The organism is Flavicella sediminum (assembly GCF_006381105.1).
In the GTDB taxonomy this organism is placed as follows: domain Bacteria; phylum Bacteroidota; class Bacteroidia; order Flavobacteriales; family Flavobacteriaceae; genus Flavicella; species Flavicella sediminum.
On the sequence record NZ_VDET01000008.1, the window covers coordinates 1 to 57,671 of the forward strand.

32 protein-coding genes and 1 pseudogene (1 of these 33 running past the window's edge) are annotated in these 57,671 nt (G+C 33.2%); 32 read left to right on the forward strand and 1 reads right to left on the reverse strand.

The genetic code is table 11. The annotated features are described in order from the left end of the window. Positions 1–270 precede the first annotated feature (270 nt). The 19 genes and pseudogenes from FGM02_RS10185 to FGM02_RS10275 all read left to right on the forward strand — a co-directional run bounded on the left by FGM02_RS10185 (position 271) and on the right by FGM02_RS10275 (position 31,530). The gene (locus FGM02_RS10185; protein ID WP_139958278.1) at positions 271–1,866 is read left to right on the forward strand and encodes a sulfatase family protein; all 1,596 of its coding nucleotides are present in this window, start codon (positions 271–273) and stop codon (positions 1,864–1,866) included. A 311-nt stretch (positions 1,867–2,177) separates the two neighbouring features. After that, positions 2,178–3,644: a sulfatase gene (locus tag FGM02_RS10190; RefSeq protein ID WP_139958279.1), complete on the forward strand. Its 1,467-nt coding sequence runs from the start codon at positions 2,178–2,180 to the stop codon at positions 3,642–3,644. Positions 3,645–3,677: 33 nt separating this feature from the next. Continuing rightward, the gene (locus tag FGM02_RS10195; protein ID WP_208021504.1) at positions 3,678–6,107 is read left to right on the forward strand and encodes a right-handed parallel beta-helix repeat-containing protein; all 2,430 of its coding nucleotides are present in this window, start codon (positions 3,678–3,680) and stop codon (positions 6,105–6,107) included. Positions 6,108–6,177: 70 nt separating this feature from the next. Further along, positions 6,178–9,138: a T9SS type A sorting domain-containing protein gene (locus FGM02_RS10200; protein ID WP_139958280.1), complete on the forward strand. Its 2,961-nt coding sequence runs from the start codon at positions 6,178–6,180 to the stop codon at positions 9,136–9,138. Continuing rightward, on the forward strand, positions 9,138–9,869 hold the full coding sequence (locus FGM02_RS10205; RefSeq protein ID WP_139958281.1) for a fibronectin type III domain-containing protein: 732 nt from the start codon (positions 9,138–9,140) through the stop codon (positions 9,867–9,869). Before FGM02_RS10200 ends, FGM02_RS10205 begins: the two co-directional genes overlap by 1 nt. 64 nt (positions 9,870–9,933) lie before the next feature. Beyond that, positions 9,934–10,296, forward strand: a complete 363-nt coding sequence (locus FGM02_RS10210) for a hypothetical protein (protein WP_139958282.1) — start codon at positions 9,934–9,936, stop codon at positions 10,294–10,296. 516 nt (positions 10,297–10,812) lie between these two features. Beyond that, entirely contained in the window at positions 10,813–12,171 is a 1,359-nt protein-coding gene (locus FGM02_RS10215; RefSeq protein WP_166461162.1) for a 3-keto-disaccharide hydrolase, read from the forward strand. 71 nt (positions 12,172–12,242) lie between these two features. After that, positions 12,243–14,102 carry a DUF7133 domain-containing protein gene (locus FGM02_RS10220; protein ID WP_139958284.1) on the forward strand — a complete coding sequence of 620 codons (1,860 nt, stop codon included), beginning with the start codon at positions 12,243–12,245 and terminating at the stop codon, positions 14,100–14,102. A gap of 113 nt (positions 14,103–14,215) precedes the next feature. Then, positions 14,216–15,154 (forward strand): annotated as a pseudogene (locus tag FGM02_RS18270) (alpha-L-fucosidase); the annotation flags it as partial. Between the two features lie 114 nt (positions 15,155–15,268). Next, positions 15,269–15,652: a galactose-binding domain-containing protein gene (locus tag FGM02_RS18275; protein WP_394344440.1), complete on the forward strand. Its 384-nt coding sequence runs from the start codon at positions 15,269–15,271 to the stop codon at positions 15,650–15,652. Positions 15,653–15,912: 260 nt separating this feature from the next. Then, the gene (locus FGM02_RS10235; protein ID WP_139958287.1) at positions 15,913–16,272 is read left to right on the forward strand and encodes a hypothetical protein; all 360 of its coding nucleotides are present in this window, start codon (positions 15,913–15,915) and stop codon (positions 16,270–16,272) included. A 480-nt stretch (positions 16,273–16,752) separates the two neighbouring features. Further along, positions 16,753–18,600 carry a fibronectin type III domain-containing protein gene (locus FGM02_RS10240; protein WP_139958288.1) on the forward strand — a complete coding sequence of 616 codons (1,848 nt, stop codon included), beginning with the start codon at positions 16,753–16,755 and terminating at the stop codon, positions 18,598–18,600. 42 nt (positions 18,601–18,642) lie between these two features. After that, a complete protein-coding gene (locus tag FGM02_RS10245) occupies positions 18,643–21,795 on the forward strand; it encodes a SusC/RagA family TonB-linked outer membrane protein (protein WP_139958289.1) in 3,153 nt (1,050 codons plus the stop codon). Positions 21,796–21,807: 12 nt separating this feature from the next. Further along, positions 21,808–23,592, forward strand: a complete 1,785-nt coding sequence (locus FGM02_RS10250) for a RagB/SusD family nutrient uptake outer membrane protein (RefSeq protein ID WP_139958290.1) — start codon at positions 21,808–21,810, stop codon at positions 23,590–23,592. 25 nt (positions 23,593–23,617) lie between these two features. Next, on the forward strand, positions 23,618–26,602 hold the full coding sequence (locus FGM02_RS10255) for a SusC/RagA family TonB-linked outer membrane protein (RefSeq protein WP_139958291.1): 2,985 nt from the start codon (positions 23,618–23,620) through the stop codon (positions 26,600–26,602). A gap of 13 nt (positions 26,603–26,615) precedes the next feature. Then, positions 26,616–28,325 carry a RagB/SusD family nutrient uptake outer membrane protein gene (locus FGM02_RS10260; protein WP_139958292.1) on the forward strand — a complete coding sequence of 570 codons (1,710 nt, stop codon included), beginning with the start codon at positions 26,616–26,618 and terminating at the stop codon, positions 28,323–28,325. Positions 28,326–28,355: 30 nt separating this feature from the next. Beyond that, entirely contained in the window at positions 28,356–29,279 is a 924-nt protein-coding gene (locus tag FGM02_RS10265) for a DUF1735 domain-containing protein (RefSeq protein WP_139958293.1), read from the forward strand. A 289-nt stretch (positions 29,280–29,568) separates the two neighbouring features. Then, on the forward strand, positions 29,569–29,769 hold the full coding sequence (locus tag FGM02_RS10270) for a hypothetical protein (protein WP_139958294.1): 201 nt from the start codon (positions 29,569–29,571) through the stop codon (positions 29,767–29,769). A gap of 189 nt (positions 29,770–29,958) precedes the next feature. After that, positions 29,959–31,530 carry a glycoside hydrolase family protein gene (locus tag FGM02_RS10275; protein WP_139958295.1) on the forward strand — a complete coding sequence of 524 codons (1,572 nt, stop codon included), beginning with the start codon at positions 29,959–29,961 and terminating at the stop codon, positions 31,528–31,530. Positions 31,531–31,654: 124 nt separating this feature from the next. On the opposite strand, the gene FGM02_RS10280 is transcribed toward FGM02_RS10275, so the two are convergent. Further along, a complete protein-coding gene (locus tag FGM02_RS10280; RefSeq protein ID WP_139958296.1) occupies positions 31,655–35,731 on the reverse strand; it encodes a hybrid sensor histidine kinase/response regulator transcription factor in 4,077 nt (1,358 codons plus the stop codon). Between the two features lie 590 nt (positions 35,732–36,321). Here FGM02_RS10280 and FGM02_RS10285 point away from each other — a divergent pair. The 13 genes from FGM02_RS10285 to FGM02_RS10350 all read left to right on the forward strand — a co-directional run. Next, on the forward strand, positions 36,322–38,805 hold the full coding sequence (locus FGM02_RS10285; protein ID WP_139958297.1) for a glycoside hydrolase family 3 N-terminal domain-containing protein: 2,484 nt from the start codon (positions 36,322–36,324) through the stop codon (positions 38,803–38,805). Positions 38,806–38,847: 42 nt separating this feature from the next. Further along, positions 38,848–40,311, forward strand: coding sequence for an alpha-L-fucosidase (locus tag FGM02_RS10290; RefSeq protein ID WP_139958298.1), 1,464 nt, complete (start codon positions 38,848–38,850; stop codon positions 40,309–40,311). A gap of 157 nt (positions 40,312–40,468) precedes the next feature. Continuing rightward, complete coding sequence (locus tag FGM02_RS10295) at positions 40,469–42,820, forward strand: right-handed parallel beta-helix repeat-containing protein (protein ID WP_139958299.1); 2,352 nt, start codon at positions 40,469–40,471, stop codon at positions 42,818–42,820. 48 nt (positions 42,821–42,868) lie between these two features. Then, complete coding sequence (locus tag FGM02_RS10300; RefSeq protein WP_139958300.1) at positions 42,869–43,996, forward strand: alpha-L-fucosidase; 1,128 nt, start codon at positions 42,869–42,871, stop codon at positions 43,994–43,996. A 28-nt stretch (positions 43,997–44,024) separates the two neighbouring features. Beyond that, positions 44,025–46,256: a right-handed parallel beta-helix repeat-containing protein gene (locus FGM02_RS10305; RefSeq protein WP_139958301.1), complete on the forward strand. Its 2,232-nt coding sequence runs from the start codon at positions 44,025–44,027 to the stop codon at positions 46,254–46,256. Between the two features lie 75 nt (positions 46,257–46,331). Next, a complete protein-coding gene (locus FGM02_RS10310; RefSeq protein WP_139958302.1) occupies positions 46,332–47,213 on the forward strand; it encodes a phytanoyl-CoA dioxygenase family protein in 882 nt (293 codons plus the stop codon). Between the two features lie 23 nt (positions 47,214–47,236). Further along, positions 47,237–48,049 carry a sugar phosphate isomerase/epimerase family protein gene (locus tag FGM02_RS10315; protein WP_139958303.1) on the forward strand — a complete coding sequence of 271 codons (813 nt, stop codon included), beginning with the start codon at positions 47,237–47,239 and terminating at the stop codon, positions 48,047–48,049. 785 nt (positions 48,050–48,834) lie between these two features. Then, positions 48,835–49,632 (forward strand): T9SS type A sorting domain-containing protein, encoded by a 798-nt coding sequence (locus FGM02_RS10320; protein WP_139958304.1) that lies wholly within the window; start codon positions 48,835–48,837, stop codon positions 49,630–49,632. A 66-nt stretch (positions 49,633–49,698) separates the two neighbouring features. After that, positions 49,699–51,453 (forward strand): DUF4185 domain-containing protein, encoded by a 1,755-nt coding sequence (locus FGM02_RS10325; protein ID WP_139958305.1) that lies wholly within the window; start codon positions 49,699–49,701, stop codon positions 51,451–51,453. Positions 51,454–51,999: 546 nt separating this feature from the next. Beyond that, complete coding sequence (locus FGM02_RS10335) at positions 52,000–52,419, forward strand: alpha/beta hydrolase (protein WP_139958306.1); 420 nt, start codon at positions 52,000–52,002, stop codon at positions 52,417–52,419. A 334-nt stretch (positions 52,420–52,753) separates the two neighbouring features. Then, positions 52,754–56,095: a DUF5107 domain-containing protein gene (locus FGM02_RS10340; protein ID WP_139958307.1), complete on the forward strand. Its 3,342-nt coding sequence runs from the start codon at positions 52,754–52,756 to the stop codon at positions 56,093–56,095. A 116-nt stretch (positions 56,096–56,211) separates the two neighbouring features. After that, the gene (locus FGM02_RS10345; RefSeq protein ID WP_139958308.1) at positions 56,212–57,342 is read left to right on the forward strand and encodes a glycoside hydrolase family 88 protein; all 1,131 of its coding nucleotides are present in this window, start codon (positions 56,212–56,214) and stop codon (positions 57,340–57,342) included. A gap of 10 nt (positions 57,343–57,352) precedes the next feature. Beyond that, on the forward strand, positions 57,353–57,671 hold the beginning of the coding sequence (locus tag FGM02_RS10350; RefSeq protein ID WP_139958309.1) for a peptidoglycan-binding protein. It continues 1,304 nt past the right edge of the window; 319 of the gene's 1,623 nt are visible here — the first part of the coding sequence; its start codon is at positions 57,353–57,355; its stop codon lies beyond the right edge, outside the window.

A 57,671-nucleotide genomic window follows, 5' to 3' on the forward strand; every position in this document is an offset into this window, starting at 1 on the left:
TAAAATATTTTATCTAGGTCAATTTGAATTAAGAAAACAAGAAACAGTTAATTGAAAAATTGATCAAACTTCAACTTCTATTACAGTTTGATTTGATAGGTAGGTTGTACTTTTATTTTACGCTAATCTATTGCCTGTTTTCTCTTTTTAAACGGACAACTAGTTTGCTACGACTTCAGTTTCTAATTGATGTTTTTTCTATCCCTTCGTTTTAAAACAAATGAAATTTCTTTGAAATTTTAAATAGTATTTCTCACACAATAAGCTACAATGAAAACACATTTTTTTACCATACTAATGATTACTTTGTTTTGCATGACTTTCTGCGAAGCTCAAAAAAAACATAAAAAACCAAATGTTATTTATATAATGACTGATGACCATGCAGCACATGCTACAGGTCTTTATGGCGGACGATTGGCAGGTTTAAATCCAACACCTACTATTGATAAATTTGCTCATGAAGGAATGGTTTTTGAAAACTGTTTTGTCACAAATTCTATTTGTACTCCTAGTAGAGCTTCTATTTTAACAGGACAATATAGCCAAACAAATGGTGTCTTAGATTTATGGGGAGACTTAGATGTTGACAAGCAATATTTACCGAAGGAAATGAAAAAAATGGGATATGAAACAGCTATAATCGGGAAGTGGCATTTACATAATGAACCAGTAGCTTTTGATTATTATAAGGTTTTACCTGGACAAGGGAAATATTTTGATCCTGAGTTTAGAGAAAAGGGAAAAGGAGATTGGCCAACAAATTTGGTAAAATATAAAGGACATGTTACAGATGTAGTTACAAACAACGTGATCGATTGGTTTGAGAAAAGAAACGAAACGGAAAAACCGTTTTTCTTAATGTATCATTTTAAGGCACCTCATGATATGTTTCAGTTCAATCCTAAATATGCTGACTATTTAGAAGATACACATATTCCAGAGCCTGAAAGTTTGTACAATCAGCCTAATTGGGGGTCAGTAGCAACACGAGGTGAAAAAGATAGCATGCTTCATAATATTGGATCTTCAATTTCAGCAAGACATCGCAATAGAAACTATGTAGATGTTTATAAAACAGGTGATAGACCCACAGAAAAGGAAGCTACAAGTGCGGCTTATCAAGAGTATTTAAAACGTTATTTACGCTGTGTTAAAGGAGTCGATGATAACTTGGGCAGATTTTTTGACTATTTGAAGAATAAAGGTTTATGGGAAAATACCATTATTATATATACTTCTGACCAAGGTATGATGCTTGGTGAACATGATATGGAAGATAAACGATGGATGTATGAAGAATCTATACATATGCCATTTATAGTTCATTATCCTAAAAAAGTAAAAGCGGGTTCTCGGTCTGATGCATTAATAAATAACACAGATTTTGCACCTACAATTATAGACTTGGTTGGTGGTAAAGTGCCAAGTTATATGCAAGGAAAAAGCATGAAGAAAATTCTGAAAAAAGGAAAGGACAAACATTGGCGTGACTATACCTATTACCGTTATTGGATGCATATGGTGCACCATGATATTCCTGCTCATTTTGGTTTACGAAGCAAAGACTATAAATTAATTTTTTATTATGGAAGGTACCACGACTTGAAAAAAGAAGGTTCACTAACCATGTATTGGAATGATGAAGCCCATTCAAATAAAGTACTACCCACACCTGCTGCTTGGGAATTTTATGACCTCAAAAATGATCCTAATGAAATGGTTAATGTCTATAAAAACCCAAAATATCAAGACATCATTTTAAAAATGAAAGCGCAATTAAAAGTTGAAAGACGGGAATTAAATGAAGAAGATGCTAAATACCCATTTCTTCAAAATATTATTGAAACGCATTGGAATGATTAATATTTTGTGCGTTTATTAGTAATACTATGAATTGTTGTGAATGAATTATTTCGATTTATTTATTCTTTTATGAAGAGTGATGTGACCCGTAAATTTCTATTTTAGATAATCGGACATTTCGTGTATTGATTTTTTTTATGATAAGAAATGAAAAGTAGCTCTTTTACGGAAAATAGCTGCAATTCAATTCATTTTTCTTGTTCTTCCTTGTTTTATAAAGGGTTCGAACAATTTATACCCCTAATATGATTATTGTATTGGTAGTCCTAAAAGAACAAATAAAGTAATTTTAACAAAAAAATATTATTCAGATGGTAAAAAAAATAGTACTCCTAAATAAGGAGATTAAAAGTATTCATGTTTTTTTGTTCATGTTATGCTTCTTTGTGTCAATTGTAAATCGAGCACAAAGTTCAGAAAAACCGAATATCGTATTCATATTTGCAGATGATTTAGGTTTTGCGGATTTAGGTTTTACAGGTAGTGATTCTCATCTAACTCCGAATTTAGATAAGTTAAGGAAAGAGAGTGTTTATTTTGACAATGCATATTCGTCGCACCCTACATGTTTGCCAAGTAGACTTTCGTTAATGACGGGTAAGTACCCTGCGCGGATTGGAGCTGTAAGTCATGGTAAATTAGGAGGAGTCGCTTCTGGTGATAATTCTTTGCCTTGGTCAGAAGTTACTATAGGACAGGCGCTTCAAAATGATGGGTATTATACAGGTCATATAGGGAAGTGGCATATTAGTAAAGGAGATAATAATCCTCATACTCGTGGGTTTGATGAAGATGTTGCTTCGAATGATTTTTGCTGCCCTGGAAATTACTTTTATCCATATGAATCAGATAAAGAGTGGCAAAAAGAGATGTCTAAAATTCCAGATTTAGAAGATCGTAAACCAGGAGATCATTTAACAGATGCGCTTGGGGAAGAGGCTGTTAAGTTTATTTCTAAACAATCAAATAAAAAACCTTTTTTCTTGAATCTTTCGTTTTATGCTGTACACACACCTTTAGCAGCGAATAAAGAAAAAGTTAAAAAATATAAGGCACTAATAAATAAGAATACCCGCCAAAATAATGCCGTATATGCTGGACTAGTAGAACATTTAGATGATGCGGTAGGTAATGTGTTAAAAGCGTTAAAAGAGCATGGCTTCGATAAAAATACCGTTGTTATTTTTACAAGCGATAATGGAGGTGAAATTACGCATGGTATCACAGATAACTACCCATTGCGAGCAGGAAAAGGCTCTTCTTATGAAGGGGGGATTCGAGTGCCTTTATTGGTGAAGTGGCCTGGGGTTACTAAAAAAGGAAGTGTTTGTAAAGAGCGAATAATTGGTTTTGATTACTATCCAACTTTATTAGAAATAGCAGGTGTTAAGGGAGATGCAAATCACAACAAACATGTTGATGGTTTAGATTTTACAAGTTTACTAAAGAACCCTCATAAGAAATTAAAAAAGAGAGATCTGCATTGGTTGAAATATATTTCTTTAATCCATTTAAAATATCCGGTAGCAGATAGAAATAGATGTGTGGAAACAGTGATTAGTGGAGATTGGAAACTGATGCAGTTTTTTCAAATGCCAGATAATTATTCAGGACATTTTGAATTGTATAATTTAAAGAAAGATCCTTCTGAGACTACAAATTTAGCAAGTAAATACCCTAAGAAGGTTAAAAAATTATATAAGTCTATGAGGAATTGGGAAAAAGAAGTTGACGCCCCTGTCTATGATATGGAAAAATTTTACGGAGCTGCGCAGTAAATAAACTCAGTTGGTCAAAAATAAAATCAATAAATGATTATCAATACAAATTTTATGAATTCAAATAGGTTTTTATTAAGAGTATTGCTGTTAACCTTTGTGTTTGTTTGTCGGTTAAATGCACAAAAGCAGGGAGTTGCTCCTAAGCAATTTGCACATTCTTTAAAAGAATACAATGCTAAATATATTACCAATCAATTTGCACCTGTACTAAAACCGGCTAAGAAAATATATGTCTCTATTGACGGTCGTGATACGAATAAAGGAACAAAAAACAGACCGTTTAGAACGATTGAGGCTGCTAGAAATAGTATTAGAATCTTACAATCTGAAAAAGGATTACCTAAAGGTGGTGTACACGTAATTCTGGAGGAAGGGGTTTATCAAATTGATAAAACTATTTTTTTCAGTAAAGAAGATTCTGGAACAGAGATAGCGCCAATAGTGTATAAAGGGGTTGCTTCAAACAAAGTTGTTTTATCAGGAGGTTTAAGTATCGATACTAATGGATTTAATAAAGTAGAAGATAAAGTGCTTTTGGATCGATTAAACCCAAAAGCAAAAGGCCATGTTATTAGTGTAGATCTTTCAACAAACCCTGATATTGAAGGTTATTTTCAAGGTGATGGTCTTTATGGTCAAATCTCTATGGATGGTTTTATGTTGCAATTGGCACAGTGGCCCAATAGAGGATACAATCAAATAGGAGAGATTATTGAAAGTGGACCTACAACACGTCTGTTAAAACCAGGTGAAAAGGCAATGCCTTATTCTAGAGAAAATCCAACAGGAGGAAAATTTATTTTTAAAGAAACCTTATCTCCTTTAATTCAAAAAGAATTTGAGCGAACAGGTGATATGCAGGCTCAAGGCTATTTTCATAATGATTGGTATTTTCAAGATGAACCTGTTGGAAAAATAAATGATGGCACTGTTCAATTATTACATCACACTAGATATGGCATTTTAGATAAAATTAAAGAATTACCTCGTCGTGTTAGACTTTTTAATGTTTTGGCAGAGTTAGATGAACCGGGGGAATGGTATTTCGATAAAAAGGAGCAGCGTTTATATATTTGGCCTATTGATACTTTTATGCCAGGAAAATCATCATTAACAGTTATAGGAAAACAAGCAAAAGAAGGCGATAATACAGGAAGTGAATTGATAAAGTTAGAAAATACATCCTACTTGACCTTTCGTGATTTAATATTTGAAAATACAGACGATTTAGCCGTTAGTATAAATGATGGTCAGTATAATTTATTAGCGAGTTGTGTTTTTCGAAATGGAAACAGAATGGGCGTTCGAATAAATAACGGAAAATATAATGGTGTTTCAGGATGTGATTTTTATGACTTGTACAATGCTTTTAGTATTTCTGGTGGGGATTTTAAAAATTTAGAAAACTGTTACAATTTTGCCACTAATAATGTGATTAGAAATTGTCGTTTACGCGGTTATGGTGTTGTAGGTTTGTCTGGTGTAGGTATTTATTTTGCAAACAATCTATTACATAGTATGAATGGGGCAGTGAGTTATACTACCGTAAATTTGTTAATGGAGTATAATGAATTTTATAATATTGGTTATGAAATGGGTGACTTTAACGTGGCTTATTGTGGAGCGCAATGGTACACTATGAATAATGTGATCCGTTATAATTTTGTACATCATTTATTTGAACCAGGAGGACATCCTGTAATGGCATTTCGTAATGATGATAATGGGCAAGGGATGAAAGTTTATGGAAATGTATTTTATCGTTCAGGTAGAGGGAGTGTACAGTTTGATGGAGCCTTAAACGATTTTCAGAATAATATTACTTTAGATTGCTCGGTAATGTGGTGGACTTTAAAAAAAACAAGTACACCTGATGCAATTAGTGAACAATGGAAAGACTTAGCAAAGTTCGGAAAAGAACTTCCGCATGGTGACAAAGGCGATTACATTTATATTACTGAAAAATTATTAGGAAAGAAAGGTTGGGAAGAAAGCCCCTGGATTGATGAATTTCCAGAAATGAAATTGACTATGGATACTAACCCATTCTCACAAACCTTCTGTAATGTAAACCTTAATTACACCTATAAAGTAAGAGAAGAATTTCATATACATGGAGGCTCAGGTACTGTTGAAGGTATGGAAAGTAAAGCCGTGGGAGAGTTCAGTGATCTTCCCAAAGAAGGGAGTTTTAGGTTGTCAGAGTCTATCACATTAAATGATTTTAAAGATGTTAAGTCTTTAGATTTTAATTTCAACAGTAATTTTAAACCTATGGAAGGTTTTAAATCTATTCCATTTGATGAAATAGGACTTATTGAAAATGATTTCCGTGTAAGTTCTTTTGATAAAGTTGCTGATAGAAAAGCTATCTATAAACGTTTTGAAAATGAAGTTTCTGGACGTTATAATGCCAAGGTTGTTAATGCAAGATATCCTAAACCAAGTTATTTAAAATAGTGTGAATATAAACTAAACCTCCCTTTTGTCTTATTAAATATCAGAGGGAATTAATCTTAAAATAAAAAGTATGAAAAAAAATACATTAGGTATACATCTATTTTTGTTGTGCTTATTCTGTTTAGGAATAAACATAAAAGCACAAGAATTATATGTTTCAACTACAGGAAGTGATAGTAACGATGGGTCTAAAGAAAAGCCTTTGGCAACCCTCATAGGGGCAAGGGATAAAGCGCGAACAACAGGAGCTAAAACGATATATATACGTGGTGGGCGTTATAATTTTGATAGTACTTGTGTGTTGGATGCTCAAGACTCAGGTGTTACTTTTACAGGGTATAATGATGAAAGGGTGATTTTTGATGGGAGTAAATTTATTAATCCTGAGGGATTTGAACTTGTTACTGACGATGTTTTATTAGCAAAATTACATAACAATGCACAAGGTAAAGTGTACTCAAAAATAATTACTGATAATGATTTGAAATCCCTTTTAAATACATCTACTGCTCAAATTTCTGTAAATGATAAAATGGCAACGTTGGCTAGATTTCCTAATATAGGTTTTGCTACCATAAATCGTAGTACTATTACAGGGGAAGTCAAAGCAACCGAAGGAACAAATGAAGCTCCTAAAGGGGCAGAGTTTAAGCTTTATGAAACTATGGATGCACCCAAATGGAATGCCGAAATAGGTAGATTAAAAAAAATGAAAATAAAAGGCTATATCTCTGCAGATTGGTTAAGAGAAGAACACGAAGTAAGCTCTGTAAGTACATCTGGTAGTATTAGACTACGTGATGGTGCTAAATATGGAATGCTAGAAGGAGGTGCCCATGTTAATCGTTTGTTTTTTTATAATCTTTTATGTGAATTAGATGAACCTGGAGAGTGGTTTTATGATCCAACAGACTCTCGTTTATATTTATGGCCAAGATCTGAAATAACTAAAGATTCAAGTGTTGGAGTTTGGGCGGGACCTCAGTGTTTTGAAATAAATGATGGGCAGAATATTCAAATTAAAAAAATGACTATCCAAAATGTTGGAAAAGGAGTTAATGGTCAAGGAGCCATAAATGTTAAGGGGTTTAGTAAAAATGTTTTGATTGCTGGAGTTACATTTAGGTATATAGCACAACCTTTAACAGGATTTAATATTTATTACGACGTGAGAGATAGTAAAGTTTTGAGCTGTGATTTTTATGATATGCCAGGTAATAGATTGTATGGAGGTAAGGTAACTTCTACAGCTATTGAACATGGGAATAATAGTGTAGAGAATTGTCATTTTACACAGGTATATTCAAAAGACTATTACGGAGGTGTTGGTGCTATAAATGGAGCAGGTAATATTTTTAAAAATAATTTATTTCATAATATAAATGGACAACCAGTTAATCACTCTGGGGTAGATCATGTTATAGAACTTAATGAAGCTTTTAATGTAGGTATTGAAGAAGGTGATGGAGGTGTTTTCTATACTGGGGCTGACATGTGGTCTTTCGGAAATGTAATACGTCATAACTTTGTACATCATATTATGAGTGTGCCTAAATTATTAGGAAGAGCCGCTTTTTTTTCTGATGATTTTGATGCAGGAGAAGAGGTTTCTGAAAACGTTGTTTATAAAGGTGGTTGGGAATCTTTAAAAATGAATAAAGGCGGAGGACATGATATTGTTCGGAATGTCATCTTAGAATGTTACAGAGGTATCCGAAATGGAAATAGTAATTCATCACACTATACTAAAGCATTTAATTATTTAGCTACAGATCCTTTGTCTAATGCTAAAGAAAACTATATTGGAAGAATGCTTAAAGCTATTGGAACTTCTGGTTGGGAAACTACGGTTACAGCAGATAACTGGACAGATAAGATTGAAGATTTTTGGTTGCAGAGATACCCTAAGTTTAAAGAAATGATAATGGCATACAAAGCCAATAAGAATTTTAGACCCTATGCATCTCACTACGATGACAACATGTTTTACGGGAATCATACAAATATTTTAGGAGGCTCTGTAGAAACAAAAAATGGAAATCAAAATATCGATTTATCAATATTTGAAAATCCTAGCGTATTAAATTTTAAATTTAGAGAGCCTCGTCCGTCTTATGCCCCAAAAATTCCTTTTGGAAATATAGGGTTGTATATTGATAATTACCGTTGTGCAGTGCCTAGTAAAGATACATATCGCCAAAAAGTAAAAGAACGATTTAGCGGTCAGCCTTCTCATGATAGCAGTGCTTCTTATGACTATAAAACGATTAACGAAAGATTGTATTACAATTCAGGAGAAATGATTTTCAAACTTACACCTTGTATGGGGGTAATTGAAGAAACAGGTGATGATAGTTTTACAATAACAGCAATTAGCGAAACCTGTATAGATAAGTCAAACGGACAGATACAAATTTCTGCTAAAAACCAAGGGAATTATGAAGCTGTTTTGAATGGAGGCAGTGCGATCACTTTTACTAATGAATGGGCCATTGCTAATTTAGCACCAGGAGCTTTTGATTTGTGTATTACAAATACAGCTACTAGCAAGGAACAATGTTTTAGTTTGGTTGTTGATGCTGGCGGTGTGGTAGCGGGAAAAACCTCAAGCAAAAGAGGAGTTGTAGAGGTAGCTATTTCTAAGGGAACTGCCCCATATGAGGTATTGGTAAATGGAGAACAGGTCATGCAAACGCACTCTTCAAATTTTGAAGTTTCTGCCAATCAAGGAGATTTAGTGGAGGTGAAAACAAGTGTGGTTTGTGAAGGAGGACTTTCTCAAATAGTTTCAGATTTTTTCGATGTTTTTCCAAATCCTTCTCAAGGGCAATTTGAAATCGCCATGGGAACATCTTTAACAGAAGTTTATGTTTCTGTTTATAATGTTTACGGAAAACAAGTGTCGTCAAAAATGTATAGTGTAGATGAAGGCCGTATTCAGTTAGATATCCAGTCACAGCCAAATGGCGTTTACTTTGCGACAATTAATTTAAAAGAAGAGTTTAAAACATTAAAAATCATCAAAAAATAATGAAAAAATATATAATATTTTCAATTGTATGTATAGGACTATTACTTTCATGTAGTGGTGAAGGAGATGACCCCATTGTAGATCCAGACCCAGGTAATGGAGGAGGAGGTGGAGTAGAAGCGAACAAAGCTCCTTCTATTCCAGTATTAAGTGATCCGACCAATAATAAATTATGTATTGATAATAATTTAGTATTTGATTGGGCTGCTTCAACAGATCCAGAAGGAGATGCTGTTAAGTATGCGTTAGAGGTTTCAAAAAATATGGAATTCACTCAAATTACGCATTTATTTACCAATTTAACCAGTCTTAGTAAAACAGTTTTGTTAGACCGGTCACAGGCTTATTATTGGCGCGTAAAATCGACAGATAGCAAAAATAAATCAAGTGATTTTTCAACTGTTTATCAGTTTTATACAGAAGGTTATGGGGTTGAGAATCACTTACCGTTTTCACCAAGTTTAGTTTTACCATCCTTGTCAGCGACAGTAGAATCTGATGGCTTAGAGTTGATTTGGGGAGCAACAGATGTAGATGGAGACGCCTTAAGTTTTGATATTTATATGGATGTAACAAACAGTCCAACTACAGCAATCGCAACAAATCACAGTTCCAAAACATTCCTAGTTAATGGTTTGGCTTCAGGCACTACTTATTATTGGAAAGTGGTAGCCAAAGATGGAAAAGGAGGCGTTTCAAAAGGAGAGGTCTGGAGTTTTACTACAGATTAAAACAGAGTTAGAAGTTTTTTATGTTCACTTCAAAGTTTTAAAACTAATTATAAATAGAAAAAAGATGAAATTATTTACAAATGTTTTTCTCGGTGGGATGTTACTCTTCTTACTTGGGACTGTAAATATATCAGCTCAAAAAAATATAGCACAATTAAATGATAAACCTCATTTTAATGAAGCGTATAGCAATATTTATACTGTAAATCTATTGGCTCAATGGCCAAATCGTAGCTATAATCATATTGATAAAATTGTTAAGGAAGGCCCCACAACACGTTGGTTAAAACCAGGAGAAAAATCTATGCCCTATTCGGTAGAAAATCCTATCGGTGGTAAATTTATTTTCAAAGAAGATTTGTCGCCTAAAGTTTTAAGTGGATTTATACGAACAGGAGATATTCGTGCGCAAGGCTATTTTTCATAATGATTGGTGTTTTCAAGATGAATCTGTAGGTAAAATAGTTGACGAGACAGTTCAATTATTTCACTACACCCGTTATGGTATTGTGGCAAAAATTGAAAGTGTTCCGAGTTGTGTTAGACTTTTTTATGTTTTAGCAGAATTAGAAGAGCCGGGAGAATGGTATTTCGATAAAAGATGAACCTTTATATGTTTGTCTAATTGAAGGTGTTAAAACAATTCCTTTTGATAAAATAGGGTTAAAGAAAGATTCTTTTAGAGTAACTGTTCCTAATAAAGAAACATACCGAAGCAATGTTTACAATTATGTTAAAAACGACAAAGGTGGGCGATACAATGCTCAATTAGTAAATGGTAGATATCCAAAACCAAGTTGTTTTTATTTTTTAATAAAAACAAGAATATATTATGATTTTAATCACATTAAAAAATAGAATTTAAATTAAAAATAATTGATAAATGAGATATTTAAAAACATACCGAATTAAGCTTTTTTTCTTCTGTTTAGTTAGCTTTAAGATGTCTGTAGCTCAAGAAGAAAGCTACAGTTATGTTCCTTTGGATAATATGGGTTTTTTTGATGACCCAGGAAGAAACTGGCAGATTACTTCAAACTTTATTTCAGATTTCTCTAAGCCTTGGGATATAAATAAACTAGATAAAGGTAGTGGCGTTCTTGTAAATAATTTAACTAAAAAGCATCGGTCTCATCTAGTCACTAAAAAAGAATTTGGTGATATTTATTTGGAACTAGAATTTATGATGGATAAAGGATCAAATTCAGGTGTTTATTTACAAGGAAGATATGAGATCCAGTTGTTAGATAGTTGGCGAAAAGTAGATCCTACTTTTGCGGATTGTGGAGGAGTTTATCAACGTTGGAATACAAAGGCGGAAGTAAAAGGTTTTGAAGGAGTAGCTCCCATAGAAAATGCGACGCGTGCTCCTGGATTGTGGCAACAGCTTCGTATTCGTTTTCGCGCTCCTCGTTTTAATTCCGATGGGAAAAAAATAGCCAATGCTCGTTTTGAAGAAGTTTACCTTAATGGTATTTTAATTCAGCAGCAAGTCGAAGTTTCAGGGCCAACAAGAGCTGCAATGTTTTATGATGAAATGGCAACGGGTCCCTTAATGATTCAAGGAGATCATGGTAAGCTTGCAATTCGTAATATAAAATACAGCCATAGTAAGTTTAAAGTACCAAAAAATACTATTAATAAGGAGTTGGTTGTAATAAAACCGGATAGCAAACCCTACTTATTGAGAAGTTTTCTTGATTATAAAGGAGAAAAGTTAAACTACGTTGTCTCCATGGGTACAACGGAAGGTGTTCATTATTCTTATGATGTTTCTCAAGGTGCTTTGTTGCAAGTTTGGAGAGGTCGTTTTATGGATGTGACAGATATGTGGCATCGTCGAGGTATAGCACAATTAGCGCAACCTTTGGGAAGTGTGATCCCATTCTTTAAAGGGCCTTCACTTGCTAGTTTATCAAATATGGAATCAAGATGGTCGGAAGAAGTTAATTTTGAGGATATGGAAGATAGGAGTTATTTACTCGATAAAAATGGAACTCCTACTTTTAAATATAAGTTAAAAGATGTTAATGTAAGTGATAAAATAGAGTTAGAATACGGTGGAAGATCCTTAAAAAGAAATTTGAAAATAGAAAATCCTCCTGCTAATTTGTATTGTAGGGTAGTTTCTGCAAAAGAATTAGAGCTTGTGCGTAAAAACTTATACCGTGTAAACGGTATTTATTATGTACAATTGAATAAAAATTCTAATCCGATTATTAGAAAAACAGCAACAGGAAAAGAGATGCTTTTATCTCTTGAAAAGCACGAGAAATCATTCACTTATTCCATTATTTGGTAATATAAAAACTTAATTTAATGATTAAATTCAAGAATATGTCTTATAGGAAAATTAAAATTTTAGGGGTATTTATGTTCATAATTTTAACTGTATTTGTTGGACAAGCTCAAGAAAAAAAAGAACTTCAGGTTGATCCAACAGAGGCTGATTATTATAAAATAAATACCATTCCCATTCCTGAAGGAATGATGTTGGGTATTGGTGGAATGGCTATGTTACCAAATGATAAGTTAGCAATAAGTACGCGTCGAGGTGAAATCTGGACAATTTCTAATCCATACATGAAATTTGGACAAAAACCTAGTTTTAAACTTTTTGCAAAAGGACTGCATGAGCCATTAGGTTTGGCATATCGTAATGGAGCACTTTATACAGCCCAGCGTCCTGAGTTAACCAGGTTGAAAGATTTGGATGGCGATGGAATAGCAGATGAATATAAAACGGTTTATCCATTTCATCTTTCAGGAAATTATCATGAGTATGCTTATGGTCCGGTCTTCGATAAAGATGGTAATATGACAGTTACACTTAATTTAGCATGGCATAAAGGTATGCAGAGTTTGGTGAAATGGCGTGGTTGGATGTTGAAAATAACAGAAGAAGGAAAAAGTGAACCCTATGCTACTGGTTTACGCTCTCCCGCTGCCTTTGGTCTTAATAAAGAGGGAGATATTTTTTATGCTGAAAATCAAGGTAGATGGATTGGTTCTGGTTATATAACAGCCTTGGAAAAAGGAGATTTTGCTAGCCACCCAGCGGGTTTAAAATGGTCAAGTGAGCCTGAATCTACCGTTAAATTAAAAGTAGATGATATTCCTGATACAGGTAAGCCTCAGTTTGAAGTAGCAAAAAACATTGCGGGTATAAAAACGCCATCTGTTTGGATTCCGCATGGGTATATGGGGGTTTCAACTTCAGGTATGTTGTTAGATGATCGTGGAGATTTTGGCCCTTTTAAGGATCAAATTTTTGTAGGTGACCAGGGAAGAAGTTTAATAAATAGAGTATTCCTTGAAAAAGTGAAAGGGGTATATCAAGGGGCTGTATTTTCATTTGTCAAAGGTTTTTCTTCAGGAGTGTTTCGTATGTGTTGGGGATCTGATTCAAGTATGTTTGTAGGTATGACCGCTAGAGGTTGGGGGGCCACTGGAGGTGAAATTTATGGATTACAACGATTAGTTTGGAACGGTAAAGTTCCATTTGAAATAAAAGCAATGCGAGCAATGTCCGATGGTTTTGAACTTGAATTCACAAAACCGGTAGATAAGAACTCTGCTTCGAGCATTGAGTCATATCACTTTAATACATTTACTTATAAATACCATAACACCTACGGTAGTCCTGTTATAAATAGGGGAGATTGTAATGTTAAGGCAATTAAAATTTCTGATGATGGAATTAAAGTACGTGTAGCCCTTGATAATTTGAAGGAGGGATATATACATGAAGTTTCTGTAAAAGGAATTCGTTCAGCGCATGAAAAACATCCAATTCTTCATCCTGTTGGTTACTATACATTAAATAAAATACCGGAGGGGAATAAAATGGAGGCTAAGTTTTTTCAAGAGGAAAATAAAAAAAAGTATCTAGATATACTTGAGAAGAAAGAAAAGAAAAGGAAAGTGAAATTAGCATCTAAAACCAATAAAAAGAAAAGTTCAAACCTTAAGAATATAATAACTCTTGAACAAGTTCGTCCACTGTTAATAAAGCATACATGTATAGCATGTCATGCTACAGATAAAAAGCAAGTTGGGCCATCATTTAAAGAAATTGCCAAGCGTGGATATTCTGCAGATAAAATGGCAAAGTTAATTTATGAACCTCAGCCCGAAAATTGGGCGGACTATGCAACTCCAATGCCCCCAATGAGTCATGTTCCTAAAGCGGATATTTATAAAATTGTAAAATATATAAAATCTTTGCAATAACGTTTAATAGAGAATCTATAATTGTCATAAAAATATAATAAATCAATAATTAATTATAAAAGATGAACTTAAAAACAATTAAAAAAGGTGTGCTAAATACTCTTTTATTAAGTATGTTGGTGGCATGTAATGAGACTGATTTAAATAAGAACTTAGTAAAAAAAAAGAATGAATATATAAGGGGAAATACTTTAGCCGAATTACAGCATGATTTTGTAAACACCAGATACCAAGCGTATTTTCATTATAATATGTGTACGTTTAAAAATTTACACTCAGACGAGTATGAAGGAAGATCAAGAGGAACAGAACCTGCTACTATGTTCTCTCCAACCGGTTTAAATATTGGTAACTGGGTAAAAGCTGTAAAAGTAGCTCGTATGGAAGGAGGTTGGTTAACTACAAAACATCACGGAGGGTTTTGTTTATGGGATAGCTAATTTACAGATTATGATGTAAATTCATCGGGAGACAAAACAGATATAGTTCGTGAGTTTACAACCAAATTTAGAAAGGCTGGCTTAAAAGTAGGTTTGTATTATTCTATTTTAGATTATCATCATAGTGTTGAAAACGGAAAAACTTCAGCCAAAGATGTGCAATTTTTAAAAAATCAAATAACAGAGCTTTTAACCAATTATGGTAAAATTGATTATATCAATTTTGATGGATGGAGTTCATGGCCAACTACTCCAAATTTTGATGACGTTGCGTATGGTGAAATTTTGGGCTTGGTGAAAAAATTACAGCCAGAATGTTTGATTATTTCACATACTTATGAATCTAATTTGTCTCATGCTGAAGTACCTTTTGCAGAAGCTGCAGGTAGAAATTATCCGTATCATCCAGATTATTTACGTCCAACAGCTGCTTCTGATTTTTTACAGCGCGGATGGTGGTGGGATAATACTGATGAAATGAAAGTTAGAAAAAGTGTGGATTATATTCTAGGAAAATTAAATAGTTATAATTCTCATAATTCGGTATATATTCTTAATATTTCTCCTAATATAGCGGGTGATATTGATACTGATGTTTTTGTTCGATTAAAAGAAGTGGCTGATGTTTGGAAAAAACCAGCGGATATTCCTATGGGAAATAATTGGGGTTATCAATACAACACTCAGGAAAATTTAGCATTTATGAAATCTTGTGAGCAATCAAGTATGAATAAGTTTGTTCGAGACAAAAGAGCGTACCCAAGAGCAGAAATTGTTGTTGATGGTGTTACTGAAGGGAATGCGATGATGAAACAAACTTCTTGGACCCTTTTAGAAAATAATCCTTGGTGGCGTGTTGATTTAGGAGAGGTTTATACAGTAAATGAGATAATTATTTACAATCGTACCGATGGTATTGAGGTAAATCAGTTAAAAGATTTTACTGTTTCATTGCATGATGCTGTAGGAAATATAGTTTGGAAATCGGTTCAAAATCAAGTTCCAATTCCTTCAGTTAAAATTCCAGTGAGTAATAAGAAGGGGCGCTTTGTGAAAATTCAATTGAATGGTAAAGGTTCTTTGACTTTAGCTGAAGTTATTGTGAAATAAAAAATCCAGTTAAATTAAAAAAAATGACTAAGTCTTGATGTAATGATCTAGACTTAGTCATTTTTTTTGTTTAAATATCTAATTGCAATAAATTCAATATAGAATCGTTTAAAAGCCTTTTAAAACAGGGGGTTGAACAAAATGAAGCCTAAATAAGAACATTTTGAGAGCCCTTTTGTCTTTATAATATGTCCAAATTTGAAGAATACTTATTTCTAATGAATAAGTGTTATTTAATTAAAAACTTAATATTATTAATTATGAGAAAAAGATTACAAACTTCAGTTTTTGTTGTGGGGGCATTATTAACAGTTCAAATGTCCTTTGGGCAATCAGTTGCTGTGCCATTGTCTAACGCTACAGGTGGTGCAGGTAATTATCCAACGTCAAGAAATGATCCTAATTATGTGATCAATGATGCTTTTGCTTACGACTTAAACAGTCTTGCTGACACTTATCCTGATACCGATGCATCAGGAACAGATAATTATTTTATCTCAGATAATACAGCTGCCTATAATTGGTGGAAATGTGACATCGCTATTCCTTCTGGAAAAACCTTAAAATATTTAGAGTTGTATACAAGGAAAGGTATTGTCATAAATAGTAGAACCTACTAATAGATATTTTGACTTAAAAATAACGTTGCATGATGGTTAAATAAAAGAAGCTAATTGTTTTCGTATATGAAATTTACTAAGGGTATTATAAAAATTAAGTTTGAGTAAATTATTAATGGAACTTGAGAGGTAGTTTTGAATTATTACTTGTTAAAACAATTGAAAACACTAGGGTTGTGTTTTTTTTGAACAAATTTTCATCCAAATAGGAATATATGTTATCCTTGATAACCATAAAAGTTGGCATCTTTGAATAATTGAAAAAAGAAATCAAGTTAAGACTATTATTAAACTAGCCTTAATAAGAAGTTTACTTTCGTCAAAACAATAATTAATATTAACTAAACTAAAACTGATTTGAAACAAAACCAATGTTATTACACGGTGAGTGTATTGAAAAAAAATAAAGTAAACCCTTTTGGGAGATATTTAATACTTCCATAATATTTATTAACCAATTTATTTAAATACTAAAAAAATATGAAATACATCAATAAGTTCTTCTTGTTATTTGTGGTTTTCATGCCCTTAATAGCATGTGATGAAGATGATGCATTTGTTGATAAAAAACCAAATGTTACTTTGCTTTCACCTGTTGATAAAACAAGTGGAGTGGATATTGCGCCTGCATTTGAATGGCAAGGGGTAGACCCAAGTGGAGATGATTTAACCTACGATTTTTATTTAGGTCTAGATAGCACGAAATTATATTTAGAAGCAAAAGATTTAACTGAAACAAACTATAAGCTTTTGGATTATAAACTTCGAAAAGATGGCGAGTTTTATTGGAAAGTTGTCGCTAAAAATGGTTTTGAAAAAGGAGAAAGTGCTATTTGGCGTTTTATGTCAATTCCTGCTCCAGCAGCACCTAGTTTGCTAATGCCAGAAACGAATGATTTTGTTCGTGAGAGTTTGGTGTTGGAATGGGAAGCTGTGCCAGCTGCTGAGGGAGAAACGATTAGTTATAACGTTTTTTTAGATAAAGATGAAAATCCAAAGGAACTTGCAGGTAAAGTAGATGACGGAAGTACTTCTTTAACTATAGATGCTTCAAAGCTTGATGTTGGCTCTGTTTATTATTGGAGAGTAGATGCTACTGATTTGATTAATAGCTCAGCTAGTGAAGTTCGTTCTTTCAAAAAATTAAATACAGGAGCTCCTGACGAGCCTATTCTTGTAACTCCCTTAGATAAAACAGGTGTCCCATCAGGTGTAGTGTTAGATTGGACGGATGTAACAGATCCAGAAGGTGATGCTGTTAGTTATGAGTTGTATATGGATAAGAGTATTTCTCCAACAACTTTAGTCAATACTTCTAACGCTAGTGAGTTTACAACGACTAATTTAGATGTTAATTCGGCGTACTATTGGTATGTCGTAGCAAAAGATCCTGCAGGAAATACGACTAAATCTGAAACCTTTGGATTTTCTGTGACGGGTGCAGGTGTTGGATTTCCTGAAATTCATGATTTTACAGTACAAAACGTTTTGTCCTTAGATGAATCGTTGGTATGGGATGCTGCATCTGGTGCTGCTTCTTATGACGTATATGTGGGTACCTCAAATCCTCCGAAAAATAAAGTGGCTAGTGATATTTCGGATACAGAATTTCAAATTAAAAATGCTGATATACCTAGCGATTTGACAAATGTAAAAACCTATTATGCTCTTGTTGTAGCGAAAGATGGTACTGGGAGAGAAACAAATTCCTTTCCTGTGTCATTTACACCGCAAATGACTGGAACTATGATTGATGTTCGGGGTGCAAAGACAACAACTTATCCATGGGTACGAGTGGGAACTCAAATATGGTTAACTCAAAATTTAAGAGCTAAGAACTTAGTTAATGGGGATGCTATGGATAGGATAGATAATGGAGTAAAACCTGGAAATGATCAATTAGGTTATGATCAACACCCAATATTAGACATAAAAACACATGGTTTGGCTTATAGTTGGTGGTGTATTAATTCTTCATCAGTTATTCCTGAAGGGTGGCATGTAGTAACTGAGGCAGAGCTTAAAGCTTTGAGAAGTTATGTAGGTGAAAGCTCTCCTGTAAGTGTTTTAGGTGATTTTCATGGCGGTACGAATCTTTATGGAATAAACTTTAATACATCTGGGTGGAGATACAATAATGGTACTACAAATAATGATTTTAGTGCAGGTTTTAGAATAGCATTAGAACCTGCAAATTGCATTAATTGGTTAAATACTAATTCTTCTAATGTGCGAGTATTCAATCTTAAAGGAGAAGCAAAAGTATATGATTTTGGAGGTTATGCGACAAATATGATGTTTGGATTAAGACTCATTAAAGATGAATAGTACAATGAAATTTATTTTAAAATTAATAACTAATTATATAATATGAAATATAAAATAGCATTTTTCTTTAGTTGCTTTATTCTTTTGAGCCAGACCATAAGTGCTCAGAGTATTAAAGTAACAGGAAAAGTAACCGACGAAAATGGTATACCATTATTTGGAGCTAATATTATAAGTACCGATTCAAGTAATAGTGTAAATGGTACTAACGCTGATTTTGATGGGAATTATAGCATAATAGTAGCGCCAAATAGTAAATTAGAAATTACATATATAGGATATGTAGCTCAGACAATTATTGTTAAAAACCAAAGAATTGTAAATGTATCTTTACTACCAGATCAAGAAACTTTGGAAGAGATTGTAGTGGTAGGCTATACCAAAACAAAAAAGGCCAATATAATTGGTGCTGTTGCAACGGTAAAAGGTGCTGATTTAATGGAAACCGGGGTTACAAATATCTCCCAAGCCATTCAAGATCGACTACCTGGTGTTTATACTGAAGTTCCATCAGGACAACCTGGAGCAGATGATGCAAAAATTACCATTCGTGGAGTCTCTACTTTTAATGGGGATAATTCACCGTTAATTTTGATAGATGGTGTGGAAGCTGCAGGTGGGTTTTCTCAGTTAGATCCGGGTGAAATTGCAAGTATGTCTGTATTAAAAGATGCTGCATCTACTGCTGTTTATGGTAATCGAGGAGCAAATGGTGTTATTATTATTACAACGAACCGTGGAAAAGAAGGACCTGCTAAAATAACTGTAGGTGGTGGTGTTACTGCTAAGTTTATGTCAGATACACCAAATAAACTGTCCTCATATGATGTATTGATGTTAGGACAAGAAGCTATAAAAAACTCAGGAGCTTATAATGGATTAAGGCCACAAAGTTATATCAATGAGTTTTTAAACCCTAATAGAGATCAAGAACTTTATCCAGATGTTGATTGGTATGATACTTTGATTAAAGACATTGGATGGGAACATAATACTCGAATTAATGTGTCAGGAGGAACAAGTTTTGTGAAATATTTCAGTTCTTTTAGTGTTAATCACGTGGGTGATATATTAAAAAAAGAAAATTTTGGAAATGGTTATTATGATCCTTCATTTTCTTATGATAAAATGAACTTTAGAACTAATTTGGATTTTAATCTTACAAAAACTACCCAGTTAACAGTAGATATTTCTGGACGGTCTGAAACTAGAAAATCCCCAAATACCGATGTAGGGAGAAATGATTTTGGTAATTTGTTTAAATTTTTAGACGAAGCAACTTCTTATTCTTATCCTATATATTATTCGAAGGAGTTTGTGGAAGCACATCCGGACCCATACTCACCATACTCACCTAGTATACGTTACTCGGGAGCTGATGGAGAAGCACCATACCAATCAAATCCATATACTAAGTTAAACTATTCGGGAATGAGAAAAAATAGGAAAGACGTTGTTGATATAAGGGTTGGAGTTACACAAAATTTAGATATAGTTACTGAGGGGTTAAGTTTTTCAGGTAAATTTAATTACAGCACAGCTTTTGATTATCAAAAAATAGAGAAATTAAATGCTCAAATATGGTATTTTGATGTGCTAGAAAATGAGTGGAGACCACAATCTAAGCAAAATTATAATGAATCAGAACCAATTTTTCATTCTTCAGGAGGTGAAAATTACAATGGAAGTTTACGAAATACCTATTATGAAGGTAAACTAAACTACAGTCGTGGGTTTGATGGTCATAATGTTGCTGCTACTGCGGTTTTTAATAGAACGGAACGTAATGTTGGCGCAGGAGTTTTACCTTCTTATAGCGAAGATTGGGCAGGTGTTTTGAATTACGATTATAGAGGAAAGTACTTAGCCAAACTTACTGGTGGATACAACGGATCTGAGAAGTTTGCGCCAGGAAAACGTTTTGGTTTTTTTCCAGGATTTGCAGTTGGTTGGAATATTGCTAAAGAAAGCTTTGTACAAGATAAGTTACCATGGTTGAATACTTTTAAAGTACGTTACAATTATGGTACTTCAGGTACAGAAAATGCTGCTAGATTTTTATATTTAGGAGGGTACTCTAGTAAAGGTGGATCTATTGTAAACTATAATTTTGGGCTTCCAGCTGGTGGAGATGTATCTAGATGGGCAGAAACAAAAATAGCTAATCCAAATGCAACATGGGAAACAGCCACTAAGCAAAATTTAGGGTTTGATATAGGGCTGTTTAATTATGATCTTACTTTTGGTGTAAACCTATATAAAGAGCACAGAACAGGTATTTTTGTTAATACGCCAGTGCCATCTTATTTTAATCCAAGTTTTGGTACTTTAAGTGGGGGGAAAATAACTCTTCCAAAAGTTAACTTAGGTGAAGTTAAAAATCATGGATTTGAGATTGAAACCAATTATAAACATACTCTAAGAGGCGGTTTACATTATTCATTTGGTGGTAGTGTAACAGTGGCTGATAGTAGAGTAATATATCAAGGGGATAGAGTTGGAACCCCAGATTATCAAAAAAATGAAGGGAAACCTATTGGTTGGTTAAGTGGATATCAAAGTAACGGATATATTAATAGCTTTGAAGAGGCTATTAATTCTCCTGAAGTACCGAATGGGAATAGACCAGGAATATATTCTTATGCTGATTTTAACGGAGATGGTAGGATAAATACTAACGATAGAATTCCTTTAGATGGAACGAGTCAACCAGAGTTAATTTATGCTTTCAATGGAAGTTTAAATTATAGAGGCTTTAATTTTAGTGCACGATTTTTTGGTAAAAAAGGAGTGACTTATAACCAAAATAACTTATTCCCTAATTTTAATAGTACCTTATTAGAGGCTAAATCAGTTCATTTAGACACTTGGAGTCCAGAAAATCAAAACGCTACTTTTCCGGCCTTTGGTCATATTGATAGTTCACAAGGATATCAAGCAAAAAGTAATGCGACTACTATTAACTCGTCTTATCTAAAGTTACAAAGTATCACTCTAGGATACAGCCTTGAATCTGACTTTTTAACCAAAGTTCTAAGGATTCAAAGAATGAAATTTAATATTTCAGGATATAATTTGTATACGTGGACAAAAGTACCTTTTGGGGATCCAGAAGGAGGAAATGGGATTTCAGGTGGCTTTGGGCAATACCCTTTGGTTAAACGATTTATTTTTGGGGTGAGCATTGATTTTTAAAAAACAAATATTATGATAAAAAACAGATATATAATTATTTTTATTTCAGCCTTATTTTTTATGAGCTGTGAAGATTATTTGGATAAGCAAGATCCGGATGATAGTTTTGCTACCGAAGATGAGGTGTGGCAAGATAAGAACAAGATAAATAGTATGGCCTTTAGGTTATATGACACTACGGAATGGATGTTTGAAACTCGGCATAATTGGGGAGGAAGACAGGATGCTGGTTTCGCTAAAAATTATGCAAATACTATGGTGTTTTCTGGGGAGGTTATCTATAATAGGCATTTGGGCGTAGAAGATGCTGTTAAAAAAGGAGATTATTTCACTGCTATAAATACTTCTTATGCTAATCCTGATTTTCATGATGTGTGGTATGATTGTTGGGAAGCTATTTATGTAGCTAATAGTATTTTGGATAGAATAGATGAGGTTCCGTCTACCGTTTTCACAGACGATGAAAGGAATCAAGTAAAGGGAGAAGCTTTATTGTTTAGAGCTTTGTCATATCATGAGTTATCAAAACGTTGGGGAGCTTTACCTTACTTAAAAGAAAAAATTCTTCCAGACACTGACTTAAATTTACCTAGACCTACATTTTTAGAAGAAACAAATGCTATCGTATCAGATATAGATGCTGCTATAGCAGTGTTTCCTGAGGTAAGTTATTTAAATCATCCCCAGAATATGGGGCGTATGGGGGTAGTAGCAGCTATGGCTTTGAAATCAAGAGTATTAACGATAGCAGCGAGTCCTAACTATACCCCAAATAACCAAAAGGTTAAAGAATTATGGGAACGTGCAGCAAATGCTGCTTGGGAGGTGATTCAATTGTCACAAACATCAGATAAAGTAGGCTTGTATCAAGGAGAATACAATCATATATTCCATACAGAGCCAGGAACTATTGAGGGTTTATGGCCTAGGTACTCAACTCCAATAAGTCCAAGCAGTGATGCATTTACTTTTTCGTTTGCATGGAAGTTTATTGGAGGCTATGCAGGTTACGGACCATCTCAAGAGTTAGTCGATAAGTTTGAAACGGCTGATGGCTTTCGTATATCGGAAGCGGGATCAACGTATAATGACCAAAACCCGTATGAAAATAGAGATCCGCGTTTCTATTTAGATATTTTATATCATGATGCGCCATGGGCTAAGACTACTGAAGCTGATAAAATGGATTTAAGAACAGAACCATTGGGTGTCGACAGAGATAAACCTAACACGTCGGAATTTGGAAATTCGTCAACAGGATATTTAATTAGAAAACAAATGCCCAACAAATTTAACAAAAAATCGTATAATAATGCAAAGTATATTAACGCTCCGTATATACGAATGGCAGAAATGTATTTAAATTATGCTGAAGCAGTAAATGAAGCCTTTGAAAATCCTAATGCAACGGCAGAGGGAGCTTCATTAACAGCTGTTCAAGCAATCAATGTTATTCGTAATCGTGTGGGACATGTAGATGTACGTGCAGAATACGCTTCTGATTATTTGACATTTCAAAAAACTATTAGAAATGAATTTGCGGTTGAGTTATGTTTTGAATATCATTCATGGTTTGATATGTTGCGATGGAGGACAGCAAAAGAGGAGTTAAATGGTCGTGTTTTCCATGGCGTTTATATTATAGATGATGCTTCACAACCTATGGGAGTTCGTTTTGAGAAGTTTCCTATCAATCAAAATAGAATATTTGAAGATAGAAACTATAGGTATCCAATAAAAGAGAGTGATTTGCAAACTTTTGAAATACCAAATTTAACTCAAAATCCAGGTTGGTAATATATTAATAACTAATGATTTTAAAATGATAAAGACGAAAACATTATATCTAGTACTAGTAGCCATTTGCTTTATGATGCCTTTTGCAATGAATGCACAGGATGTTAAAGTTTTAAATGAGGTCACGGCAACTATTACAAATAGATCAGGTGATACATTAAAAGAGGTATTGGTGTTGGCATCTAAGGCAAAAAATTCTGCCGTTACCGATGCAAACGGAATATTTACGATTAAAACTCAAAATAAGGATATTCTTATTATTTCTAGTTTAGGCTATGAAAATGCAGTCGTATTTTTAAACGAAGGACAATTAGAAAATGAAACCATTGTTTTAGAGGAATGGGGAGTTATTAAGGCTGATAAGAACATCAATATTTCCTTAAGAAGCTTGCCTTTTGAAAGAATAACGGGTTCTGTAGAACGTATAACTGGCGACGAGTTAAATGATTTTCCAACTGCTTCTGTTCATGAAGCCTTAGCAGGAAGAGTGTCGGGACTTTCTACATCTTATGGAAGTGGGGCAACAGTAACTGAGAGTTTCGGAAATAATATTCGAAACCAAGGAGGTGAACAAATCTATGTAGATGGAGTACCAACAGGAGAAATTGTATTAACTCCAGGAGAAGTTGAAGATGTTATTATTGCTAAAGATTATGGCTCTAGTTTTATGTATGGAACATTGGGGGCTACTGGTGCTATTATCGTAAATTCCAAGCATGGATTACCTGGAGGAAAAACGATTAAATTTAAATCTAGGTCGGGAGTTCGAACTCCAACATTTAAGGCCGATATGATGAATGCACAAGATTATGCAACAAATTATAATAAAGCGTTACTTAATGATGGATTTGAGGCTATTTACTCGCAGAATGATATAAATGATTATGCTACAGGAAAGAATGATGTTAAAAATCCAAACAATAATTATTATGAAGATTTTGTAAATGGAATAGCTAATTATAGCCATATTACTGGTGACTTTTCTGGAGGTAATGAAAGTGTACAATATTTTTCACATCTTGGTTACTATACTACTAAAGGTGTAGAAAGCGTAGGAGAAGGAAGGAATTTATCTCGTTTAAGATTGAATAATAATGTTCAAATTAAATTTAATGAATCAGGTCATGTAAATATTGGAATAGGTGGTAGTTTTAGCAAGAGAAATGAACCTACCATTAGCGCTGATGCTGTTTACAATACGATGTATAGTTATCCTGCAAATGCATTGCCATATAAAATAAATGATTCTATTTATGGTAGAACAGCCGAGTATGGAACCAATTTATTTACTCGTTTAGGAGATAATGCACCTATAATTGAAGATACTCGTAGAGATGGTTTTGTACGTATTGGATTGGATTTAGATTTGAGTGGTTTAACAAAAGGACTGTCTTTTAATAGTTTGATTGGGGTTTATACATTTAATGTAATTTCTCAATCTAGAAACTATTCCGATAATATGGCAGAGCCTGTATATTCGTTAAATGAAGATGGTTCATATACGACAACCTATAGAAATTATAGTCGTGGAAACCAAAGTGCAAAATGGAGTAAATCGGGTGATCGAGTTGATAGAACACAGTTTGTAAATGCTAATTTGCATTATGATCGTGATTTTTCAGAAGATCATAAACTTATTGCAGATTTTGTTTTTTCTAATCAAAAAATAACGGGAAGTAATCTAGATCAAAATACAATTTTCAGAAATATAGGGCTTACAGCAAATTATCTGTTCAAAAACAAATATGTTTTAGAAGGGAAACTGTTGAATTCACCAATACGTCAGTTGTCACAAGATGAGAGAGGTAAGATTAATTATGATGGAGGTGCTGCTTGGTTGTTACATAAGGAAGATTTTTTAAGGGATGCTACTTGGTTAAATTTCCTGAAATTAAGAGCTAATTTTGGAGTGCAATCTAGACCAGTAAGCCAATTTTTTATATCTGAGAATCTATATGGAGGTAGTGGTGCAGGTAGTTTTGGTACTCGAAATGAATCGACGGGTGCTGGTGGGTCAAATAGAATATTTACGGCTTCAAATTTGGTAACTCCTAAACAGGAATATCTTAGTATTGGTAGTGATTTTCAAATGTTCAATGCTAAAGTGAATGGACAATTAAATTATTTTAATATTCGTAATTATGACCAAATAATTGTTCCTACAAATTTATACGCACTTGTTCCAACTAGTTATATGGAGTTAGAAAATTATGAAGATTCTAGATTGCGAGGTATGGATGCTAGTATTTCTTATAAAAACCAAATAGGTGATTTGAAGTATAAATTAGGACTAAATGCTACGTATAGCTTAAGTTACAATACATTATCAAATTCTGTAGTGTATCCAGAGGCTGAAGCACAAAGAAATGCCATGGGGAATAATGGTGGACGTATAATTGGTTTAAAATCATTAGGTGTTTTTCAAAACGAAGCTGAAATTGAAAATGCTCTTCCGCAAATGTTTGGAGAAGTGAAGCCTGGAGATATTCGTTATAGTGATTACAACAAAGATGGAGTTATTGATGAAAAAGATTATCATGAAATTGGGAATTCGTCACGTGTTTCATACGGTGTAAACTATTTTATGAGTTATAAAAATTGGAGTTTAAGTATTCATGGAGATGGTGTTTTAGGAGGTAGTTATGTTGAATCTTTAAATTGGAATACTGGAACCAATAATTATACAAATTCTTTAAAGAAAAGTTGGCCAGTTAGCAATTCTTTACCTAGACTTACGACTTTAGATAATACGAATAACTATAGAAATTCTTCATTTTGGTTGGAAGATGCAGGATATTTTAACCTTAGAAGTGCTATGATTTCATATGCATTGCCTCAGGCAATTTTGAACGATATAGGCGTTGAGGGATTCAGATTCTCTGCTTCAGGGAAAAATCTTTTTATTATCTCCTCAAATAATGATGATAGATATATGCCTAGTAGAAACAAAGGATACTCGCAACACCCAATATTAAAAGGGTTTGAGCTAGGTATAGAAGTTTCATTTTAATTAAAAAATTTAGATGATGAAAAAAATTAGAACACTTTTTATAATTGTAATGTCAGTTTTTGCTAGTTCTTGTACCGATGAGTTTACTCAAATAGTACCGACTAGTGATTTGTTAGAAGACGAGGTCTTTAATGATGTTAGGCGGGTAAGTACATTTTTAAACCCTGCTTATTCTGGGGTAAATAGTACGCCATGGATTTCATTAGAGTATTATACCAATAATGCTGTTAATGTTACAGGAGCAGAAAGAGCAGCTGTTTCCGGAGCTACTGCAGAGGCTTCACCAGTAAGTGGTCAATGGAGTACTGCGATGAATAATATTTTTAAGATCAATGAATATTTTAAGTCTGGCTTTAATATTACATACGATGCGTTTAGTGAAGAATATAGTACTGGTTTAATGAAAAGAATGAAAGGAGAGGCTTTTGGATTAAGAGCTTATTACAAGTGGTTGTTACTTAAAAATTTCTCGGGCCCATCAGCTACAGACGGTGCCATGCTAGGTTTTCCTATTATTGATAATTTGTTAACGAAAGAAGAAACAAATTCTATAGCTAGAAGTACGTATCTAGAATGCTATGAAAATATTCAAAAAGATTTGGATAGCGCTTATAAATATATTGAGATTATGCGTTATGCTGAAGATGGAGATGTTGATGGTGTTAGGCAAACTAGTAGAATATCTAGAGAAGTAATTTTGGCACTGAAAGCGAGAATGGCATTGTTTGCAGCAAGCCCGGCTTATGCGCAAATTTCTTGGCAAGAAGCTGCGGAAACGGCCTATGAGTCTATTGAAGCTATAGATGGTGGTGTTTTGACAGATTTAGAGGCTTTTGGAGATTTTAATAACACAGAGAATAGAGATCATTTGTGGAGAAGAAGTTTTAGTCAAAATGGTAATTTAGAAAAAGAGAATTATCCTCCGTCTATGTTTGGACAAGGAATAGCGAATCCAAGTCAGAATTTAGTCGATGCTTTTCCAGATAGCAAAGGTTATCCTATCAATCACCCTAATTCAATTTATAACGGCGTAAATCCATATCAAAATAGAGACAGTCGTTTTGAGCGTTTTGTCTTCCATAACGGTTTAAATGATTATAGAAATGCATATCTTGAGGTTTTTTCAGGAGGGAAAGATGCAAATGGAGGTCTTAGAAAACGTGCTACACGAACTGGGTATTACATGAAAAAATATTTAAGTTCAAATATCAACTTAGATAGTGATCAAACATCTGATGCGAATACAGATTATAAAGTTTATGCAGTGTTTTCTCGTGCTGGATTGTATTTAGATTTTGCTGAAGCAGCAATTGAAGCCTATGGAGTCAATGGAAAATCTATTGCAATGGCTTTTTCTGCGAAAGATGCTTTAATTAAAATTCGTAGCAGTAGACCAGGTACAGGTTTGACAAACGACGAATATATAGACAAAGCTGATGATTTTTTAAACACTTATAGAGATCTAGTACGAAACGAACGTCGAATTGAATTTGCTTTTGAAGGAGAATATTTTTATGATGTAAGACGCTGGAAATTGCCGATTGATGAGTTGAATACTCCTGTTACAGGTATTAAAGTCAATAAAGTTGCTGAAGATACATTTACGTATGAATCTAAAGAGGTAGAAGCAAGGAATTTTACAGAGCGTATGTACTATAATCCTATTCCCAGAAATGAAGTATTAGTGTCAAAAGCTTTGATTCAAAATGCAGGATGGAAATAATAAATAAGTTAGATTTTAAAATAAAATAAAATGATGAATTATAAAAAATATTTATTGATTTTACCGCTGTTGATTCTTGCAATAGCTTGCGATCCATATGAAGACTACCTTGTTGATACAGCAGGTTATAAAACAGTTTATTTTCCGTATCAAAAATTAGAACGTTCAGCGGTTTCTGGGGAAGGCTTAGAAATTCAATTAGGTGTCTTCTTGGGAGGAGTTAGAGATAATGATAAGAATGAGGAAGTAACTTATGAAGTAGATGAATCTTTATTAGTTGATACTGGGTATACGTTGTTACCTAGTGACTATTATACACTTGGTGATAACTCTAAAATAACCATAGAAAAAGGAGAGTATTTAGGGTTGTTGTCTGTAAAGTTTGATTCTTTAAAATTGGCAAGTGATACAGATTTAAAGGATTTTAACTATGCGTTGCCTTTAAAGTTGCTAACGTCTTCTACTGATTCTATTTTAGAAGGTAAAGAACATGCTGTTTTTCCTATTAAATTAATGAATACTTATGAAGGTAATTTTTATCAAGTAGGAAGTTTGAAAGAGTTTTTTACAGTAACGAAGGTATTGGATACGGCTTATGTATATGGTAACTATGATGATTTAACTTCTGATATCAATATTCGTACTTTAAGTTCAGATATGATGAATACAGTTACTATAGATGGAGTAGCAAATCGTGGTGGAGATAATTATTCAATGCAATTACGTGTTAATCCGCAAGACAATTCTGTTGAGATTCTATCAGTTGCTTCTTCTGATTATCAAGTAGTAGCTAATGGAGAAAGTACTTGGGATCCTGTAAAACGAATATTTAATTTAAAATACAAATATAGCTTTGGTGACAAAAATTTTGAAGTTCAAGAATCTTTAACATTCAGAAATAGAATTAGAGATGGAATTAATGAATGGAGATGGGAAGGGTTTTCAGGTAATTAATTTACTAAAATAAGAACAAGTAATATTAATATTTAAGTCTTTATTGTGTTTGGTTGAATGAAAGACTGTCTGAAAAGGCAGTCTTTTTTAGATTTTTAATCTTTCCTTTTTTAGGATTTATTACTACTTGAAAAAGAGTGGACACTGGGGTTTTAATTTTTTTGTTATTAATCTTAAAGTCTTGAAAGTTGAATCCAAGTATAAGTAAGACTCGTAAATTCAGTTTTACACGTAAATAAAATATGGGCTTAGGAGCTCAAAATCAGTTATTCCTATAAATAATATAATCATGAGACAAGTATTTATAATAGCGGTGCTATTTGTGGTATCTAACATATGTGCACAAAAAAATAATTTTATTAAAGGAGGGCAGTTTAAAGATTTAATTCTGCCTATGCCCATTATAAATGGTCTAGAGTCTCAAGGACTTTGGGGAAATGTAAATGTGATACCTCGAGATAAAGATAATGGTATAGAAGATAATGAATGATGTTACTGGGGAGGTAACCCAATACGCGGTAAGGACGGGAATTATCATATAGCGATTTGTCGTTGGAAAGAAAATAAAGGACATCACGGCTGGTTTGAGTCGGAAGTCGCACATTGTTCTGCTGCGAATCCTTTAGGTCCTTATAAGATTACTAAGACGATTGTAAAGAAAGGCCATAATCCTGAAGTAATGAAGATTACAGAAGATGGTGGTTTTGTACTGCATGTATCGGACAATAGCGTTTATAAATCTGATAAAATGCAAGGGCCATGGGAGCGTATCGGAAGGATGACAATGGATGCGAGAGGTTTTAAAGATAGCAATCGTTTTGGTTCTAATTTGACTTCAGAGTATCGACCAGATGGTAGTATTATTGTCATGAAGAAAGATGGTGATATTACGCTTTCTGAAAAACAAATATTAGGTCCCTATAAAATGATGTCTATCAATAATTATACACGCTCTACAGGGTATCCTGAAGATCCAGTGATATGGCGCAGCAGGCATCAATACCATGCTATTTATAATCATGCACAAGATCGAAAAAGTGGTTATATGCGTTCTATTGACGGAATACATTGGAAAAATGAAGAAGGTTTGCCTTATGACGCTTCTACTACTTACTATACGGATGGAACTCAGAATACCTGGTATAAATTTGAACGACCAAAAGTTATACAAGATGAATTGGGAAGAGCTACTCATCTTTCTTTGGCGGTAATGGATGTAGCAAAAAGCAAAGAAAAGCCCAATGATAATCATAGTTCAAAAAATATGATTATGCCATTAAATTTGGAAAAAATAATTACGATTATTGAAGCTAAGCAAGTAAACAATAATACAAAAAAGATAAAAATTAAGATGGAAGCAGAGGTAGATTTTGATCCCCAAAATGATCTTGATATTCAATCTTTACGCTTTGGGTCTGATCAATTGGTTAATTACGGGGGAGGTAGTAAAGCGATAAAAACAGAAAAGAGCGGTAACGATCTTATTGTTACATTTAAGGGAGATTTAGGACTGAATCACCGTGATTTTGATTTAAAACTTTTAGGTAAAAACAAACGAGGAGCGTTGATTTATGGATATGCAGTGTTACCTATGCGTTCAATAAAAGAAGCATCATGTATAATATTACCCATTTCGGTTGAGAAAAATAATAGGCTAACAAGTTTGCATAGTCGCATTGAAAACGCAGGGCTCACTAGGTCTAAGCCATGCAGGGTAGAGTTGCGCGAATACAGTGCAACTGGGTTAAAGGTATTGGATGTGTTAAACATAGCTTCAATGGATCCTTATCAAAGTAAATCCATAGATTTTAAAGTTGAAAAAAGAAAAGATTGTGCATATGAAATGGTGATTCTAGGAGATTATAATTATGATGAATATTGGAGAAAACAGGATGATACTTCAAATGCTGTGAAATACACTGGCAGCTGGGAGCGAAAGAACGCGCCTTTAGCTTTTCTTAATTCCGAAATGGTTAGTACGACATTGGGTGATGCCGTTACGTTTTCTTTTAAAGGAACTCGTGTGAAAGTGTTTGGACAGTTAGGACGACAATTTGGCTCTTTTAAAGTGTATATGGATGGAGAGTATATAGAAACTATACGTTGTAACTACGCGCCAGTATCTCAATCACCAATTTATCAAAGTGATGTGTTAATAAATAAGAAGCATGTTTTAAAATTGGTGAAAACTGAAACCGAGTATAATGGTCAGGTAACGATAGATGCTTTTGCAGTAGAATTACCGAAATAACGATTCGTACTAAAATAAGTTTCCTTTTTAGGAAAGGAAAAAAAACAAAGCTATTGGTATAAAACCTTCAGATTTGATACCAATAGCTTAAAGTTAAATAAACAAAAAAACTCAATGAGGTGTTTTATTTTTCACTTTGTTCGTTGAATTTTTTCGCAAAACTAGAAGGAGACATACCGTAAATTTGTTTAAAACATTTACTAAAGTATTTTGGATCGTTAAATCCAGTCATTATGCAAATTTCCGAAATTAATAAGCCTGAATTTTGTTCTATTATTTGTGCTGCTCTTTTTAGTCTGTAATTTCTTATAAATTCATTGGAAGACATGCCCGTTAATTGTGTTAGTTTTCGGTAAAGAACAGAGTGACTCATATTCATTTCTTTTTTAAATGTATGAGCGGTAAAATCTGGGTCGTTAAAATGTTGGTCTAAAACTTCATAGGCTTTAAGTACAAAAACGTCATCAATAGAATCTAAATTTGTGTTTTCGGGAATAAAATCAAGTTTGGTTTTAGATTTTTCTGATATTTTTTTATTAGTTTCAATAATGTTTGTGATTTTAGATTCTAAGATGGCATAACTAAAAGGTTTTTTTATGTAATCGACCGCTCCAATATTTAAACCGTTCATTTTAAATTCATCGGATGACCATGCACTTAAGAATAGAAAAGGAATATGGTTGGTGTCTTCATTCTTTTTAACTTCTTTACAAAACTCTACTCCGTCCATTATGGGCATAAAAGTATCGCTTAAAATTAAGTCAGGAATATGTTTTTTAGCCATGTCAAGTCCTTCTTTACCATTAGAAGCCTCTATTACTCGAAATTTCTGAGACAGGGATTGTATAACATAAGAACGAATATCAAAATCGTCTTCTACGACTAATATTTTTGGAGTACTTTTATTATGGGTTTTAATCGTATTTGTCGTTTTCGTATTTTCTTCTTTATCTATCGTTATTGGCTCTAAAGGAGGGCGCTCTACTATTTCATTTCTAATGTTTTCCGAATTGTAAAAATCTTTTTTAATAGGAAGTGTCAATGAGAATGTCGACCCTTTGTTTATTTGACTCTCAACATTAATTAAACCTTTGTGTAATTTTGTCAATCTATTCACATAGTCTAGGCCAATTCCTGCACCATTTGGATTTAATGATTTTGCTGAGGTTACTTGATAGAAGCCTTCAAAAATTTTGGATAATTTGTCTTCGGGGATTCCTATGCCGCTATCTTTAATATTTATAACAACCTTTTCTTTTGTATCGTCGTAATAACTTAAAATTATAGAAATGCTTCCTTCTTTTAAAGTGAATTTAAAAGCATTTGAGAGTAGATTGTAAATTATTTTTTCAATTTTATCTTCGTCAACCCAGCCCATCATTACTTCTTCTTCCTTTATAAATTTAAAGGTGATATTATGTTGTATGGCAAATTCGTGAAAAACGGTCGTTGTTTCTTCAATGCATTTCACAAGGTTTTGATTTGAAACTTGTAAGCTTAAGGTATCTCCTTCAATTTTACTAATGTCTAATATTTGATCTACTAAGCGTAGCAATCTGAAAACGTTTTTATTGATTAATTTTAATAAATGATAGTCGTAATTGTCTTTTTCCTTGTTGTTGTTAATTAGTTGGGAAACGGGGTCTGAAATTAAAGTTAGAGGCGTTCTTAATTCATGAGAAATATAGGTAAAGAAACGAATTCTCATTTGGTTAAAATCTTCCTCATTTTTCAGTTTTAAACGTTGTAATTCATTCTCGTTTTTCTGTTTGGTACTTATAATCGTGTATTTGTTGTAGTAATAAAGTACGAGAACAAAAAGAAGTAACATTAATAATTTGAACCACCAAGTAGCGTAGAATGGAGGTGCAATACTGATGTTTAACGATTTTATTTGATCTTCAGAATTGCTATTGTATAATTTTACTTTGAACGTGTAATTTCCGTGGTTTAAATTAGTAAATCCAATTGACCTATTAGTTCCTAAATTAGCCCAATGATCCATATATCCTTCTAAGATATAAGTATATTTGTTATGACCTTCATTGTTAAAGTCTAAAGCAGCATATTCTATAGAAAAATCGTTTTGATTAGCCTGAAGTTTTAATTGGGTTGTATTATTTAAACTTTTATTTATAGGAGAATCTGCTTTGTTGATATCAATAATTTGATTGTCAATTTTTAAATTTGAAAAAACGATATCGGTAGGTTCAGGGATTTTATTTAGACTTTTAGGGTTAAAAACAACCAAACCTTCAGAACCTCCAAATCCTAAGGTGTTATCAGGTAAAACTACACTAGCTTTTGGTTGAAATTGACTAGATGGTAATTTATGGGATATTATAGAATTGTCAAATGTTTTGGCCGTTTTATTGAATTTCACCAATCCTTTAAAAGTGCTAACCCAAAAAATGTCTCCTTGCGGTATTAAACTAGAAACAAAATTATTAACCAATCCATCTTCTTGTGTGTAAAATGTGTATGTTTTGGTATTGGCTTGTAAATAGCCCATTCCTTTTCCTTGCGAACAAAACCAAATAATATTTTCATCATCATCTATATGTACCTCTGTAATGGGAGTAGAAATTAGGGTATTAGAATAGAAGTATTCGAACATTTCTGTATTGGGATTAAAAATAGAAACTCCTCCCATGGTTGCAATTACAAAGTTGCCGTTTTTTGCGAGTTTAATATCTCTTACTTCTATATTTCCAAAGTTTGTAAAGCTGTCATCTTTAGGATTGTATCGATTCAATCCTTTTTGTGTACCAATCCATAAATTATTGTGCTCATCTTCCATAAAAGCATAAATTTTATCATCATTTATACTGTGTGAATTCCCTGGTTTATGTTTGTATTGTTTAAAACTAGCCTTCTTTTTATCTAACAAATTAAGACCTCCTGAGTAGGTTCCAAACCACATACGTCCTTTGTAATCTTCAATAATTGTTGTGACAGTATTGAAACTTAGAGAATTGTTGTTTTGTTGTTGATGAGTGTATGAATTATAGGTTTTTGTTTTGGGATTGTATACGCTAATTCCTCCTAATGTACCAAACCATAGCTGCTCATTACTATCTAAATAGACACTTCTTACTCTGCTTTCAATAATACTATTGGAATCATGTGTTTGATGCTTGATTACTTTAAAGTCACGTTTTTTAGAGGTATTATAACCGACACCAGTTCCATAAGTACCAATCCATAAAATACCATCTCTATCTTCATAAACAGTGTACAGCGCATTTGTAGCAATACTTTGCCTGTGATTAGAATTGTAGAGGTAATTTGTGAATGTATTATTTTTTGTGTTTATTTTTGAGAGTCCTCCTCCATTTGTAGCTACCCAAATACCATCTTCTTTTGTCTGAAAAATGTCATAAATTTCATTGTGTTGAAGTAAGCTGTTTTTTGTGTTGTAATTTATAAAATGCTCACCAAAATAGGGCAAATATGAAATGCCACCAAGGGCCGTTCCTACCCATAAATCACCATTTGCACTTACGGAAAGTGCTTTTATTGTATTTCCAGAAAGTGTATTGGGTATAGCTGTTTTATGAAAATAATTTACAAACTGTTTGTTTTTTTTATTGAAATGATTCAATCCATTTTCTGTGCCAATCCAAAGTTCATCTTTGTAGCTAGCTAACGAAATGACTTCTGAGTTTGACAGTGAATTAACTTTACTAGAATTATACCTGTAATGTTCTATGATCCCTTCTTTTTTATGATATAATATCAAGCCTTCTGACGTTCCTAGCCAAATTTGTGAATTATCTTCTTCTTCAATGCAATTTATTCGAATATTTAGACTGAAATTTGGGAATAATTTGTGATGTGTAACCTGTTCATTGATAGGGTTGTAAGATTTTATACCGTTATCAGTTCCAATCCATAAAATACTATCATTGTCCTCATATAGATCAAAAACTATGTTGCCAGTTGGTATTTTTAATTGATGATTTCTAGTATTTATAACTTTAATATCATAGCTGTCATATCGGTTCAGTCCATCATCAGTACCAAACCATAAAAAGCCCGATTTGTCCTTTAAAATTGTATTTACCGTGTTTTGTGATAAACCGTCCGCAGTAGTAATTGTATTGAAATCAAATTCCGATTGATCTTCTATATATTGTGCACTAGCTATAGTGATATGAAAAAAAGAGAAAAGTAAAAACTTTAATGAGTTGTGGAGCATTTTAAAGAATGAATTATGCTTGCTTGCTAACAGTAGGTTTTAAAAATAGAGTGATAAATTCACTGATATTTCAGCTACTGTTTAGATTAATAAAATTTGTTTGATTCCGATAAGTGAATAGAATATAAAGATACAATTTAATATTAATTTAATAAAAAAAAGAAATTGGTTTTATGAAAGACTACTTTAGGATATTGTCGTGAATTGATCTAATTAACTTAACTACAATTGTATGTTTCTATGATTTAATTTTACAAAAAAAAGTTGCTGTAAACACTATTCCACTAGGCTTTGAGTGGTAATTATGTGAAGTGAAATAGAATAAGAAATACTGAGGTTTGCTTAGCGTTCATTCTTGTATCTGTGGTGCATGTGTACTCTCCAAAGCTGCTTTTTGAACAAAATAGACACCAATTAAAGTATTGTGTCTACCTCTATTGTTCGATTTATCAGGTAATTTGATATTGGAGTAAATAGGTTGTTTTCTATAAACGATTTACAAATGCCATTCGTGAAAAAATAGGTGAGATAGTTCTGCTGGAATAGTTTATTTTTTCAAATATTAATTTAATAAAGGTTTCCGTTTAAGTATGAGAATTTATACGTTTTTTAGCTATTTACTAATTGGTTTGTTTCCGCTGTTAATTGGAGCACAAGTTGTTTCTAACAAAGTTGTTAATAAAGTAAACCCCAAGAGAATTTATCATCGTAAATGGATAGATTTCAATAAAAATGGAATCAAAGATGTCTATGAAGATCCATTACAATCTGTTGAGAGAAGAATAGAGAATCTTTTATCTCAAATGAATTTAGACGAGAAAAGTTGTCAAATGGCAACTATATATGGTTATGGTAGGGTTTTAAAAGATGAATTACCAACACCAAATTGGAAAAATGAAATTTGGAAGGATGGAATTGGAAATATGGATGAACAGCTTAATAATTTAGCATATCATCCAAAGTCGGCAACAGACAAGGCTTGGCCTCCTTCAAATCATTTAAAAGCATTGAATGAAATTCAGAAGTTTTTTATTGAACAAACACGTTTAGGGATTCCAGTAGATTTTTCAAATGAAGGTATTCGAGGTTTGTGTCATGAAAAATCTACCAGTTTTCCTGCACAGATAGGAGTGGGGTCAACATGGAATAAAAAATTAGTAAGTCAGATTGGTCAAATTACAGGTAGAGAAGCAAAACTGTTAGGGTATACCAATGTATATGCACCTATTTTAGATATCGCACGTGATCCAAGATGGGGTAGAACGGTAGAGTGTTATGGTGAAGATCCTTATTTGGTTGGAGAATTAGGGTACAATATGGTGAAATCTATACAGGAGGAAAATGTAGTGTCTACTCCAAAACATTTTGCTATTTACAGTGCTCCAAAGGGAGGTAGAGATGGTGACGCTCGAACGGATCCGCATATAACAGAAAGAGAGCTGTTTTCATTATACCTTTATCCTTTTAAAAGGGCTGTAAAAGATGCAGGAGCTATGGGAATTATGAGTTCTTATAATGATTATAATGGTGTGCCAGTCTCTTCTTCTAGTTATTTTTTAGAAGATATTTTACGAGATACATGGGGTTTTAAAGGGTATGTAGTTTCCGATAGTCGTGCAGTAGAATTTATAGCCGATAAACATCATGTTGCTAAAGATCGTAAAGACGCGGTACTAAAAGCAGTGAATGGCGGACTTAATATCAGAACCGATTTTACAATGCCAGAAGATTATATTTTACCTGTTCGAGAGTTGGTAAAAGAAGGTTCTTTAAGTGTGGAAGTTGTAGATAGTCGTGTACGTGATATATTAAGAGTAAAGTTTTGGCAAGGCCTTTTTGATGCGCCTTATAGAATAGATTTTAAGACAGCTGATAAAACGGTTGCAAATGATTCTTTTCAAAAAGTGTCCTATCAAGCTTCTTTGGAATCTATTGTTTTGTTGAAAAATGAAAACAATATGTTGCCTTTAGATTTAAATAATTATAAATCCGTTTTAGTAACGGGCCCAAATGCAAAAGCAACGAATCATTCGGTAAGTCGTTATGGCCCCTCTAATATTGATGTCATTTCTGTTTATGAAGGAATTAAAGAAAAATTCACAGATAAGGTAGAAATTAAGTACACAAAGGGTTGTGATTTTTTTGATGCCAATTGGCCAGAAAATGAACTTATGAATATAGCGCCAACACAATCAGATCAAGAAGAGATTGATAAAGCCGTGGAAATAGCTAAAACAGTTGGATTGGCTATTGTAGTTGTTGGTGATGACGAAGAGACAGTAGGAGAGTCTCGATCAAGGACTTCTTTAAACTTACCTGGAAATCAACAGCGCTTAGTTGAAGCAATTTACAATACAGGTACACCTGTTGTTGTTGTATTGATTAATGGTAGGCCGCTTTCTATAAATTGGATTGATAAATATGTGCCTGCCGTTGTAGAAGGTTGGTTTCAAGGTAAATTTGGAGGCGCAGCTATTGCTGATGTGTTATTAGGAACTTATAATCCTGGTGGTAAGCTGCCTGTGTCATTTCCTAAAACGGTAGGACAAATACCTATGAATTTTCCAACCAAACCTGGGGCTCAGGCCAATCAACCTTCAGGAGGACCAAACGGTTTTGGTAAAACACGTGTGGGAGGATTTCTTTATCCTTTTGGCTATGGTTTGAGCTATACAAAATTTGAGTATCGAAATTTAAAAGTAGTTTCTAAAATAAATTCAGGGAAAGGGAATATGCTTGTTACGGTAGACGTTACAAATACAGGTAAAGTTAAAGGGGATGATGTGGTACAGCTGTATTTTTCCGATATGCAATCTTCTATCACCGTTTACGAAAAACAACTAAGAGGTTTTGAACGAATATCCTTAGAACCTAATGAAACAAAAACGGTGAAATTTCATTTAAAACCAGAAGATTTAGCATTGTATAATCAAAATATGGATTTTGTTTTGGAGGCAGGTGATTTTGAAATTATGATCGGTAGTTCTTCTGAAGATATAAAATTAAAGCAAAAAATACATGTAAAAGATGCGGTGTTATTGAGTAAACAAATAAAAATGTCTGCATCTAAATAACCCGAAAATCATAAATTATTATACATAAAACAGAGAATAAAAATGAAAAAAATAGTTGTTATTATAGTGCTTGTCTTGTTTTCATTGAAAGGAGAAGCTCAAAAAAAATATGAAGCTAACTGGGAGTCCATCGACAGCAGGCCTATCCCTTCTTGGTACACGGATGCTAAATTTGGAATCTTTGTTCATTGGGGACCCTATTCTGTGCCGGCATTTTCAAAAGTAGGTGCTTATTCAGAGTGGTATTGGGAGAATTTAGTAAATTCAAAAAGAGTTAAAAACGGATATAATGAAACAAACGAGTTTCATAATCGTGTTTATGGAGAAAAATTTACCTATCCAGATTTTGTGCCAATGTTTACTGCAGATTTGTTTGATGCAAATCAATGGGCAGCTATTTTTAAACAATCAGGGGCAAAATATGTAGTACTAACCTCAAAACATCATGATGGCTATACGCTGTGGCCTAGTAAAGAATCTGATAAATCTTGGGGGCGTCCTTGGAGTTCTACAAATTCTGGACCTGGAAGAGATCTTGTTGGTGAGTTGACTACTGCAGTAAGAAAAACCGATTTAAAAATGGGACTTTATTATTCGTTATATGAATGGTACAACCCTTTGTATACAAGCGATGTGGATTTGTTTGTAGACAAACATATGATTCCCCAATTTAAAGATTTAGTTACTAATTACGCACCTTCTTTAATTTTTACGGATGGAGAATGGGACTATCCGCATACAACATGGAGGTCAACCGAATTATTATCATGGTTGTATAACGATTCTCCTAGTAAAGATGACGTGGTTATTAACGACCGCTGGGGAAAAGAAACAAGACATCATCATGGTGGTTATTATACTACTGAATATGGCTCAGGAATGCCAAACGCAGATGTGCCTTGGGAAGAAAATAGAGGAATGGCACATTCTTTTGGCTTTAGCAAAACCGAAAATTTAAAAGATTATAATTCAACACAACAATTGGTTTACATGTTGGTAGATATTGTTAGTAGAGGGGGGAATTTTTTATTAGATGTTGGCCCTACAGCCGACGGGAGAATTCCAGTGATTATGCAAGAGCGTTTAGTTGAAATGGGTGACTGGTTGAAAGTAAATGGAGAGGCCATTTATGGAACTACTTTATCAGATAAAACTTGTCAATGGACCAAAGGAAAAGTTAGAGATGCGCAACGTGGAAGGTACAAGGTGAAATATGACGTGATGAAATTAACTGTGAATCCTGATAAAGGTTATGCCACGAAAGAAGTTTTCTTTACGAAGAAAGAAAATATTTTATATGGTATCTGTCCGGTTTATCCGAAAAATCAATTAGTGATAAAAGACGTGAGCCTTAAGTTGGGGGCTAAAATTGAATTATTGGGTTATCCTAAAAAACTAAAATGGAAACGAAAAGGGAAGGATGTTGTGATTGAAGTTCCTGCCTTAACACCTTCTGAAGCTCCTTGTAACCATGCATGGACGTTTAAATTAAGTGGCGTAAAATAATTATAGTATATACAGCCCTCCGATTTGTTTTAATAGTAGGCACCTCTTTTTTAGCTTTTATTTAGTAGTTTTTAAGAGGTGTCATTATTTTAAAAGGAGTCTATCAAGTAGTTAATTCGGAAGTAAAACACAACTAATTGAAAAACGAAGTATTCTAATGATCCCTATTATTCAATTTAAGAAAGCTTACTTATTGGTTTTAATAAGTGTTTTATTGTGCACACAATGCAAAAAATCAGTAATTGATCAGCAGGTTTTTTATGTATCAAAACAAGGAAATGATGCTTGGTCAGGAACTTTGTCTAAACCGAACGCAAACAGGACTGATGGTCCTTTTTTAACGATAGCCAAAGCTTCTCAAAACTTAAAAGAAGGTGGGGTTTGTTTTATTAAAGAAGGCCTTTATAGAGAAACATTAAAGCCTTTGAAATCAGGTAATTCATTGAATAAAATTGTGTATTGTAATTTTAAGAATGAAAAAGTAATTATTACAGGTACAGATGTATTGCCTGATAAATGGAGTAAAGATAAAGAACATATTTATAAAATTCCTTTTGAAAAAAAATCTAAGGAGGTGATGATTTATGCAGAGGGTAATTTGGCACCCGAAGCGAGTTGGCCTAATAGTTCTGGTGATTTACTAAACCCTAATTATGGAAAAGTTAATGGAGGGACGTATCATTCTATGCTGGCAAAAGACTTACCTAATCAAGGAAATTTAAAAGGAGCGGTCCTATATGGCTATTTTGGAAAGGAATGGGCCTTACAAACTTTGAAAATTTCTAAGTATGATTCCAAAACAAAAACACTATCATTTCCAGAACCAAAAAGACGTATTGGATATTACGGTGGGACTGATAAGTGGATGAAAAATTATGGGCCAAGAAACGGAAATCGATATTATATAAAAGGCCACTATAATTTGTTGGATGCAAATAAGGAGTGGTATTTAAATGAGAAAACAAATATGCTTTATATGTTTTCCGATAGTAAGGTTTCTCTTGCAAAGCAAAATATATCCGTTAAATCAAGAGATTATGCTATTGATTTATCTAAGGTTTCCTATATAGATATTACAGGAATTCAAATTTTTGGAGGGGGTATAAAGTCGGATAGTGAAACTACTTTTTGTACAATTAAAAATATAAAAGGCTTTTATGTAGATCCTGGTGTTTTAATTTCAGGAGAACAAAACGAAGTGAATGGTTGTGAATTTGCCTATAGTAAAAAAGGCATCCTAAACGTGGAGGGAAAAAGCAATCGTATTATCAATAATTATATACATGATGGAAATTACACAGGTGATTGGGGAGAAATAGTAAATACCAAAGGTTCTGGTCATTTAATAAGTCATAATACGGTAAGTCGTTCTGGTGGTGGTTGTATAGGTCCTGGCGGACGCAATATGCGATTTCAGTACAATACAGTGAAAGATGCTGGTTTAATTCGTCATGATATTGGAGGTTTTTATATCGCGAATAATGATGGGGGAGGAACAGTCATAGCACATAATCGGGTACAAAATGTTTATGGAATTGGAATTTATTTAGACAATAGTACTAGTAATTATAATATTCATCATAATGTGGTTTGGAACTGTGGTTGGCAGTATGTATTGTCTAGTCCGCCCCCTGCCTTTTTAGATATTGGTGCTTATGATGCTATTCGATTGAATACGCCAAGTAATTTCAATTTGGTGTATAATAATACCACTTTTGGCAAAGCTAGCTTAGGGTATTGGGGAAGAAATTTTAAGCGAGATATGTATGGAGATTATGTTCTCAATAATATTTTTTCTGGTTCTTATCGTGTAACAGAATCTGCTATTACGGGGCCTAATTTGTTTAAAAATGTATCAGCCGAATTTAGAAATTCAGAGCAGGCAAAATTTGAGTTAAAAAGTAATTCTCCGGCTATAGACAAGGCTTATGAATTGGAGAATATCAATAAGGACTTTGTAGGAGATAGAGCAGATTTTGGCGCTTATGAATATGGAAAGGAAGTTTGGAAATCAGGACATGATTTTACGATTTCACCCAAACCTCAATTTACAGAGTTTAAAACCGATTTTATGAATTTGATTCAGAACAATGGTTTTGAAGATGGAATTAAAGAGTGGAATACAACCAATTTAAAGTCTGTTAAAATAATAAATGAAGACTCTTGGGGTGTTGAAACAGCAGATGCCAGAATGCAGTCGCATGCAGTAAGTTTATTGGATACTGGATTAGAAATTAGTCAAACGGTATCTGATTTAAAGTCCAACAAACGTTATTCATTATCAGCTTGGATAAAAACAAAAAAACAAGGTGTTGGAGAATTAAGTATTCAATTTGGGGAATTTAAAAAGAGTGTTAAGATCGAAAAAACAGATGGTTGGGAGTTTCTGAAATTTGATTTTGAGGCGGGAAAAGAAGTTGAATTAGCAACAGTTAGGATTAAAAATATTGGAGAAGTGGGGAGCGAAATATATTGTGATGATATTGGATTGATACAAAGACTCAATTAATTGTTCTCTATTTAAAAACAATAATAAGCATTCTAAATAAGGAATTAAATGGATTTGTTGAAAATGGTTAAAAACAGAAAGTATACTCTTTTTATTTTAGGAATAGTTTTGAGCTGTATAGCTAGTTCCTGTATTTCTGAAATTGCTCCGTCAATTGCAAAAAATGAAGAGAGTATTTACAAACAAAGACTTTCCAAAGAAAAATTAGAAGCTTGGCAGAATCTTAAATATGGGATGTTTATTCATTTTGGTATGAGTACTTTTTTAGGAGAAGAATTGCCTGATGGTAAGGCACCAATTGACACTTATGCACCAACAGATCTAGACGTTTCGCAATGGGTACAAGTCGCAAAAAATGCGGGAATGAAGTATGCCGTATTAACTGCAAAACACGTTGCAGGACATTGTCTTTGGCCTTCTAAGTATACAGAATACGATATAGAAAACAATAAAGATAATACAGATGTAGTTGGTGAATTTGTAAAAGAATGTCGTAAACAAGGTATTGCTCCAGGTATTTATTATTGCGCTTGGGATAATCATCATGATTTTTTTAGTTTAATGCCAGACAAAAGTGAAAATTATTCTGGAGCTTCAATTACACCATCAGAAAAAGATCTTAATTTATCACCTCCTCCATATACAACGTCATTATATCAAAATTTTATGACGGCACAAATAGATGAATTGTTAGAGAATTATGGGCCCTTAGTTCAGTTTTGGATAGATATTCCAATTATTCTAGGGAATGGTTATCGGGAGTATATTTATAAGCATATTACAGATAAGTACCCAGATATGTTGGTGATCATGAATCATGGTAAAAAACAAAAAGATGGTAAATTGATTTTTTTGGAAGACAAAGCCTGGCCTAGTGATGCGCTTACTTTAGAAAGATATTATTCAGAGAAACCTTATAATCCTATATGGACCATAAAGGGAAAGAAAATATATTTTCCTGCAGAATCAAACCTTCCGATAGGTAATGAATGGTTTTGGGAAGACGATGATAAAGTGAAACCTATGAAGGATTTAGTGAGAATTTTCAATGGAAATTTAGATAATAAAGTAAATTTCCTTTTAAATGTTCCGCCAGATAGATCAGGACAAATTCCTGAAAAGTGGATACAACCCTTAATGGAATTGAGAAATAAAATGGGAGATAAATTAAAGTAGTAACAAAAGAATTCTAAAAAATAATCGAATGAGAATAAGCATACTAAATTTTTTTATTGTTTTGATACTTTTGACAAGTTGTTCAGAAGATAAAAAAGAATTTTACGTTTCTTTAACAGGGAATGATAAGAACCCCGGAACTAAAACAAAGCCCGTAGCCACCTTTTTAGCAGCCCGAAATTTAATAAGAGATTTTAAAAGTAAGAATGAAATTCCCGAAAAGGGAATTACGGTTTGGGTTTCTGAAGGAGAATATGCACAGCAAAAAACATTTTCTTTAAATAAATTAGATTCTGGTGAACCAAATGCAACCATAACTTGGCGTGCCGTTCCTGGAGAAAATGTAAGTCTTATTGGTGGGGTGTCTATTTCTGCTAATGAATTTTCAAGGGTAAGAAATGAAAATATTATAAAACGATTTAACGAAGGAGTCTCTAAACATATACTCCAAATGAATCTAAAAAAAATAGGGGTCTTTAATTTAGGAAAACATACCCAATATGGTCATGCTATTTCAGTTACAGAAGCGCCCCTAGAACTCTTTGTGAATAATGAACCCATGACTTTAGCAAGGTATCCTAATGAGGGGTATATTTCGATAGGGAAAACATTAGATAATGGGTCAAGACCACGAGAAGGAGATTACTCTGAAAGAGGGGCCATTTTTGAATATACAGATGCTCGTCATGAAAAATGGGCGCAACAGAAAGATGTATGGTTTCAGGGAACATTTTATAATGGTTATGCAGATGACAAAATTCTTGTAGAAAAAATAGATACTAATAATAAACAGGTTAAGCTTGCCACACCACATATGTATAGTGTTAGAGGTGGTAGGGATTATACACACTATAAAGCTTTAAATATATTAGAAGAATTGGATGAGCCAGGAGAGTGGTATGTTGACAGAGAAACGAGTGTTTTATATCTATGGCCAGAATCCGATATTTCAAAAGCAAAAATAGCAGTATCCATTCTTGAAGAACCTATAGTAGCCTTAGAAAATGTGAATAATATTGTTTTTAGAGATTTTACGGTAGAAGTAGGACGAGGTATTGGAATTTATATAGAAGGAGGGGATCGTAATTTAGTAGCAGGTTGTACTGTGCGTAATGTAGGAACTAGCGGAATTTTTATGGGCCAAGGAGCTCAACAAACATTTCCTCATATTACCCATGATGATTATGAAGGCGTACCTATTTCTAGAAAAATAGGGAATTTACAAGGACATATTTATAAAAATACAACCTGGAACCGAAAAGCAGGTACAAATCATAAAATACTAAGTTGTGATGTTTATAATACCGGTAGTGGAGGAATCTATTTAAGTGGTGGTGATAAAAAAACATTAAGCCCTGGGAATAATAGTGTAGAGAATTGTAAAGTACATGATTACAATAGAAGAAATAAGTTTTTATGGTCAGGAATAAATATTGATGGGGTGGCTAATAAAATTAGACACTGCGAAATTTATAATTCTGATTTTCAAGCTATATATGCGCATGGAAACGAGCATGTTTACGAATACAACCACATTCACCATGTTACTCAACATTCAGACGATGTGTCGGTCTGGTATTTAGGAAGAGATCCTAGTGATAGAGGCAATATAATTCGATATAATTATTTTCATGATTGCGGAAATAAAAACCGAATGAACATGGGAATATATTGTGATGACTCTACTACAGATGTGACTGTTTTTGGAAATGTGTTTTATAATATGCAAACTGCCCATGGTGTGTTGTATAGCAATACAGGTTGGGACTTAACCATGAAAAATAATATTATCATCAATCCACACTCATACTCAGTAGTGTTAAGTCCACATTATTATACATGGTATAAGGGGAGAGCACCAATTGTATTTGGAAAGGGAAAGTTGTTTGAACAACGTTTATTTAAAGATTTAGATATTTTAAAACCACCTTACAGCACAAAGTATCCAGAATTGCATAATTATATGGATGTGCTCGAAGAAGGTGTTGAATGGGAAGGTATGCATTCTAAAAGAAATGTGTTTTCGACAAATGTAATTATCGGAGGAAAGGAGAATCCTATTCAAATTCGAGGAGGAAAGTATGGTGTTTTTGAAAATGTAAACAATTACCAAACAAATGAGGATCCTGGATTTGTTGATTTTAAGACTCATAACTTTATGCTTCAAAAGAATTCTGATGTATATAAAAAACTACCAAGTTTTAAGCCCGTTCCTTTTGATAAAATGGGATTGTATGTTGATGAGTTTAGAAATTTTTAAAAAGAATAATATGATAACGTTTTGTATTTAACAATATGAAATTTATAAAATATTAATATTAAAAAATAAGAAGATATGAATACTAAAGATGGAATTGTAAAAGAAAATTTGTGCCCTGCTAATCTTGCTTTTTATAAAAAAAACGGATACTTAATTGCACCTCAACTTTTTTCTAATGATTTTATTCAAGAATTGAAAGAAGAGACTAATGCTATTTTTTCTGGTAAACGAGGTAAAGTAGAAGGTGTAATTAATTTGGAGCCCAATTTATCCGAAAAAGAGATTTTAAGTAGATATGCAGCAATACATTTTCCTCATAAAATATCTCCAATAATGAAGCAAGGGGCTTCCGATACTAAAATTGCCAATTTACTTTCGAAGCTAGTGAGTCCAAACGTGAAATGCCTACAGACCATGTTGTTTGTTAAGGGACCAGGTAAAAAAGGACAAGCATGGCATCAAGATGAATTTTTCATTCCAACTAGAGACCGTTCGTTAACAGGAGTTTGGATGGCACTTGAAAATGCAGATATCGAAAATGGATGTCTTTGGGTGATTCCCGGTTCACATAAAGACGGAATCATAAAAGAGCGTATCGCAAATACAAACGATCAGTTCGCTGACCTTGAGACTCTAGATACTAAACCCTATACTGAAAAAGATTTTCAACCCGTTCCAGTCAAAAGTGGAGATGTTATAATTTTCGATGGTTATTTACTACACATGTCTCTTGGAAATATGTCAAAAGACAGGTTTAGAAGAGCTTTGGTAGGTCATTACTGTAGTGCAGAATCGATGTTGCCCTGGGATCAAGACGGAAGACAGTCTCCAACACAGGATTTTAGGGATATTTTTATGGTTAGTGGTGTAGACCCTTATGCATACAAAGGAGTCGAAGATTTATCTAAACCTTTTGTGCGCCCAGATGTACTCGATTTCAAAAAGAAAAAGTCGTGAAATTCACCTAATAATCAACATATATGAAAATTAAGTTTTTTTGTCCCTATTGGGGGTCAGAACATTTAGGATATAATTTATTTTTAAATAAAATTAAAAAAGCTGGCTACGATGGTGTCGAAATTATTCTACCGTACGATGCAAGTGAAAAGAAAATTATAAAAACAATAGCCAAAGACTTGGGCTTAGAAATTATAGCTTTATGGGGCGGTGTTATCGATGGGGATTTTGAGACTTCGCTACTCACTTATGAGAGGCATTTAAGAAATGCATGTTCTATTGATCCTTTATTTGTAAACATTCAAACCGGTAAGGATTATTATTCTTATGAACAGAATATGCAATTTTTAAATCTAGCAGCTAAAATCAGTAAAGAGACTAATACAAAAATAATACATGAAACTCATAGAGGGAAGTTCAGTTTTACCGCACAAACAACATCGATCTATTTAGAAAACAATCCATGGATTAAGATTACTGCAGATTTTTCCCATTGGTGTAATGTTTCCGAGTCTCTGTTAGAGGATCAGTTAGAAAATTTAGTTTTACCTATTGAAAGATCAGAGCACATTCATGCACGTGTAGGATTTAGCGAGGGACCTCAAATTCCTGACCCTAGAGATCCAGAATGGAAAGAGGCCTTGGATATTCACATGAATTGGTGGGATCAAATTATTGACTTAAGACGTAAGGAAGGTCATGACTATATGTCCATTTCACCAGAGTTCGGGCCTTTTCCTTACATGACGAAACTACCTTACTGCGGTTTGCCAATTACTTCTCAGTGGGAAGTAAATTTATTTATGAAAGACCTTCTGAAAAAACGTTACAGTTAATTGTATATTTTATTATTGTAATTAAAAAGTTATTAATTTAGTCCTATATGGTTAAATTATGGAGTGGAAGAGATGAAATTGCTATATTGGACAGATCATTGATTTCTATCTTAGATTAAACTATTGTGGTGGGTAATTAAATACTTATTTTAAAGTGAAAAAATACGATAAATTATAAATGTCTAAATCTCTTTGAGACCTTTTATCTATTAAAAAAAAGACTAATTTGAAAAGAATATTTATCAGAATTAAAAGATATATCAAATTATTGGTGTTGATATTAAATCATACAGCATAGCATAAAAAGGCTGAATTTTTTTGACATTGTAATATTTGTAATTATGAAAAATCTGTCACTTCAAACACCTTGATTGATAGGGGGAAAACAATCATATAGTTATTATAACTGTATTTTCAAGTAAAATAAAGTATTATAATTTATATCGAAGCTGATTAATAGTTATGTCTAATTTTGAAGTCATTAGAAAACAGGCCCTCAAAATCGGGATATATCTTTCAAAAAAAAATGTTCGTCTTTTACAACATTCGTAATTATACTCGTTTTTTCAATATTTAAATTAATGCAGCTCAATATTTATGCATATTGAATAAAATATGAACAAAAAAGAGAAGGGATTGAACTATTTACAACCGCTTTGAAATGAATAGTTATGCTAATTTTGAAAATATCTTTATGAAGAATTATATAAAAATGAATACAAAATTCTGTTTTCTAATTTTATTGGAATCTTCGAAAATTATATTAACCAATTTAAATCATTATTATGAAATTAAAATTATTTTCGCTGTTCGTAGCAACTAGTTTGTTATCAAGTATTGAAGCTAGTGCTCAAATTTCTTATTTTATCGACTTTGGAAATGCCACTGTTGAAACAAGTTATATATCAGTTACAGATGATACAGACTATACTGTAGATGCTCTTGGATATGGTTGGCAATCTGGTGATGTAGGACATACGAATGCTACAGACAATGGAATTGCAAATGGACAAACTGATTTAACACGTGACTTTTGTGCAGGAGGTCCTTATGGTATTTACTACCACGATGTCGAGCTTGATACTTACCAAGTAACAATGTATTTTTTAGACGTTGTAGATCGAAAAATAGGTCTTAATACTAGGCCAAATGGTGTACAGGCAGAACAATTTACCGATTACGAAATCCCTGCTAACACTCTAAAGACTAAAGTTTTTACAGTTAATACAGGTACTAATCCACAAATGCTATTTGGTTTTTTTAACAGAGCAGGAGATGGAGGACAATGGCTTTGTAACGGTATTGATATTGTACCTACCTCTACTTTATCTATTGAACAAGCGGTTGAAAAAGGATTTATGATGTATGATGTATTCGGAAAGCAAGAATTTAAAGTAAAGTTACCTTCTGGTAAAGGTACTTTAACTCTTTTTGATATTACAGGAAGAGTCGCTTTAACTGCTGATTTAAATACAGTAGACAATACAATTGATACTTCTTCTCTGGCATCAGCTATTTATGTTGCTAAAGTGGTTTCTGAAAAAGGACTTGTTACTAATAGAAAAGTTGCTTTAAGACAATAAAATAAATAAATATAATAGACAAAATGGTGTCTATTATATCTAAAAACCTAAATCAGTGTTATTTATATGAAAAATAGTAAAAAAAATAGAACTAAATATACTTCAATAGCTAGAAAGGAATCAAGTATAATGATATTAATTCTAACCCTTTTTTGTTGTCATAATTCTTTTGCTCAAAAAGGCAATGATCCAGCAAAAATGTCTTTTAAAGGTTTTATATGGCCTAATCATACACCTGGAGAATCCCCATTTGAGCAGTCTGATGATTTTAAAACACTATATTTTACAGGAAAAAATAGCGATTATTATGTTGGAGACACATTTTTTCCTACATGGGCTTCTAACGGCAATCTTTATTCTCCTTTTGCAGATGGTACTACAGATGGCGCAACTAGTTATTCTGCAGACCCAACTTCTTCAACAGGAAATGTTGTGATGATAGGAGATGATCCTCAATATTTAGAGATTAAGAATACTGCACGTCCTCAAAAGGCAAAAGCCTTTCCTTATGGTGGCCGCTACCCTGGTGGCAGCTTGGTTCATAATGGGATCTGGTATTATGGTACTTATTTGTTGGGGGTAACAAAAACAACTGTGGATGATGGTTACAGCTTTGGCTGGCCTATTTTAGGACCTATGCCAGGTTTTAGAACCTCTAAAGATTATGGAAAAACATGGACACCATCTCCTTTATCTCCTGAAAAACCACTCTTTCCAGAGCCTAAAGAAATATTTGATCCCGTAAAAATGGGAGCACCCCATTTTGTTGATTTTGGAAAAAATATGGAACATTCTCCAGATGGTAAAGCCTATATGGTAGGTATGGGAGCTGAAGAAAATGACCCAATGCCTCGATTTGCTAATTTAAGTTGGATAGCTGCAGATCAAGTGTATTTAACTAGGGTTACGCCATCTATTGAAACTATTAATGATATAAAAGCTTATGAGTTTTTTGCTGGGCATGACGCTAACGGGAAACCTAAATGGACAAATAATTTTGATGAAATTAAACCTTTGATAGAATGGAATAATCATATGGGATGTGTAACCATGACTTACAATGCGCCACTAAAAAAATACTTTATGTGCGTTACAGATGGCTGGAGATCTCGTTCAAACATGGACTCTTATATATTAGAATCCGATGCTATCACTGGCCCATGGAAAATGGTTACCTACATGAAAGAATTTGGTACTCAAGGCTATTTTTTAAATTTCCCATCTAAGTTTATTAGTGATGATGGTAAAACGATGTGGCTTAGTTATTCTGGAAATTATGGAGCACATAGGAAATTGCCTCGTAACCCACCACATGGAAGATATGGCATGGGGTTATATGAAGTGAAATTATTAGGAGATGAGAAGCAACAATTTGAAGCTACACAAGCGTGGGAAGATTCAAAAAACATTGCTGGAAAAGCAACAATTACTGCTAGTTCTACATTAAAAAACACCTCAACAAGTACGTTAAATAATGGTAAAGTTTGTCAACATAAAAATAACATTACTGATCATTGGATATCTAATGAAGAAGAAGAAGCTTGGATAAAACTTAGTTGGGATAAACCTCAAATTATAAATGCGGTTAGGTTATTTAATTGTGAAAATAAAGAAGATTTAGAAAAATTTGGTAAGATACTGTTAAGCAATGGTCGAGAAATCCCTATCAGATGTCCGCTTCCTAATTCAGAATTAGATGGATTAGATATTTTTTGGGGAAGAAAGGAAAAGGTAGATTGGATTAAGATTATTTTTGATCGCAGTAAACCTAAATCAGCCAGTTTTAGCCTTTCGGAAATAGCTGTTTTTAACGCTGAATAGAAATTTCAATACTCTAATCGCATTATTTATGAGTGGTTTGTACAGGGTGTCTTAAATAAAGGTACTTGAGAAACAGCAGCCAACTGAAAAGTATAATTATACTATAAAAGGATCAGAATTTTAAAAATTCTGATCCTTTTTGTGTTTTTAGTTATGCTATCACAACAACAGACTTTATCTCTTAGTGTATATAGTTCAATTTATCATTTCCATATCTGCAATGATATCTTGCTGAAAGTTCTTTATAAACTCCAGTTCTTCAATTCGTTCCTTTAATTTTTTAATTTGGTCTAGTTTGCTCATACCTGTGTTTTGTTGTTGCAAAGTACAGTGATTTTTTAACCAATAGGAACAGTAGATCTAGAAATATTAAATTTTTTGGTTGCTAAGTTAACCGAGGTCTGTCCATTTAGAATTTGGTCAATGACGAATAATTTGTACTGAAAAGTAAATTTTTCCTAGTTCTTTTTTTGACAGGGTTGATTTTGTTTTGTGTCCAAAGTATTGCTAAAAGTGTTTAATTTTTAGTCAACCTATTTTTAGGAAATTTCAGCAGGAGGTCAATTAGCATCAACGCTTGTTGTTAGAGGCTACGATGAGACTCGTCCCAATTTTAAAATTTTAATGGTTCCTGTAATTTCTATGATTGAGAATTATAAACATCAAGGATCTTGTAATCAATTATTAGGTAAAAAACCATCAAAACAGGCTATGCACTACTACTCAAATAGCTTGCATGTGTCTTCTAAAACACCGAAATCTTTTGTAATTGCAAACAATGATGATAGAGTAGTATCCTCTTTAAATGCAATGAATTACGTAGCGGCATTAAGGAGAAATAACGTGTTTTCAGAGTTTCATCTTTTTCCGAAAGGAGGGCATGTAGGATTGTTATATAGTACACATCCGTATAAAAATCAAGCTCTAGGTTTACGCAAAAAATGGATGAATACCTATGTTAAATAAAATCAAAAAAACAACTAGGAATCGAGTTTTTCTATAAAATAAAAGTCTTCTAAAAGTAATTTTTTTAGAAGACTTTTTTATGCCTATTGTTTTTCTGATGTTAGAATTCTTAATTTTTTGACTAAAACGGGATAAGCATCATCATTTTTTAATTTAATAGAGTTTCTTTTTCTTAGTACCTGAAGAGATATTTAGCAGATTTATACTTACTTATTTTTAACGAAAATAGGTTAGGAATTGTTGTTTTTACAAGGGGTGAACAATTTGTCCCCATAAAATGAAAGCTGTGACGACGCCACTTGTCTTTAGATGAGGTAGTTTTAACTTTTTAAAAATGAACATCCAGTTCGTTAAGAAGTATGAAAAACATTTGAATATGAAAGTACAAGCTTGGTCTGAAAAAGTAATGATCCCAACTTACGATGTTGGCGCTGCAGAAAAAAATCCAATATTTTTAGAAAAAAGAATTTATCAAGGTAGTAGTGGAAAGGTCTATCCTTTTCCTGTTGTAGAAAAAATAAGTGACACGAAAGTCGATAAAGAATGGCTTGCTTGTTATCTTGAGAACGATTTTGTTAAAATAATGATTCTGCCAGAATTGGGAGGTCGTGTTCAGATGGCATATGATAAAATTAAAAAACGTCATTTTGTATATTATAATGAGGTTATAAAACCTGCACTTGTGGGGTTAACAGGACCATGGATTTCAGGAGGAATAGAGTTTAACTGGCCGCAACATCATCGCCCTAGTACATATAGTCCTGTAGATTTTAGTATAGAGGAACATGCCGACGGAAGTAAAACTGTTTGGTGTAATGAAATTGAGCGTATGTCTAGAACCAAAGGGATGGCAGGTTTTCGATTGTATCCAGACAAAGCTTATTTAGAAATTAACGCCAAATTATACAATAGAACATCGCAACCGCAAACCTTTTTATGGTGGGCAAATCCAGCAGTTGCTGTTAATGATGAATACCAATCTGTTTTTCCTCCAGATGTAAATGCAGTTTTCGATCATGGAAAACGAGATGTTTCGGAGTTTCCAATAGCAAAAGGAACCTATTATAAGTTTGATTATTCACCAGGGACCGATATTTCAAGGTATAAGAATATTCCAGTGCCTACATCTTATATGGCTATAAAATCTGATTATAATTTTGTGGGTGGTTTTGAACACGATTCTAATGGAGGATTGTTGCACGTAGCTAATCACCATATATCACCAGGTAAAAAGCAATGGACATGGGGAGACGGTGATTTTGGGAAGGCGTGGGATAGAAATTTAACCGATAAAAACGGACCATATATAGAATTAATGTGTGGTGTATATACGGACAATCAACCCGATTTTTCTTGGTTAATGCCTTATGAACAAAAAGCTTTTACACAATATTTTATGCCTTACCAAGATATTGGTCTTGTGAAGAACGCATCAAAAGACGCTATGTTAAATGTCGAGTTTGTTGATGATAAATTGAGAATAAAAGCATATGCAACAGGCGTATACCCTAATACTACTATCAAAATAACAAATCAAGAAAAAGTTGTTTCAGAAGAACAATTCGGATTTAAACCAGGGATCAGTTATACGAATGAGATTGAGATAGATGAAAAATTAAAGCAATCTGATTATGAAGTAGCACTTGTTTCAGAAGCAGGAACGGTATTAATAGATTGGAAAGTAGCTGAAGAAAATAATAGGGAAATACCAGAAGCAGCAAAGGCAGCAAAGGATCCTCAAGATATTGAAACGAATGAAGAACTGTATTTAAATGGTCAGCATTTAGAACAGTATAGGCATGCGACTTATAGTCCTATTCCTTATTATGAAGAAGCTTTAAAAAGAGATCCGAAAGATATACGTTGTAATAACGCATTAGGATTGTTACTGTTGAGAAATGGTGATTTTGAAAAAGCAGAAGCACACTTTTTAAAAGCGCATAAGAGACAACTCGAACGCAATCCGAATCCATATGATGGAGAGCCATTGTTTAATTTAGGGCTAGCTTTGCGTTACCAAGGAAAAACAGATGAAGCTTATGATGCTTTTTATAAATCAGTTTGGAGTGCTGCGTTCATGGATGCAGGTTATTTTCAGGTTGCTTTAATTGATGTTAAAAGAGGGAATTGGGAATCAGCTCTGGATACGACTGATAGGTCCTTAATTCGCAATTGGCACAATCATAAAGCAAGGCATTTAAAAGCAATAGTTTTAAGGAATTTAGGGAAAATAACAGAGGCTAAAATCTTAATTGAAGAATCTATTGCAATTGATCAATTTAATTACGGAATGTATTTTGAAAAATTTCTTTTAGGAGATGTAAATGCAAAAGATACTTTAACATCTTTAAGTAGAGGTGATATTCAAAATTTCATTGAAATATCATTAGATTATGCAGATGCTGGTTTGTACCAAGAAGCTGTTGAACTTATTGATTTAGGAATCAATTTACAAAAATCGGTATATCCTATGGCGCAGTATTTTAAAGCCAATTTCTTAATGCTATTGGGAAATAGTACCGCCGCTAAATTAGTCATTCGTCAAGCAGAAAATTGTAAATCTGATTATTGTTTTCCTAATAGATTAGAGGCCATATCGGCTTTAAATAACGCAATAGAATTACTACCTAATTGTTCTAAAGCTCCTTATTATTTAGGAAATCTATATTACAATTCAAAACGTTATGAAGATGCCATTAGTTGTTGGGAATTTTCGGTTTCGAATGATGCAAGTTTTGCAACTGTGCATAGAAATTTAGCCTTGGCTTATTTTAATAAATCTTCAAATGTTGAAAAAGCTAAAGAATCAATGGAAACTGCTTTTGCTTTAGATAAAGAGGATGCACGAGTTTTTATGGAATTAGATCAGTTTTATAAAAAGCAGAATAAGTCAACAGCGTTTAGAATGTCGTTTTATAAAGAAAATAAAAAGTTAATTGCTAAACGTGATGATTTGTATATTGAATGGGTATATCTAAATATTTTAGAACAAAATTTCGAAGATGCATATACACTTATAAGCGAAAGGGTTTTTCATCCATGGGAAGGTGGAGAAGGAAAAGTAACTACAGCTTATGTAACAGCATTATTGGGACTCGCACAAATAGCTTTTAAAGATGAAAACTATGATGAAGCGGTTCGTTTCTTGGAAGCTTCAAAATTATTTCCACACAATTTAGGAGAAGGAAAATTAGACGGAGCACAAGAAAATGAAATAGATTACTGGCTCGGTTGTGCTTATAATAAATTAGGAGATGATCAGAAAGCTCTTCAATTTTGGGGTAAGGCTTCTGAAGGATTAAGTGATCCGGCAATTGCTTGGTTTTATAATGATCAACAACCAGATACTATTTATTATCAAGGATTGGCATTACTAAAATTAGGTAGAGATGAGGAAGCAAATACCCGGTTTGAAAAGCTTATTAACTTTGGGGAAACTCATTTAAATGATTCTATTAGAGTTGACTATTTCGCAGTTTCATTACCTGATTTAATGGTGTGGGAAGAAGACTTAAACCAAAAAAATAAAGTGCATTGCTATTACATGATGGGACTTGGCTATAAAGGTAAAAACGACGAAAAAGCTGACGAATGTTTCGAGGCTCTTTTTAGGCTTGAGCAACATCATTTAGGTGGGATACGTAATAAAAGTAATGAATTACAGGTGATTAGGTAGTTCCTAAACTAAAGTTTAAAGATTTAAAACAAAAAAATATGTCGTATTTAAAAATTGGGCTAAAAGTATCATTTATAGTTTTATTTAGTTTTGTTCTGTTTAGCTGCCAAACTAGTATGTCAAATAAATTTAATTTAGAAAAAACGCTTGTAAAAACAGAAGCACAATTAAATTATCAATGCGAAGTAGTTGATAAATTCAATAAGAATGAACTATTACCTAGGTCGATTGATAAAAATGAGGTAGTTATGGTACCGTCAAATGATTGGACGAGTGGTTTTTTTCCTGGAGAATTGTGGATGATGTTTGAGTTAACAGGTGATGCTAAATGGAAAGAAAGAGCGATTAAATATACTGAATACCTAGAAAATGAACAATTTAATGAAAGTACACATGATGTTGGATTTATGATGTATTGTAGTTATGGAAATGGGTATCAAATTACGGGCAATCAGAAGTACAAAGCGATTCTTATACAAACAGCTAAGTCTTTAGCTAGCCGCTATAACTCTAAAGTAAAAAGTATACGTTCTTGGGATCATAGTGAAGATTTGTATACATTTCCCGTAATTATAGACAATATGATGAATATGGAACTGTTGCTTTGGGCAAGTAAAGAAACAGGCGATCCTTATTATAAAAATATTGCGATAAATCATACAAATACAACGCTAAAAAACCATTTTAGATCTGATAATTCTTCGTATCACGTTGTAGATTATTCATCTGAAACAGGTGAGGTTATAAAAAAAGTAACCAACCAAGGATATGCTGATGAAACAGCTTGGGCTCGTGGTCAAGCATGGGGTTTATACGGTTTTACAGTTATGTTTAGAGCGACTAAAGATGAAGCTTATTTAGATCAGGCAGAACGTATTGCTGAATTTATATTAACACATAAAAATATGCCAGAGGATAAAATACCTTATTGGGATTTTGATGCTCCAAAATTACCAAATGAACCTAGAGATGCTTCTGCAGCTGCTATTATAGCATCAGGTTTGTTAGAGCTTGGAGGTTATTCGAAGAATGGAAAAGAGTATTTAGATGCTGCAAACACTATTTTGAAGTCCTTATCAAGTAAGGATTATCTAAATAAAAAAGGAACAGCATTTGGCTTTTTATTAGCTCACTCTACGGGTAATTGGCCTAGAAATTCGGAAATTGATGAGCCAATTGTTTACGCAGATTATTATTATTTAGAAGCGTTAAATAGAAAGAAAAGACTAAATGCTATGTTGTATTAAATAATTACTAATGAAAAATAAAACTTTAAATAGTATGTTTAAAAAGAGCATTTTTGTTATTGCTACTTTGTTAGTGTTGCCTGTGGTTGGACAAAAAATTCCTAAAGGTGCATGGCAGTCTTCCAAAGTTTACTACAAAAAAGAGAAGTTAGCGTACGTGTCAGATAAGAAAGGGAATAGGATTCCTGACTTTAGTTATTCTGGTTATAAAAATAGTGAGATTCTAATTCCTAATATTCCTGTTGTTTATTCAATAAAACCTATTGCAGGAGACAATACAAAACATATTCAAGCCGCAATTGATAAGGTAGGTGCCATGCCACTAGATA

What these genes read in the sequence shown, in the direction of transcription:
- FGM02_RS10185 (WP_139958278.1), top strand. Translation starts at nt 271, where the DNA reads ATGAAAACACATTTTTTTACCATACTAATGATTACTTTGTTTTGCATG.
- FGM02_RS10190 (WP_139958279.1), top strand. Translation starts at nt 2,178, where the DNA reads ATGGTAAAAAAAATAGTACTCCTAAATAAGGAGATTAAAAGTATTCAT.
- FGM02_RS10195 (WP_208021504.1), top strand. Translation starts at nt 3,678, where the DNA reads ATGATTATCAATACAAATTTTATGAATTCAAATAGGTTTTTATTAAGA.
- FGM02_RS10200 (WP_139958280.1), top strand. Translation starts at nt 6,178, where the DNA reads ATGAAAAAAAATACATTAGGTATACATCTATTTTTGTTGTGCTTATTC.
- FGM02_RS10205 (WP_139958281.1), top strand. Translation starts at nt 9,138, where the DNA reads ATGAAAAAATATATAATATTTTCAATTGTATGTATAGGACTATTACTT.
- FGM02_RS10210 (WP_139958282.1), top strand. Translation starts at nt 9,934, where the DNA reads ATGAAATTATTTACAAATGTTTTTCTCGGTGGGATGTTACTCTTCTTA.
- FGM02_RS10215 (WP_166461162.1), top strand. Translation starts at nt 10,813, where the DNA reads ATGTCTGTAGCTCAAGAAGAAAGCTACAGTTATGTTCCTTTGGATAAT.
- FGM02_RS10220 (WP_139958284.1), top strand. Translation starts at nt 12,243, where the DNA reads ATGTTCATAATTTTAACTGTATTTGTTGGACAAGCTCAAGAAAAAAAA.
- FGM02_RS18275 (WP_394344440.1), top strand. Translation starts at nt 15,269, where the DNA reads ATGAATAAGTTTGTTCGAGACAAAAGAGCGTACCCAAGAGCAGAAATT.
- FGM02_RS10235 (WP_139958287.1), top strand. Translation starts at nt 15,913, where the DNA reads ATGAGAAAAAGATTACAAACTTCAGTTTTTGTTGTGGGGGCATTATTA.
- FGM02_RS10240 (WP_139958288.1), top strand. Translation starts at nt 16,753, where the DNA reads ATGAAATACATCAATAAGTTCTTCTTGTTATTTGTGGTTTTCATGCCC.
- FGM02_RS10245 (WP_139958289.1), top strand. Translation starts at nt 18,643, where the DNA reads ATGAAATATAAAATAGCATTTTTCTTTAGTTGCTTTATTCTTTTGAGC.
- FGM02_RS10250 (WP_139958290.1), top strand. Translation starts at nt 21,808, where the DNA reads ATGATAAAAAACAGATATATAATTATTTTTATTTCAGCCTTATTTTTT.
- FGM02_RS10255 (WP_139958291.1), top strand. Translation starts at nt 23,618, where the DNA reads ATGATAAAGACGAAAACATTATATCTAGTACTAGTAGCCATTTGCTTT.
- FGM02_RS10260 (WP_139958292.1), top strand. Translation starts at nt 26,616, where the DNA reads ATGATGAAAAAAATTAGAACACTTTTTATAATTGTAATGTCAGTTTTT.
- FGM02_RS10265 (WP_139958293.1), top strand. Translation starts at nt 28,356, where the DNA reads ATGATGAATTATAAAAAATATTTATTGATTTTACCGCTGTTGATTCTT.
- FGM02_RS10270 (WP_139958294.1), top strand. Translation starts at nt 29,569, where the DNA reads ATGAGACAAGTATTTATAATAGCGGTGCTATTTGTGGTATCTAACATA.
- FGM02_RS10275 (WP_139958295.1), top strand. Translation starts at nt 29,959, where the DNA reads ATGAAGATTACAGAAGATGGTGGTTTTGTACTGCATGTATCGGACAAT.
- FGM02_RS10280 (WP_139958296.1), bottom strand. Translation starts at nt 35,731, where the DNA reads ATGCTCCACAACTCATTAAAGTTTTTACTTTTCTCTTTTTTTCATATC.
- FGM02_RS10285 (WP_139958297.1), top strand. Translation starts at nt 36,322, where the DNA reads ATGAGAATTTATACGTTTTTTAGCTATTTACTAATTGGTTTGTTTCCG.
- FGM02_RS10290 (WP_139958298.1), top strand. Translation starts at nt 38,848, where the DNA reads ATGAAAAAAATAGTTGTTATTATAGTGCTTGTCTTGTTTTCATTGAAA.
- FGM02_RS10295 (WP_139958299.1), top strand. Translation starts at nt 40,469, where the DNA reads ATGATCCCTATTATTCAATTTAAGAAAGCTTACTTATTGGTTTTAATA.
- FGM02_RS10300 (WP_139958300.1), top strand. Translation starts at nt 42,869, where the DNA reads ATGGATTTGTTGAAAATGGTTAAAAACAGAAAGTATACTCTTTTTATT.
- FGM02_RS10305 (WP_139958301.1), top strand. Translation starts at nt 44,025, where the DNA reads ATGAGAATAAGCATACTAAATTTTTTTATTGTTTTGATACTTTTGACA.
- FGM02_RS10310 (WP_139958302.1), top strand. Translation starts at nt 46,332, where the DNA reads ATGAATACTAAAGATGGAATTGTAAAAGAAAATTTGTGCCCTGCTAAT.
- FGM02_RS10315 (WP_139958303.1), top strand. Translation starts at nt 47,237, where the DNA reads ATGAAAATTAAGTTTTTTTGTCCCTATTGGGGGTCAGAACATTTAGGA.
- FGM02_RS10320 (WP_139958304.1), top strand. Translation starts at nt 48,835, where the DNA reads ATGAAATTAAAATTATTTTCGCTGTTCGTAGCAACTAGTTTGTTATCA.
- FGM02_RS10325 (WP_139958305.1), top strand. Translation starts at nt 49,699, where the DNA reads ATGAAAAATAGTAAAAAAAATAGAACTAAATATACTTCAATAGCTAGA.
- FGM02_RS10340 (WP_139958307.1), top strand. Translation starts at nt 52,754, where the DNA reads ATGAACATCCAGTTCGTTAAGAAGTATGAAAAACATTTGAATATGAAA.
- FGM02_RS10345 (WP_139958308.1), top strand. Translation starts at nt 56,212, where the DNA reads ATGTCAAATAAATTTAATTTAGAAAAAACGCTTGTAAAAACAGAAGCA.